This is a genomic window from Saccharopolyspora sp. MMCC62 (assembly GCF_057736575.1).
Genome location: NZ_JBYKCM010000002.1, coordinates 569,552 through 627,222 on the forward strand (window position 1 = coordinate 569,552; position 57,671 = coordinate 627,222).

Genomic DNA, 57,671 nt, shown 5'->3' on the forward strand with positions numbered 1-57,671 from the left:
GCGGACCTTGCCGTTGATCTGGATCGGGTACTCGGCGGTGTCCTCCACCAGGTACCGCTCGTCGGCCACCGGGAACGGACCGTGCGCCAGGCTCTCGCCGTGGCCCAGCCGCTGCCACAGCTCCTCCGCCAGGTGCGGCGTCAGCGGCGCGGCCATCAGCACCAGCGGCTCCACCACCGCGCGCGGCGTGCCCGCCGCACCCGAGTACGCCTTGGTGACCCGGTTGTTCAGCTCGATCAGCTTCGCCACCGCGGTGTTGAACCGCAGCGCGTCGAAGTCCTCCCGGACGCCCTCGATCGTCTTGTGCAGGGCGCGCAGCACCTCGTCGTCCGGCTGCTCCTCGGTGACGCGCAGCTCGCCGGTCGTCTCGTCCACGACGTTGCGCCACAACCGCTGCAGGAACCGGTGCGAGCCGACGACGTCCTTCGTCGCCCACGGCCGCGAGGTGTCCAGCGGGCCCATCGCCATCTCGTACAGCCGCAGCGTGTCGGCGCCGTAGGCGTCCGCCATCTCGTCCGGGGAGACGGAGTTCTTCAGGCTCTTGCCCATCTTCCCGTACTCGCGGCGCACCTCCTCGCCGTCGAAGAAGAACTTCCCGTCCCGCTCCTCGACCTGCTCGGCGGGCACGTACACGCCGCGCGCGTCGGTGTAGGCGAACGCCTGGATGTAGCCCTGGTTGTACAGCCGCCGGTACGGCTCCTCCGAGCTCACGAAGCCCAGGTCGAACAGCACCTTGTGCCAGAACCGGGAGTACAGCAGGTGCAGCACCGCGTGCTCCACGCCGCCGACGTACAGGTCCAGCCCGCCCGGGTCGGTCGCGCCGTGGCTCGCCGGGCGCGGACCCATCCAGTACCGCTCGTTGGCGGGGTCGACGAACTCGGAGTCGTTCACCGGGTCGACGTAGCGCAGCTGGTACCAGCAGGAACCGGCCCACTGCGGCATCACGTTGGTGTCGCGGCGGTACTGCTTGAGGCCGTCGCCCAGGTCCAGCTCCACCTCGGCCCACTCGGTGGCCTTCGCCAGCGGCGGCTCGGGGCTGCTGTCGGCGTCCTGCGGGTCGAAGGTGCGCGGCGAGTAGTCCGCGACCTCGGGCAGCACCACCGGCAGCGAGCTCTCCGGCACGCCCAGCGGCTCGCCGTCCTCGCCGTAGACGATGGGGAACGGCTCGCCCCAGTAGCGCTGCCGGGCGAACAGCCAGTCCCGCAGCTTGTACTGCACGGTGCCGGTGCCGTGGCCGCGCTCGGCCAGCCAGTCGACGACGGTGCGCTTGGCCTCGTCCAGGTCCAGCCCGTCCAGGTCCAGCCCGGCCGCCGGGTTCGCGGAGTTGATCCGCGGCCCGTCACCGGTGAACGCACCGTCGACGTGGTCCGCGGTGGGCTGCACGGTGCGCACCACCGGCAGCTCGAAGGCCTGCGCGAAGTCCCAGTCGCGGGTGTCCTCGCCGGGCACCGCCATGATCGCGCCGGTGCCGTAGCCCATCAGCACGTAGTCCGCGATGAACACCGGGATGCGGCTGCCGTTGACCGGGTTGGTGGCCCACGCCCCGGTGAACACGCCGGTCTTGTCCTTGTTCTCCTGGCGGTCCAGGTCGGACTTCGTCGACGCGGTGCGGCGGTAGTCGGCGACGGCCTGCGCCGGGGTGGGGGCACCGCCGGTCCAGCCGTCGCGGGTGCCCTCCGGCCACTCGGCGGCGGTGAGCTCGTCGACCAGCGGGTGTTCCGGGGCCAGCACCAGGTAGGTGACGCCGAACAGGGTGTCCGGGCGGGTGGTGAACACCTCGACGCGCTCGGCGGAGCCGTCCAGCGCGAAGGTGACGTTGGCACCCTGCGAGCGGCCGATCCAGTTCCGCTGCATGCTCTTGACCTTGTCCGGCCAGTCCAGCCGGTCCAGGTCGTCCACCAGCCGGTCGGCGTAGGCGGTGATCCGCATCATCCACTGCTTGAGGTTGCGGCGGAACACCGGGAAGTTGCCGCGCTCGGTCAGGCCGTCGGCCGTGACCTCCTCGTTCGCCACCACGGTGCCCAGGCCGGGCGCCCAGTTCACCGGCGCCTCGGACAGGTAGGCCAGCCGGTAGGAGTCGACCAGCTCGCGCCGCTCGGTGCGGTCCAGCTCGGCCCAGGGACGCCCGTCCGGGGTGCTGCGCACGCCGTCGGCGAACTCCTGCTCCAGCTCGGAGATCCGCCGCGCCCGGCCCTTGCCGCCGTCCGCGTCCGGGTCGTACCAGGCGTGGAACACCTGCAGGAAGATCCACTGGGTCCACTTGTAGAACTCGATGTCGGTGGTGGCGATGCGGCGGCGCTCGTCGTGGCCCAGGCCCAGCCGGCGGATCTGGCGAAGGTAGCGCTCGATGTTCTGCTCGGTCGTGGTGCGCGGGTGCGTGCCGGTCTGCACCGCGTACTGCTCGGCGGGCAGGCCGAACGAGTCGAAGCCCATCGTGTGGAGCACGTTGCGGCCCAGCATCCGGTGGAAGCGGGCGTAGACGTCGGTGCCGATGAAGCCCAGCGGGTGCCCGACGTGCAGCCCCGAACCGGAGGGGTACGGGAACATGTCCTGGATGAACAGCTTGTTCGCCGCGTCCAGTTCGGCACCGGTGCTCAGCGGCCCGGCCGGGTTCGGCGCGTGGAAGGTGCCGAGCTCCTCCCAGCGCTGCTGCCAGCGCTGCTCGACCTGCGCCGCCGTCTCCGCGGTGTAGCGGAACCGGGGCGTCTCCTCACCCCCGCCCGACGTGCTCGTCGGCTCGCTCGTCGCACCTGCTGCCTGGCCGCTCATCAACCGCGTTTCCTTCCCTGCTCACCGCGCGGATCGCACACCCCCAGTGTGCCGCCCGCCCTCGACCGCTTTTCCGCAGGCCCGCCCGGAAGGCGCGCGGCGGGTCGCCGGTGGCCGGAAGATCCGGGCAGCGCCGCCGATCGGAACCCCGGTCCGCCGTGTGATCCAGCGAACCCCACCGGGTAGCGCGCGGATGCCGGGACCGGGCCGGTCGTACCCTGTCCAGGTGATTGCTGTGCAGATGGTCTTGTGCGCGCTGCTCGTCGTACTCGGCGCCGCGCTGGTGTTCATCGGGTGGCGCGGACTGCGGAGCCAGCTGCCGCCGAACCGCTACGTGGGGGTCCGCACCCCGGCGACGCTGCGCAGCGAAGAGGCCTTCGAACTCGGCAACCGGGTCGCGGCGCCCGCGATGCTCGCCGGTGGCGCCGTGGCGGTCCTGGCCGGTGTGTCCGAGCCGCTGCTGAGCACGGTGACCAGCGCGGTCGTCGTCGCGGTGCTCGGCATCGCGGGCGCGTTCGCGCTGATGGTCGTCGGCGGCGTGCTGGGCAACCGCGCGGCCGAGGCGATCCCGGCCCCGGTGGCCGCGGGCTGCGGCGGTTGCCCCGGCGGCTGCTGCGGCTGACCCCGCCGACCTCGACGTTCGGAACGCCCGCGGAACTCGGTCCGCGGGCGTTCGTCGTGTCCAGGGCTAGTTGAGCTTCACGTCGCCGGGATGGGTGGCGAGGAAGGCGAGCGGGGTGCTCTGCCGGCGCAGCACCCGGCCCCACAGGTCCGCGCCCGGCGCCACGATCACGTCGTCGGGCAGCGCGGGCACCACGAGCCAGTCACCGCGCTCGATCTCCCCGGCGAGCTGCTTGGCGTCCCACCCGGCGTAGCCGGCGAAGAAGCGCAGTCCGCGGGCGCGCGGCACCAGGTCCTCCGGATCGCCGTCGAGGTCGACGAGCCCGACCGGCCCGCGCACCCCGACCATGCCGCTGATCCGCCCGACGTCCTCACCGGCGCGCAGCGCGGCGAGGCAGATCGCGGTGCGCTGCTCCACCGGACCGCCCACGTACAGCGAGGGCGGTTCGCTGGCGTGCGGCGCCCACTGCGGCAGCACGTCGCTGACCGCGACCTCGCTGGGCCGGTTGAGGATGACGCCGAGGGTGCCTTCGCTCCGGTGGTGGATGATGTAGACCACCGTCCGGCGGAAGTTCACGTCGAGCAGCTGCGGAGCAGCCACCAGCAGCGTCCCCGGCTCCACCTCCGCGTCTGATTCCACTCCCGCATGATCGCAGAGCGGAGCCCCTCGCGGCGTGACCGTGCCGCGAACGCGGCCGAAATCCGGCCGGTGGGACCGCCGGAGCACCCCTGCTCGTTGCGACTACCGAATCATCTCCGGCCAGTAATCTCGTCCGAGTATTAATAGAACGGTCTGACCAGGGGCGATGCGAACAATCCTCGCCGAATGTCGGGGCGACCGCGCTCGACGGCGGCCGCGGTGGGCGATCGGCGGAGTCGCGAACCCCACTCCGCGCCAACCTCCCGCGCGCACCGCCGCGCAGCCCGCGGATCAGGCCTCGCCGGAGACCTCGATGCCCTGTTCGGCGGCCCAGCGGTACAGCTCGGCGACGGCGTCCTCGTGCTCCATCGGGCCGCGGTCCAGCCGGGTGTCCTTCAGGTGCTTCCACGCCCGGCCCACCAGCGGGCCCGGCGGCAGCCCCAGCAGCCGCATGATCTCGTTGCCGTCCAGGTCCGGGCGCACCCGCGCCAGGTCCTCCTCGGCCGCGATCCGGTCGATCCGCTCCTCGAGGTCGTCGTAGGAGCGCTGCAGCGCGTTCGCCTTCCGCTTGTTCCGCGTCGTGCAGTCGGCCCGCACCAGCTTGTGCAGCCGGGACAGCAGCGGACCCGCGTCCGTCACGTACCGGCGCACCGCCGAATCGGTCCACTGCCCGTCGCCGTAGCCGTGGAAGCGCAGGTGCAGGTACACCAGCTCGCAGACCTGGCCGATGATCTCCTTCGAGTAGCGCAGCGCCCGCAGCCGCTTGCGCGCCATCTTGGCGCCGACCACCTCGTGGTGGTGGAAGCTGACCCCGCCGCCCGGCTCGAACCGCCGGGTGCCCGGCTTGCCGATGTCGTGCAGCAGCGCCGCCAGCCGCAGCACCAGGTCCGGCTCGCCGTCCGGGTCGGCCGCCCGCTCCAGGTCGATGGCCTGCTCCAGCACGACCAGCGAGTGCTCGTAGACGTCCTTGTGCTGGTGGTGCTCGTCGATCTCCAACCGCATCGCCGCGACCTCGGGCAGCACGTGCTCCGCCAGCCCGGTGTCCACCAGCAGCTCCACGCCCTTGCGCGGGAACCGGCCGCACAGCAGCTTCGACAGCTCGGCCTGGATCCGCTCCGGGGTGATGCGGGCCAGCTCGTCGGCCATTTCGCGCATCGCGGCCAGCACCCGCTCCGCCGGTTCGAAGCCGAGCTGGGCGGCGAACCGGGCGGCGCGCAGCATCCGCAGCGGGTCGTCGGCGAACGACTCCTGCGGGGTGGCGGGCGTGTCCAGCCTGCCGCGGGCCAGGTCGTCGATGCCGCCGTGCAGGTCCACGAACTCGCGGGCGCCGAGCTCGACGGCCATCGCGTTCACCGTGAAGTCGCGGCGCAGCAGGTCGCCCTCGATGGTGTCGCCGAACGCCACCTCCGGGTTGCGGGTGACGCGGTCGTAGCTGTCGGCGCGGAACGTGGTGATCTCCACCGTGGTGCCGCGCTTGTAGGCGCCGAGGGTGCCGAACTCGATGCCGGTGTCCCAGACGGTCTCCGCCCACCCGTCGAGCAGCTCGCGCACCTGCTCCGGGCGGGCCGCGGTGGTGAAGTCCAGGTCGGTGCCCAGCCTGCCCAGCAGGGCGTCCCGGACGCTGCCGCCCACGAGGTACAGCCGGTGGCCCGCGGCGGCGAACCGCTCGGCGAGCTCCGCGGCGACCGGGGCGACCTCGATCAGCTCCGCGACGGCGGTGCGCGGTGTCGTCGCGAGCGCGGCGCGCTGGGGCGTCCCGGCCGCGGTGCGCCGGGTCGCCTCGGGCGCGGTGCGCTGGGGCGTCTCGTCCGCTCCGCGCGGGGCCTCGCGCTCGCTGGCGCGCAGGTCGGTCTCGTCCGGGGCGTCACGCGTCGAAGGGGCCACGGGGAGAGGATATCGGCTGCTCAGCGAGCGATCTCCGGGGCCGCTTCGACCACCGGTGCGATCGCTGATCGCATTACCATCGGCCGCATGCCTCCGTCGCCCGGCCGCTCCGGCGGCGCACAGCCGGGGCGCCGGAACCGCCGCCGGCGCCGACGGCTGCGGACCGTGGACGAAACCTCCGCCGGAGGGCTGGTGGTCGCCGAGCCCGAACGGCTCGCTGCGATCATCGGGAGGGCCGACCGCAGGGGGCGACTGCTGTGGTCGTTGCCGAAGGGCCACATCGAGCCTGGTGAGACGCCGGAGCAGACCGCGGTGCGCGAGGTCGCGGAAGAGACGGGGATCATCGGACGGGTGACGGTGGCGATCGGCACGATCGACTACTGGTTCGTCGCCGGTGACCGGCGCGTGCACAAGACGGTGCACCACTTCCTGCTGGACGCGGTCGGCGGAGAACTTTCCGACGAGGACGTGGAGGTCACCGAGGTGGCTTGGGTGCCGCTAGGTGAACTGGACGAGGTGCTGGCCTACGCCGACGAACGGCGTCTGGTGCGGCACGCGCTCGCGCTGCTCGGCGATCCCCAGCCGGGCGCGGACGAGCAGGGGAGCACGACTCCCCGGAACACGGGAACGGAGCCGGGGTGAGGTGTCTGCTAGCCGCCGTGGTCGCGGTCCTGCTGATCAGCGGGATTCCGATCGTCGCGGCCCGCACGGCGAGCGCGCAGGGGTCCAACGCGGCCCAGCTCGAAGTGACCAAAGTCACTCCATCGGTGGTGTCGGGCACGACCGGTGAAGTGAGCATCAGCGGCCGGATCACCAACCGGTCCGGCAGCACGATCAACGGCATCGAGGCCCGCGTGCAGCGCGGCTACCCGACCCAGTCGGAGCCCGCCGTGCAGGACGCGCTGCGCGGCAACGCCGCCACGGTCAACGAGACCAGCTTCCGGCCGCTGATCGACACCCTCGCTCCGGGGCAGGAGGCCCCGTTCGAGCTGAAGGTGCCGCTCACCGGACCGGACTCGCTGCAGATCGCCGAATCCGGTTCGTTCCCGCTGCTGGTCAACGTGAACGGGCAGCCCGACGGCGGCGGTCGCGCGCGCATCGGCGAGTCGCGCTTCCTGCTGCCGGTACTCGCCCCGCCCGGCGCCCCGCCCGCGAAACCGGCGCAGCCGGCGCCGATCACGATGCTGCTGCCGATCGTCGACTACCCGCGGATGCGGCAGGAGGGCACACCGGACCAGCGCTCGGTGCTCGCCGACGACTCGCTCGCCGCCTCGCTCACCCCCGGCGGCAGGCTCTACGACCTGGTGCAGGGCGTGGTGGACGGCGCGGGCGCCGGATCGCCGCTGGGCAACGGGCTGTGCTTCGCCGTCGACCCCGATCTGCTGGCCACCGTGCAGGCCATGACCCGCGGCTACCAGGTGCGCAGCGCCGACGGCGGGACGCAGGAGGGGACCGGGGCGGCTTCGGCGCAGCTGTGGCTGAACAAGCTGCGCGAGGCGACCGCCGGGCGGTGCGTGCTGGCACTGCCCTACGCCGACTCCGACCTGCTCGCGCTGGAGCACGCCGGGCTGCCCGACCTGATCAAGGGATCGCTGGACGGCGCCGGCCTGGTGAAGCAGGTGCTGACCACCGAACCGCGGCGCAGCGTGCTGTGGCCCATCGAAGGCGCGGTGGACGAGCCGTTCACCCGCAGGCTCACCGACCTCGGCATCGACACGGTGCTGGTCGACCCGGCCTCGGTGTCCACCGGCTCGCCCGCCCCGTCCCGGCTGTTCGAGGACGGGCCGACGGCGATGCCGATCGACCCGCTGCTGTCCGAGGCGCTGGACCCGAACTTCGGCGGCCCGCGCGAGACGACGGCGATGTCGCCGGAGGGCGGCGGCACCGCCAGCGTGCAGAACGCGCTCGGCGCGCTCGCCTTCCGCGCCACCCTCGGCACCCAGGACGGCGCGACCTCGGTGCTGGCGCCGCCGCGGCGCTGGAACCTCAGCGGGGACGACGTGCGGTCGCTGCTCGACGGGTTGCGCGGACTCACCGAAGCCGGGTACGTGCGGCCCGCGGGCCTGCCCGAGCGCGACGGCGAGGCGGAGCAGAGCACCTCGGAGCTCCCGGTGTCGCAGCCGTCGTACCCGGCGGAGAACGCCGCCGAGGAGATCCCGCAGCCGGTGCTGGACCAGCTCGCCGAGCAGAACTACAAGGTCGGCGACCTCTACCGCTCCAGCGAGAAGGACCCGGCGACCGACCTGGACCGGGCGGCGCTCACCACGCCGCTGCGCAACGGGCTGCTGCGCGGCGCCTCCAGCGCCTGGCGCGACGACCCGGGCGCGGCCCGGCACTGGGTGCGGGTCGCCACCGACACCCTCGACGGGGTGCTCTCGCAGGTCCGGCTCGACGAGTTCGCCGGCAAGATCACGCTCACCGCGTCGAACGCGCCGATCCCGATGACCGTCACCAACGACTTGCCGGTGACCGTCTCGGTGCGGCTGCGCATCCCCGCGACGGCCGGGCTGGAGACCCGCGACCTCGGCGTCATCCGGGTGCCCGCGCAGGGGCGGCGGCACTTCCGGCTGGAGACCGAGGTGCACCGGGCGGGCCAGTTCACCGTCGACGTGGCGGTCACGACCGAGGCCGGGACGAAGCTGGGCACCGCGAAGCGCATCCAGCTGCAGTCCTACACCTACGACCCGTTCACCGTCGGGCTCACCGCGATCGCCAGCGCGCTGCTGGTGGTCCTGTCCGGGCGGCGCATCCTGCGCAGGTTGCGGGCGCGCCGGGCCCGGCTGGCCGCGGCCGCGGGAACCGCGGGTCCGGCGGAGCGCTCCGACGGCGGGTCCGCCCCCGGCGGGGGCGAGGCGTCCGCCGCCGAGTCCACCGCGGTCTCCGGCAGCACCACCGAAAGTGACCGCAGTCCGAGCTGACATCCTGGTCCGGCCACCCGCGGGAGTGACACCCCGCGAGCCGGCACAGGCGGTGAGTGAAGGGCACAGGCAGTGAACCGAGACAGCGACGCGGAAGCACGGCGGCACCCGGCGGGACCGGGCGGTCCCGGCGCGGGCGGGCCCACGCCTCCCGCCGACGATCGGACGCGGCAGATCCCGCGCGTCGAACCGGGTGGGCCGCCGGTCTCGCGGCAGCAGGTCGCGCAGCCGGTGCCCGCCGGGACCGGGCCGCACCGCGCCCCGCAGCCCGGCTGGCACGCCGCCGAGACGCAGCCCATCCCGGCGGTGCTGCCCGAGCCCGGCCTCGACCAGGCCGCCGAGCAGGCGGCGGAGCAGACCCGCGTGCTGCGCCCCACCGGCGGTGGCGGCGGGAAGTCGCTGCTGCGCGCCAGCGGTTCGATGGCGATCGCCACCCTCATCAGCAGGATCACCGGCTTCGGCTGGAAGATCCTGCTCGCGCTGATCATCGGCTTCGGTGTCGAGAACGACTCCTTCACCGTCGCGAACAACCTCCCGAACAGCGTGTTCGAGCTGCTGATCGGCGGGGTGCTGACCAGCGTCATCGTCCCCGTCCTGGTGCGCGCGCAGAAGTCGGACTCCGACGGCGGCGAGTCCTACATCCAGCGGTTGCTGACGTTGTCGGCGGTGATGCTGCTGGTCGGCACCGCGCTCGCCGTCGTCGCGGCGCCGGTGCTGGTGTGGCTGTACGTCCGGGACGGCGGCAACGCCAATCCCGAGCTGGCCACCGCGTTCGCCTACCTGCTGCTGCCGCAGATCCTCTTCTACGGGATCAGCGCGCTGATGAGCGCGATCCTGCAGGCCAAGCAGATCTTCAGCCCGCCGGCCTGGGCTCCCGTCGTCAACAACCTCGTGGTGATCGGCACGATCTGCGTCTACTACACGCTGCCCGGCGAGCTCACCATCAACCCGGTCCGGATGACGGACGCGCACCTGATGACGCTGGGCATCGGCGTGACCCTCGGCGTCGTCGCGCAGGCGTTCATCCAGGTACCGGCGCTGCGCCGCACCGGATTCCGGTTCCGCTGGCGGTGGGGCTGGGATCCGCGGCTCAACGAGTTCGGCGGCCTCGCGCTGTGGATGCTGGCCTACGTCGGCGTCAGCCAGATCGGCCTGATGGTGATGAGCGGCGTCGGCACCAGGGCCGTCGTGTGGTCGATGTACAACTACGTGTGGATGCTGCTGCAGCTCCCGTACGGCGTCATCGGGTTCTCCGTGATGACCGCGATCCTGCCGCGGATGAGCGGGGCCGCCGCCGACCACGACTACCCGAAGGTCGTCTCCGACCTGTCCCTGGGCAACCGGCTGTCCACGGTCACGCTGCTCCCGATCAGCGGGGTCATGAGCGCCATCGGGCTCCCGCTGGCGCTGGCGCTGTTCTCGGTCGGCAAGAGCAGCGGCGATGCCGGGCAGATCGGCATCGCGCTGGCCGTGTCCGCGTTCGGCGTGCTGCCCTACGCGATCACGATGATGCAGATGCGGGTGTTCTACGCGCTGAAGGACGCCCGGACGCCGACGCTGATCATGGTCGTGATGACCGTGGCCAAGGTCGGGCTGGCGCTGCTGTGCGGCCTGATCGAGGACCCCGAGATGGTCCTGTACGCCTTGGTGTTCATCAACTCGTTCAGCTTCGTGGTCGGCTGGGTGGTCGGCGAGGTCTGGTTGCGCCACCGGCTCGGGCGGCTCGAAGGTCGCGTCTTCCTGACCACGCTCGGCAAGACGCTGCTGGCTTCGGTCCTCGGCGGCCTCGCGACCTGGGGCGTCGTGCTCGGCGTGGACGCCCTGATCCCCGGCGAGGCCGGGTCGGGAACGGGCTGGCTGCAGCTGCTCGCGGGCACGATCGTCGGCTTCGCGATCACCTTCGGCCTGATGGCGCTGCTCCGGGTCCGGGAGCTGGAGCCCGCGATCGGCAAGCTCAACGCGATGCTGGGCCGCCGCTGAGCCCGGCGGCGCCGATCCCCGGGCGGTTCCGGACCTCGAACCGCCCGGTGGGGAGGCGGCCGCCGACCCGGCTCGACCGAGGCCGACCAGGGAGCACGCGGCCCTCGCACCGGCGGTGTTGCTCCGGGTGCGGGAACTGCGGCCTGCGATCGGGCGGCTCACCGCTCTGCTGCGTCGTCGTTGACATTGGCGTCACGTACCCTCGGAGCGGAAGTCTTCTCCCGTGGGGAGGGGGTGTTCAGTGCCCCCCGGCTGGAGCGGGAGGAGCGGGAGAGGGAAGGTGAGCAGCAAACCGACCAGGCAAGCGATGCCGGAACGTGACGCGGGCGATTCGACGGCGGACGACGCCGAACAGCTGACCCCCGGGGCGGTACTCGACCACGGCCGATACCGCCTGCTGGAGAAGGTCGGCGCGGATCCCCGGTGCGACGCGCAGCTGTGGCGGGCCAAGGACGGTGTGCTCGGACGCGACGTCGCGCTGACCATCCTGACCGGGGACCGCTCCCACTCGGACGCGGCGTCGAGCGCGCGGCGCACGCTGGAACGCGCGATGCACGCCAGCACCTTCAACCACGTCGGCGTCGCGCGGGTGCTCGACGTCGTCACGCCCGCACCGGGCGACCCGCAGGGGGTGCTCGGCGTCGTCATCGCCGAGTGGACCCACGGGACCGACCTGATCGAACTCGTCTCCGAGGGACCGCTGTCGCCGGGTACCGCGGCGCGGGTGCTGCAGCCGCTGGCCGCGGCGGTCGAGGCCGCCCACCACGCCGGGCTGGTGCTCGGCGCGGACCACCCGCAGCGGATCCGGGTGACGCCGGAGGGCGAAGTCCGGATGGCCTTCCCCGGACCGCTGTCCACCGCGAGCTCCAGCGACGACGTGCGCGGTCTCGGTGCCGTGCTGTACCTGCTGCTGACCGGGCGCTGGGCGCTGGACGCGGCTCCCGACGGGCTGCCGACCGCGCCGACCGGGCCGGACGGCACCATCGTCGCGCCGCGCACGCTGCGCCCCACCGTGCCGCTGGAGCTGTCCACGGTCGCGCTGCGCGCCCTCGGCAGCCCCGACACGCACGGCACCACCGGCGGCGTCCGCACCGGGGCCGCCGTGCTCCGGGTGCTCGAACAGCACGCCACCTTCGAGGAGGACAACTCCACCGCGGTCATGCAGTCCGCCCCGGCGGGCGGCGGCGCGCGGGAGAGCAACGAGGTCTGGAGCACCCAGGACCCCAAGCCGGACGAGGTGAAGCGCAAGAAGCTGGCGATCAGCGTCGGCGCGCTCGCCGTGGCCACCCTGCTCGTCGTCGGCTGGATCGTCGCGAACCTGATCGGCCTGGTCGCGGGCAACCAGGAGGCCGAAGGCCCGTCCGTGACCCTGGAGGACGGCAACCAGCAGCCCGCGCCCACGCCGGAGCAGTCCGTCCCGGTCAAGGTCACCGGCGGCTCCCCGTTCGTGGTGGAGCAGACGCCGGACAGCCCCGGCAAGCTCGGCAACCTGTACGACGGCGACCCGGCGACCTCCTGGGCCACCGACTCCTACAACGACCAGCTCGGCGGCGGGTTCAAGACGGGCACGGGCGCCGTGCTCACCTTCGCGTCGCCGACGACGCTGCGCGAAGTGGTCATCGACTCGCCCAGCGCGGGGACCGTGGTGGAGATCCGCGCGGCGGACGGCACCAGCCCCGACCTGAACTCCAGCAAGGTGATCGGCCAGCAGACGTTGTCCGCGGGGCAGACCACCATCCCGATCGAAGCGGCGCAGCCCACCCAGCACGTGATCGTGTGGCTGACCCAGCTCGCCCCGTCCGGGGGCAAGTTCCAGAGCCGGATCAACGAGATCACCCTCTCCGGCTCGGCCGCCTGACCTGGCGCGCTGCTCGGCCCGCGCGGGATCGCCACGATCCCGGTCCCGCGCGGGAGCGCACCGCCGCGGCGCGGTGCTCGTGGGCGGGATCACGATCAGTAGAGTGCTGAACCGTGTCTGCCCCCGAGAGAACGGACGCCGAGCTCCTCGCGGCGCACGTCAACGGCGATCGTGACGCGTTCGCCGCGCTCTTCCGCAAGCACCGGGACCGGTTGTGGGCGGTCGCGCTGCGGACGATGCGCGATCACGAGGAGGCCTCCGACGCGCTGCAGGACGCGATGATCTCCGCTTTCCGCAACGCCGGATCGTTCCGGGCCGAATCGCAGGTCACCACCTGGTTGCACCGGATCGTGGTGAACGCCTGCCTGGACCGCATCCGGCGCCGCCAAGCGAGACCGACGGTGCCGTTACCCGACACCGGACCGGCCGAGCCGGCCGTTCCGCGCGACGCGATCGAGGAGCAGGACACCCGGATGGCCGTGCAGGAAGCGCTGGCCGCCCTCCCGGAGGAGCAGCGCGCCCCGATCGTCCTCGTCGACGTCGAGGGCTACTCGGTGACCGACACGGCGGCCGCGCTCGGCATCGCCGAGGGCACCGTGAAGAGCCGCTGCGCCCGCGGGCGGGTGAAGCTGGCGAAACTTCTGGGGCACCTGCGGAACCCGAGTGCGGATGCGAACGTCCCAGATGACGCCAACGCCAAGCGTCGACGGGAGGGACGATGAGCGGCGAAGAACGGCGCCCCGACACGCCGCAAGGCCCGCCGTGGTCGCTGGATCTGGTGGCGGACCTGCACGCGGGTGCGCTGGATCCGGAGACGGCCGAGCAGCTGCTGCCGCGCCTCCGGGAAGATCCGGAGGCGAGCGCGCTGCTCGCCGCGCTGGACGCGACCGGCTCCGACCTCCGCGGTCTCGAAGACCTCAAGGAACCGGCGCCGGAGGTCCCGTCGCCCGCGATGCCCGCGGACGTCGCGGCCAGGCTCGAGGACGCGCTGCGCGCCGAACTCGACGCATGGCCGGCGGACACCGCACCGGCGCCCGAGGCAGCCGGGTTCGAGGCGTCCTGGTCCGGGAACGCCCGGCCCGAACCGGCCACGCCGGAACCGGCCCCCGTGCTCGACCTCGCGGCCGCCCGCGCCCGCAGGCGCAAGCGCGTCGGCTGGACGACGGGCCTGGTCACCGCCGCCGCGGCCGTCACCGGGATCGTCGTGCTGGGCACGTCCACCCTGGGCGGTGGCTCCCCGGACGGCGGCACCCCGCAGGCCGGTCGGCCGGAGGGCACGCCCGCCGCGGACGGCCCGCCACCGCTGGCGCTGCGCGGCGGCGACACGCTGCCCGCGAGCCAGCTCGGCCCCGCGCTCTCCTCCGAGCAGTACGGGGAGCTCACCGATCCGGCGCGCCTGCTCGGCTGCCTGCAGGCCAACGGCGTCACCAGCGGGAATCCGCTCGGCGCCCGGGACGTCACCATCGACGGCAAGCCGGCGCGGGCGCTGGTGCTGCCCGGCGGCGGCATCGGGAAGTTCCGCATCCTCATCGTCGGCCAGGAGTGCGGGCCGAACCAGGCCGCGACGATCTCGGACAGCACCCTCGGCGGACGCTGAGGAGTCGCGCTCGTCACGGCCGACGGCGCCGGGAACACAGGCGCTTAGGATCGCGTTGACCCGGATACGCTCGCGCGTCCTGCGCGGCGGGCGGCACGCGACAACGAAAGGGGCGCGGTGAGCGACGACGTCCGCAACCTCATCATCGTGGGCTCCGGCCCTGCGGGCTACACCGCCGCGGTGTACGCCGCGCGGGCCGAGCTGGAGCCACTGGTCTTCGAGGGCACGCAGTTCGGTGGCGCGCTGATGACGACCACCGAAGTGGAGAACTACCCGGGTTTCCGGGACGGCATCATGGGCCCCGAGCTCATGGAGCAGATGCGGGAGCAGGCGAAGCGGTTCGGAGGTGAGCTGCGCGCCGAGGACGTCGAGCACATCGACCTCGCAGGCGATGTGAAGAAGGTCACCGCCAACGGCGTCGAGTACCGCGCCAAGGCGATCGTCCTGGCGATGGGCGCCGCCGCCCGCTACCTGGGCATCCCCGGCGAGGAGAAGCTCCTCGGCCGCGGCGTGTCCTCCTGCGCCACCTGCGACGGCTTCTTCTTCCGCGAGCAGCACATCGCCGTGATCGGCGGCGGCGACTCGGCGATGGAGGAGGCCACGTTCCTCACCAAGTTCGCCGACTCGGTGACGATCATCCACCGCCGCGACGAGTTCCGCGCCTCCAAGATCATGCTGGAGCGGGCCAAGGCCAACGAGAAGATCCGCTGGCGCACGAACGCCGCGGTGACCGAGGTGCTGGGCGACAGCTCCGTCACCGGTCTGAAGCTGCTGGACACGAGCACCGGCGAGGAATCTCAGCTGGACGTGACCGGCATGTTCGTCGCCATCGGCCACGACCCGCGCAGCGAACTCGTGCGCGACCAGGTCGAGGTGGACGACGAGGGCTACGTCGCCGTGCAGCAGCCCACGACCCGCACCGGCATCCCCGGCGTGTTCGCCGCGGGCGACCTCGTCGACCACACCTACCGGCAGGCCATCACCGCCGCGGGCTCCGGCTGCTCGGCGGCGATGGACGCGGAGCGGTGGCTCGCCGAGAACGAGATGAGCGAGGCCGCGCACGTCGCGCCCGAGCACGAGGGCGGCGGCTACGCGCCGGCCGCCGAGACCGCGGCAGCGCGCTGAGCCAACGCGCCACCGACAGCTGATTTCCACCGAGGGAGATGAACATGGCCGGGAACAACACCGTGACCGTCGACGCCGACTCGTTCAAGACCGACGTGCTGGGCAGCGACCAGCCCGTTCTCGTCGACTTCTGGGCGACCTGGTGCGGCCCGTGCAAGATGGTCGCGCCCGTCCTGGAAGAGATCGCCGCCGAGAACCCGGGCATCACGGTCGCCAAGCTGGACATCGACAAGAACCCGTCGATCGCCCGCGACTACCAGGTGATGAGCGTGCCCACCCTGCTGCTGTTCTCGAAGGGTGAGCCGGTCAAGCAGATCGTCGGCGCCAAGCCGAAGGCCGCGCTGCTGTCCGACCTGGAGGACTACCTGTGACGCGTCGCTGACCCGTCGCACCGGCCGGAACCCCGCCCGCCCCGCCCTCGTGCGGAGGCGCGCGGGGTTTCGTCGTTCTCGCCGGTAGGCGCGAGGTCACGCCGTGCGCAGCGCGCTGCGAGCGGCCCGCAGCGCCGCTGCAATGCAGGCAAGGCACAATGAGCCGATGGGTTCGCATCCGAACCCTTCCACCCAAAAGTGGACATTCGGGGGAGTACGACCGTCCTACGCGCCGGGATCCGTCCGGCGCCTGAATCGAGCGAGGAGTGCATGCAGCTGCTCCACCGCGGTGACGTCGGTCCGGCCGTTGCCGAGATCAGGAACACCCTTGCTGCGCTGGGTCTCCTACCGGCCCCCCCAAACGGAACCGCTTCCGGTCCCGCGCACTTCGACGCAGCGGTGGAACACGCGGTGCGCCTCTTCCAGCAGCGACGCGGGCTGATCACCGACGGCGTCGTCGGCCCCGCCACGTACCGCGCGCTGATCGACGCGCGCTGGCGGCTCGGTGACCGCTCGCTGGCCTACCTGGTGTCCAAGCCGATCAGCGGCGACGACGTGTTCGCGCTGCAGGAGCGGCTGCTGGAACTCGGCTTCGACGCGGGCAGGCCCGACGGCATCTTCGGCTGGCAGACCGAGCACGCGCTGCGCAGCTTCCAGCGGGACTACGGGCTCAACGCCGACGGCATCTGCGGCCCGGGCACGCTGCGGGCGCTCAAGCAGCTCGCCCCCAAGGTCCGCGGTGGTCGTCCCGTCTACCTGCGGGAACAGGAGAAGGTGCGCCGCGCCGGTCCGCTGCTGCGCGGCAAGCGCATCGTGCTGGACCCCGGGCACGGCGGCACCGACCGCGGCGTCGCCGTCGGCGGCGTCAACGAGGCCGACATCGCCTGGGACCTGGCGCGCAGGCTCGAAGGCCGCATGGTCGCCACCGGCATGGAAGCGCTGATCACCCGCGGGCCGCACTCCTGCCCGCCGGAAGCGGACCGGGCGAGCTTCGCGAACGAGGCGGGCGCCGACCTGTTCCTGTCGCTGCACATGGACGCCAACCCGGCTCCGGCCGCCCAGGGCGTCGCCAGCTTCCACTTCGGCACCGGCAACGGCACCACGTCCACGGTGGGGGAGGCGCTGGCCGGGTTCCTGCAGCGCGAGATCGTGGCGCGCACCGGCATGCTCGACTGCCGCATCCACCCGAAGACGTGGGAAGTCCTGCGCCTCACCCGGATGCCCGCGGTGCGCACCGAGATCGGCTACCTGACCAACCCGGAGGACCGGCGGCGGCTGCTCGACCCCGCGTTCCGGGACATCATCGCCGAGGGCCTGCTGGTCGCGGTGAAGCGGCTCTACCTGCTCGGCAAGGACGACCAGCCGACGGGCACCTTCACCTTCGACGACCTGCTCCGGCACGAGCTCACCCGCGCCGAAGGCGCCTGAGCACCGTTCGCAGCGCGGAGCCGGTCGCGACACCGGGCTCGACGGCTCATCCGAGGGCCGGCTCCGCCGTTTTCACCGACACCGTGCTGAGCAGCCGTTCCAGGGCCGCTTCGACGTCTTCCTTCCAGGAGATCGCGGTGCGCAGCTCCAGCCGCAGCCGCGGCCACTTCGGGTGCTGGCGGACCGTCTTGAACCCGACCTGCTGCAGGAACCCCGCGGGGACCACGCAGCTGTCGGCCTCTTCGTGCAGGTCCCCGAACGCCTCGATCGCGCGGACGCCGCGCTTCGTCAGGTCCTTCGCCACGTTCTGCAGCAGCACCCGGCCCAGGCCGCCGTCCTCGAAGTCCGGCATCACCCGCAGCGAGGTGAGCAGCACCGCGTCCGCGCTGACCGGACCGGACGGGAACGCCGAGGCCCGCGGCACGGCGGCGGGCGGGGCGTACAGCGCGTAACCGGCGGGTACGTCGTCGACGTAGAGCACCCGACCGCAGGACCCCCAGTCCAGCAGCACGTTGGAGACCCAAGCCTCCTTCTCGAGACCGGTCTCGCCGAACTCCTCGGCCTGCTCCCGGATGTGCGGCGCGAGTTCCCAGAACACGCAGCGACGGCACTTCGGTGGCAAGTGGTCGAGGTTGTCCAGCGTGACGCCTACGACGCGTCGCGACACCCTGACCTCCCCTGCAATCCGCCAGAACCCACGCACGGCAGGTGGGGCTGCCGCAAGGATAAGCCGACGCCACCGACCGCCGGAAGCATCTCGTCCTTCCCAGCGTCCCCCGAAATGGTGAGATGGGTTACCGTCAAGCCGGTTTGTGCGAGGCGCCCGTTACACAAGCCACCGCCGGACGCGATAGCACAGATAGACTCGCGCGACCGTCACCTAGCGGTAACAGGAGACGATCACTACAGCGCACACCCGATCCACCGGAGCGCGGAATGTCCGATCACGGCAGCAACCCGACCGATCAGCAGCAGCCCGGCCCCCAGCAGGAGGCAGTGGTGCAGCAGGCAGGAGCGGCGCGCAACCTCGACGCGCACCGCGACCGCTACGCCCAGCGCACCGCAGGCATGACCGCATCGGAGATCCGGGCACTGTTCGCCGTGGCGAGCCGCCCCGAGGTCGTCTCGCTCGCCGGCGGGATGCCGAACCTCGCCGCCCTGCCGCTGGACTCGCTCGCCGCCGAGGTCTCCCGGCTCATCGCCGTCGACGGCCAAGCCGCGCTGCAGTACGGCTCCGCGCACGGCGTGCCGGAACTGCGCGAGCAGATCTGCGAGATCATGGCCGCCGAGGGGATCAGCGGTCACCCGGACGACGTGATGGTCACCGTCGGCTCCCAGATGGCCCTGGACATGGTGACCAGGCTGTTCTGCGACCCGGGCGACGTCGTCCTCGCCGAAGGACCGTCCTACGTCGGCGCGCTCGGCTCCTTCGCCGCCTACCAGGCCAAGGTCGTGCACGTGGCGATGGACGACGACGGCCTGCAGCCCGAGGCGCTGCGGCACGCGATCGCCGAGGTCACCGCGCGCGGGGAGCGCATCAAGTTCCTCTACACCATTCCGAACTTCCACAACCCCGGCGGCGTCACGCTCGCCGTGGAGCGCCGCGCCGAGATCCTCGAGATCTGCCGCCGGCACGACATCCTGGTGCTGGAGGACAACCCGTACGGCCTGCTCGGCTTCGAGGGGCAGATCTACCCGGCGCTGCGCAGCCTCGACCCGGACAACGTGGTCTACCTGGGCTCGTTCTCCAAGACCTTCGCCTCCGGGCTCCGCGTCGGCTGGGTGCTCGCCCCGCACGCGGTGCGGGAGAAGCTGGTCCTCGCCGCCGAGTCGGCGACGCTGTGCCCGCCCACGCTGAACCAGATGATCGTGTCCCGCTACCTCGCCACACACGACTGGAAGGGCCAGATCAAGACCTTCCGCGAGCAGTACCGGGAGCGCCGCGACGCGATGCTCGGCGCGCTCGAGCAGCACATGCCGGAAGGCTGCAGCTGGACCAAGCCGGACGGCGGGTTCTACGTGTGGCTCACCGCTCCGGAAGGCGTGGACACCAAGGCGATGCTGCCGCGCGCCGTGACGCAGCGGGTCGCCTACGCGTCCGGCACCGGCTTCTACGCGGACTCGCTGGGCTCCCGGCAGATGCGGCTGTCGTACTGCTACCCGACGCCGGAACGCATCCGGGAGGGCGTCCGCAGGCTCGCGAACACGCTGACCGACGAGATGGAGCTGGTGCGGACCTTCGGCAGCGTGCCGCAGCGCGCGGTGTCCGGGCCCGAAGCTCCCTCTCCCGACACGGCGTAACCTCGGTTCTGCCGCACGATTCGATCGGTCCACTGCGCACCTGGTGCGCAGTGGACTCTTACTTTCAGGGGAGTTCGACCAGTGTCCGATCGTTGGGTCGCCGTGCTGTCCGGTGGGTTGTCGCACGAGCGCGAGGTGTCGTTGCGCTCCGGGAGGCGGTTGTCCACCGCGCTGCGCTCCGTCGGAATGACCGTGGGGGAGTGGGACGCCGACTCCCGCCTCGTCGCGCGCGTCCAGGACGAACGGCCGGATGCCGTGGTCATCGCGCTGCACGGCGGCGAAGGGGAGAACGGCGCGGTGCAGTCCGTGCTGGACATGCTCGGCGTCCCGTACGTGGGCACGGATCCGCGCGCCTGCCGCCGCGCCTGGGACAAGCCGACCGCCAAGGCCGAACTGGCCCGCGCCGGCCTGAGCACGCCGGACTGGGTGGTGCTGCCGCACGCCACGTTCCGCGAGCTCGGCGCGCAGGCGGTGCTGGACGCGCTGGTAGCCAAGCTCGGCCTGCCGCTGATGCTGAAGCCGGACCAGGGCGGGTCAGCGCTCGGCGCCCGGGTCGTCCGGGACGCCTCGGAGCTGCCCTCGGCGATGGTGGGCGCGCTGGCCTACGGCGACACCGTGCTCGTCGAGCGGTTCGTGGAAGGCGTCGAGGTCGCGATCAGCGTCGTCGACACCGCGGACGGGCCGGAGGCGCTGCCCGCGGTGCGGATCGAGGCGGCCGACGGCGTGTACGACTACACCGCTCGCTACACCGCGGGGCTCACCAGCTACGAGGCTCCCGCCGACCTGGCACCGGACGTCGCCGTCCGCGCAGGCGAGCTGGCGGTCGCGGCGCACCGGCTGCTCGGGCTGCGCGACGTGTCCCGCACCGATGCGATCATCGACCAGGACGGGGTGCCGCACTTCCTCGAAGTGAACGTGTCCCCGGGCCTGACGGAGACCTCGCTGTTCCCGATGGCCGTGGAGGCCGCGGACCGATCGCTCGGCGAGGTGTTCGCCGGACTGGTGGAGAAGGCGATCGTGCGCGGGAACTGAGCGCATGTTTCACGTGAAACGGCGATCGGCTCTCGTCCGATGAGTTCGCGGGAGACCCGCCGTTGAAAGCAGGAGCCGCCGATGTTGCGACATCGGCGGCTCTTCTTCGTTCAGGTCCCGACCGCCGCGTCGGAGTGCGCGGAGTCGGAGTGATCGGCTGCGACCCCGAGCGATTCCGGGGCCCGCCGTGCCGGGGGATCGGGGTCAGCGGTGACCGTTCGGCGATACGGTCATATCGCCCAAAACGATGATCGTCACCGTGACGAAAGACCTCGGTGTCATCCCTCCCGGATTTCGCGGAGCTTGTCGGCCTCTCCCGGCAACAACAACTCGGCCAGCCGCTCCAAGTCGTCCACCGAACCGAACTCCACGACGATCCGGCCCTTCCGCTTGCCCAGATCGACCTTGACCTTGGTGTCGAAGCGATCGGACAGCTTCTCCGCCAACCCCTGCAAGCCGGGGGACTGCAACTGCTTCCGCGGCGCCGCCTTCTGCTTCGCCGGCCCCTCGCTCTTCTTGAGCGTCACCGCCTCTTCGGTCGCCCGCACGGACAACCCCTCGGCGATGATCCGCGACGCCAACTCCTCCTGGCCGCCCGCGTCGTCGAGAGCGAGCAACGCCCGCGCGTGCCCCGCCGAGAGCACCCCGGCAGCGACCCGGCGCTGCACCGGCATCGGCAGCCGGAGCAGGCGGATCGTGTTCGTGATGACCGGACGGCTGCGACCGATCCGCTCTGCCAGCTCGTCGTGCGTCACGTCGAACTCGTCCAGCAGCTGCTGGTACGCGGCCGCCTCTTCGAGCGGGTTCAGCTGCACCCGGTGGATGTTCTCCAGCAGGGCGTCCCGCAGCAGCGCGTCATCCGCCGTCTCGCGGACGATCGCGGGAATGACCTCCAGCCCGGCTCGCTGCGACGCGCGCCAGCGGCGCTCGCCCATGATGAGCTCGTACTGGCCGGACTCGATCTCCCGCACCACGATCGGCTGCATCAGGCCGAACTCGCGGATCGAGTGCTCCAGCTCGGACAGCGCCTCCTCGTCGAAGACCTGCCGCGGCTGCCGCGGGTTCGGCGTGATGGACGCGGTCACGACCTCCCGGTAGGTCGCACCCGCCACCGTTCCGCCGCCGGTTTCACGTGAAACCGGCTCCGGCGCGCTCGCGCCGTCCCCCGGGGCGGGGGAGGGGGGTGGGGTGAAGCCGGCGCCGCGCACGGAGACTCCGGTGGAGCCGCCGCCGCTCTCCGCGGGAGGACCGCTCGGGATCAGCGCCGCGAGGCCTCGCCCCAGACCACCCTTGCGTTCGGTCATGCCGTCTTCCTCTCCACACCCCGCTCGGCGATCTCCTTCGCCGCATCCAGGTAGCTCATCGAACCCCGCGAACCGGGATCGTAGTTCAGCACCGTCTTGCCGAACCCGGGCGCTTCGGAGATCTTCACGCTGCGCGGGATGACCGTCCGCAGCGTCAGCTCGCCGAAGTGGCTGCGCACCTCGTTCGTCACCTGGTCCGCCAGCTTGGTGCGGCCGTCGTACATCGTCAGCAGGATCGTCGACACCCACAGCGCCGGGTTCAGGTGCGCCTGCACCAGCTCGATGTTGCGCAGCAGCTGCCCGAGGCCCTCCAGCGCGTAGTACTCGCACTGGATCGGGATCAGCACCTCGTGCGCGGCCACCATCGCGTTCACCGTGAGCAGGCCGAGCGACGGCGGGCAATCGATGAAGACGTAGTCGGGGGCGATCTGCTCGATCGCCTCGGACTTCAGCGCCTCCTTGAGCCGCCCCTCGCGGGCGACCATCGACACCAGCTCGATCTCCGAACCGGCCAGGTCGAGCGTCGCCGGCACGCAGTACAGGTTCGGCGATTCGGTGCTCTGCGCCGCGGCGTCCGCGATGCTGATCTCGCCGAGCAGCACCTCGTACACCGAGGGGACACCGGACCGGTGGTCCACGCCGAGCGCGGTGCTGGCGTTCCCCTGCGGGTCGAGGTCGATCACGAGCACCTTCAGCCCCTGCACCGCCAGTCCGGCGGCGAGGTTCACCGTGCTCGTCGTCTTGCCGACGCCGCCCTTCTGGTTGGCGACGGTGAGGATGCGCCGCCGATCCGGGCGGGGGAGCTGCATCGTCTCGGGGTGCAGCACCCGGGTCGCGCGCTGAGCCTCTTCCATGATCGGAGTCCAGCCCACGCCGTCCGCCGGGAAGGCTTCACTCGCTTGCTGACCGCGTTCTTCCGCGCCAGAAGGAAAACGCATGGAACCCATCACGCGCCCCTTCGTTTCACGTGAAACACGATCCGCTCCGTTCGACTCCGTCACCGTCCACGATCCTTCCTCGCTCTACGGCCGCCGTCACGACGCCGACCGGGCGCTTTCTGGGATACCCGCTCCACGACGACGACCGTCGTCGGCACATCGAGCACGTTGTCGCCGCACGACAACACTTCACCGGGGCTGCCACCCGCCGCCCGGACGGCGTCCGCATCGCGTTCCAGCTCTTCCGCCGCGGTCGATCCCTTCAACGCGAGCATCCGCCCGCCGGGACGCAACAGGGGGAGGCACCAGGCCGAGAGCCGTTCCAGCGGCGCCACGGCGCGCGCGGTGACCACGTCCTGATCGGCGAGCCGATCACGTACCGGGCCTTCCTCGGCACGCCCACGCACCACCTCGACGGAGAGATCCAGTTCCTCGACGACTTCCCGCAGCCAGGCCACTCGTCGAGCCATCGGCTCCAGCAGAACCAGCTCGACATCGGGGCGAGCGATCGCCAGCGGAATGCCCGGCAGCCCCGCCCCTGAGCCTACGTCCACGACACGGCAATTCGGTGGCAGCAACTCCGCGAGTACCGCGGAGTTCAACAGATGGCGGTCCCAGATCCGGGGGAGTTCCCGCGGACCGATCAATCCTCGCCGCACGCCTTCCTCGGCGAGCATCGTCGCGAACCGCTCCGCTCCCGGAAGACGATCACCGAAGACCGCTTGCGCGGCCGCCGGAACCGGGATCGGATCACCTTCTGCTGCGGTCACAGTCTTCCACCCTGCTGTCGTTGTTTCACGTGAAACGGGGGCGCGTCCACCAAGTCGGTACGGAGTTGTTTCACGTGGAACGGGCTCGATGATCGGCGCGCTGGTTTCACGTGAAACGCGGACTCGGATCAGGCGGTCCGCGCGGCCCACATCATCATCTCAGCCCGAAGTCGGTCTTGCTCCCGCGCCTGGTTTCACGTGAAACACGACGGGTTCGCGACGCCTGGTGTCACGTGGAACATCCGCCGAACGCGAAGGCGCCCGGCCGGGAGATCCCGACCGGGCGCCTTGGTCCATCCCGCGCGTCGCGGGGGAGGGGAGGTCAGTTCGACTTGTAGACGACGACCTTGCGGCTCGGCTCTTCGCCTTCGCTCTCGCTGTGCACTCCGTCGACCGCCGCGACGGCGTCGTGGATGATCTTCCGCTCGAACGGGGTCATCGGACGGAGGCGGGTCTCCTCGCCGGAGGACAGCACCTCTTCCGCGGTCGTGCGACCGAGGTTGGTGAGCTCCTCGCGACGGCCCGCGCGCCAGCCGGCCACGTCCAGCATCAGCCGGCTGCGCACTCCGGTGTCCTGCTGCACGGCGAGCCGGGTCAGCTCTTGCAGCGCCTCCAGCACCTGACCGCGCGACCCGACCAGGTGCTCCAGGTCGCTACCGCCGTCGATGCTCACCACCGCACGACCGGCCTCCACGTCGAGGTCGATGTCCCCGTCGTAGTCCAGCAGGTCGAGCAGCCGCTCCAGGTAGTCACCGGCCACGTCGCCCTCCTGGACGAGCAGCGTCTCGGTATTGCTGCGCTCCTGGTCGGCGTTCGGCGTGGACTCCGCCGACTCCTCGACCTTGGTCGGCTCCTGCACGGTTTCAGACACTGGGCGTCTCCTCTCCAGGGGTACGCGACGTCGGTCAGCGGGACTCGTCCGGCCGACTGTCGCGGGAACGGTCTTCGAACACCCCGGGAGCATCACCGGGTTGGTCTGCGTCGGCGGCCGGGCGCGCGGGGGAGGGGGCCTCGGTCGCGTCCTGGGCCGCGGGCTCGTCCGCTTCCGCGGCGGCCGGTTTCGCCTCGAGCGCCGCGGTCTCGGCGGTCGGCGCGGTGACGGTGGCGCCGTCTACGACGGCCGGCGCGGCCGCCGCTTCCTCGCGGTCGATGCGGCTGTAGACGATCCGCTGCTGCCCCAGGGTCCAGAAGTTGTTGGCCAGCCAGTAGAGCAGGATCGCCAGCGGCAGGAACGGGCCGCCGATGATGGCGAACATCGGGAAGACCCAGAGCACCATCCGGTTCATGATCTCGGTCTGCGGGTTCGCCGCCGCCTCCGGCGTCTGGCGCTGCACCGAGTGCCGGGAGGTGAAGTGGGTGGCGATGGCCGCGGCGACCATCAGCGGCACCCCGACCAGGAGCATCGACAGGCGGTCCGTGCCGAAGCTCGCGAGCACGTCCGGAGCCTGGCTGATCGTGTTCGACAGCTTCGCGCCGAACAGGTCGGCGGAGACGAAGGAGGCGACGTCCTCGGGACCGAACACGAAGTTCGAAGGTGCCCCGGGGCGGAACCCGTTGAGCACGTGGAACAGGCCGAAGAAGACCGGCACCTGCACCAGCATCGGCAGGCAGCCGGAGATCGGGTTGAAGCCCTGCTCCTGCTGGAGCTTCTGCATCTCCTGCGCGAGCTGCTGCTTGTCGTGCCCGTGCTTCTCCTGGAGCGCGCGGACCTGCGGAGCGAACTCCTGCATCTTCTTCATCGAACGCACCTGGTGCACGAACGGCTTGAACAGCAGCGCGCGCAGGGTGAAGACGAGGAAGACCACGGACAGCGCCCAGGCGTACCCGCTTGCCGGGTCCAGCACGAAGCCGAAGACCTCGTGCCAGAACCAGAGGATCGCCGAGACCGGGTAGTTGATGAAGTCGAGCACTAGTCCTCCGCGGGGGGTCGGGGCGCTGCGCCCGGCTCGGCCACCGTCCCGCCGGAGCGGTCCCGCCGGGGTGGGACGTAGTCGAAGCCGCCAGGGTGCCAGGGGCCGCAGCGCAACAACCGCCGCACGGTGAGCCAGCTGCCGTAGAACGCTCCGTGCACCGTCAGCGCCTCGACCGCGTAAGCGCTGCAGCTCGGGTAGAACCGGCAAGTCGGGGGCAGCAGTGGCGAAATGATCTTCCGGTAGACGTGCACCGGGCCGAGCAGCAGCCATGCGGCCGGGCTCGGACGAACCCGCTCACCGCTGTCCAGCGTGTCCGACATCCGGGACCTCCAGCGCCATCTACGGACCGCCGCGCGCCACGCGCAGCTTGCGCAGCGCCGCGTCGAGGTCCGACCCGAGATCACTGCTCGATGCGGTCGCGGCCGGGGGGAGTGCGCGCACCACCACCAGTGTGCCAGCGGGCAGCACGGCGAGGCGGTCCCGCATCAGGTGCCGGAGCCGCCTGGTCACGCGGTGCCGCAGCACCGCGTTGCCCACGGCCTTGCTCACGACAAAACCCACGCGGGCCGGTTCCCCGATGTCCCGAGTGGGTTCGATGTCCGAGTCCGACCGCGGTCCCTGGTTCGGTTCGGCGCGCCCCGCGAGCTCGTCGGCCGCAGGGTGCGCCGCCGTGGTCCCGTCGTGCCGGTCCACGCCTGCGCGGTTCACCTGGTGGACGTGCTCAGGAGCGGCGCCGCGGACCTCGGTCCGGGGCGCCGCGTTCGGCACCAGCAGGTGCACCACCAATCGGGCGCGCCCCGCACGGCGGCCACGACGGACCGCCAGGCGAAAGTCCTGGCTGGAGGTCAGCCGGGCGGCCGCGGGCAGCACGAACCGATGATCAGGCGGTCAGCGAGGCACGGCCCCTGCGGCGACGCGCGGACACGATGGCGCGACCGGCGCGGGTGCGCATGCGCAGCCGGAACCCGTGCTTGCGGGCACGGCGACGGTTGTTCGGTTGGAAGGTGCGCTTGCCCTTGCTCACGGTGGATCTCCCGTTACTTCAGGCCCGTTGGAACAGGCACGTGCTCGGCCCGATGGCTCGGTCAAGATGTCCCCGCCCGCCGTAGCGGCCATCGTGTCGAGCTCACCCCCCGGTGGTACGAGGGGAGTCTGCACGCGGCGGCACCGGCGGCGCCTCGCGCGCTGCGCCGGGACTTCAGCCGAAATCCAAGCGCGGCGACATTCCCGCTCGTGCGGCGGGGGACTGCACGAGGCTACGCCACCTGCCCGGATGCTCGGTCACCGGGGGTCTCAGCAGCGCCGGTGCGGTCCCGGACGGCTGGGACCACCCGCCTTGTGAGGCGATCTCGACCTTGTTAGGTTGTCCCTTCTGCGATGCGCGCCCGGCGGCGTGGGAGCCGTCCGCACTGCGCATCGATGCGGCGCGCAAGGGCACCACCAGGATCGCAGGTACCGGCGGGGACCCAGGGGGGACGTCCGAGGTTCGCTGCCGTACCTTCATGCACAGCTGTGGATAACTCTGTGGACACCTTGTCCGGGCGTGCGCGGAGCGAGTTCATCACCCCGCGCCGGCGACGCCGCACTTGCCGAGGTGTGGGAGTCAACGGTGCGGGTCACGTGCCGGTGAGGGGAGCGCAGGGGTGACCGACCACCAAACCGAGCTTGGTCGGGTCTGGGACGAAGTGGTGCTGGAGTTGTCCTCGGGCACGCTGTCGCCGCAACAACGCGCGTGGATGCGCGTGACCCGCCCGATCGGCCTGCTGGATGGTACGGCACTGCTGGCCGCCCCCAGTGATTTCGCGAAGGAAGCGATCGAGCGCGCCCTGCGCGATCCGATCACCGACGCGCTGTCCCGCCGGCTGGGCCGCGAGGTGTCGCTCGCCGTCAAGGTGGACACCGCGGTGCCCGCGCCGACCCGCCCGATCGCCGCTCCCGAGGCCCGCCCGGAGCCACCGGCCCGCACGGGCGAACCCGCGGAGCAGCCCACGACGTTCGGCATCGCCTACGACTCCTCCCCGTACATCGCGACCGGACCGTCGAACTACTCGGCGCAGCCGCGGCGGCCGGAGGCGTTCGGCAACGGCGCGCACGGCGGTTCGATCAGCGGCTCGCTGCCGAACGAGCAGGTCGGCGCGCAGTACTCCCACCAGACCTCGTACCCGCCGGAAGTGCCGTACTCCCTGGACGCCCGGGGCGCTCCGGAGGCCGCGTACGCGCCGGAACCGCAGTACGGCTCCGAGCAGCAGTACGCCGACTACCAGCCGGAACCGGAACGCGCCCCGGAGCAGAAGTGGCCGTCGGCGCCGGAATCCCCCGCCGACCAGGACCACGAGGCCGACGTCGAGGACGAGTCCGCCGACCAGGAGGACACGACTCCGACCGAGGCGAACGTGTGGCCGACCTTCGGCCGCGGCCAGCACACCGAGCAGCACCAGCAGGGCCAGCCGTTCACCGCACCGAAGAACGGCCCGCCGACCTCGCAGACCAGGTTGAACGCGAAGTACACCTTCGACACCTTCGTGATCGGCGCGTCCAACCGGTTCGCGCACGCGGCCGCGGTGGCGGCGGCGGAGGCACCGGCGCGCGCGTACAACCCGCTGTTCATCTGGGGCGAGTCCGGGCTCGGCAAGACGCACCTGCTGCACGCGGTGGGGCACTACACGCAGCGGCTGTTCCCGGGGATGCGGGTGCGCTACGTGTCCACCGAGGAGTTCACGAACGACTTCATCAACTCGCTGCGCGACGACCGGCAGGTGGCGTTCCAGCGCCGCTACCGCGACGTGGACGTGCTGCTGGTCGATGACATCCAGTTCTTGGAGGGCAAGGAAGGCACCCAGGAGGAGTTCTTCCACACCTTCAACACGCTGCACAATTCGAACAAGCAGATCGTGGTGTCCTCGGACCGCCCGCCGAAGGGGCTGCGCACGCTGGAGGACCGGCTGCGCACTCGATTCGAGTGGGGCCTGATCACCGACATCCAGCCTCCCGAGCTGGAGACGCGGATCGCGATCCTCCGGAAGAAGGCGGCGCAGGACCGGATGGCGGCCCCCGCCGAGGTGCTGGAGTTCATCGCCGCCCGCATCGAGCGGAACATCCGGGAGCTCGAAGGCGCGCTGATCCGGGTGACGGCGTTCGCCTCGTTGAACCGGCAGCCGGTGGACGTGCAGCTGGCGGAGATCGTGCTGCGCGACCTGATCCCCGATTCGGCGACGCCCGAGATCACGGCGCCGACCATCATGGGCGTCACCGCCGAGTACTTCGCGGTGACGATCGACGACCTGTGCGGGCCGGGGAAGACGAAGGCGCTCGCGCAGGCGCGGCAGATCGCGATGTACCTGTGCCGGGAGCTCACCGATTCCTCGCTGCCGAAGATCGGGCAGAGCTTCGGCGGCCGGGACCACACGACGGTCATGCACGCGGACAAGAAGATCCGCAAGGAGATGGCCGAGCGGCGCCGGGTGTACGACCAGGTGCAGGAACTGACGTCCCGGATCAAGCAGCAGTCTCGCGGCTGAGGTCGCCCCTTCCGACATTCACGCAGGTCAGGCTGCTCGCTGATCGACTTGGTCCTGCTGCGTCCTGCTGCTGAGGCGTACGTTTCAGTCGTATTAGCGAGTGGCCGGTAGTCGCTGCGGTGCGGGCGGTTCGTCGGCGCTACCGACATCGGCGGGCCGGCGACCCCTCGGCTGGGGACGGCGCGGACGGGGAGTGGACGATCCGCGGCGCCCGTGGCCGGTAGCGAGCGAAGCCGCCCGGAGGGCGACCGGGCGGCGCCGCGCTCGATCCGCTCGCACCGCGTCTCCGGCCGTTCCGGACGCCCGGCCCACCTGGCGGCGGCCGGACCCGGCCTCCCGGCCGAACGCGCGGAACCTTTCTGTTCCACCCCGGGGGCCCGACCCGGCTACCGCGCCAGAAAGATCCCGCGAGATCTCCGCGGGCCGACCCACCGGGCGCCGGCGCGACCGCTGCTCCGGCCCGCGGGGGCCGCGCTCGATCACCGCTCGCCGGGCCCTCCGCGCCGGATCCTCCCCACCGGGCTCTCCGCCTCGGACCTGCGCGCCGGACTTTCCGCGCCGAAGCCGACCGCCCGATCCCGCTGCGGCCACTGCCGGCCGCCACCAGTGGCCGCACCATCACCGGTCCGCCGCGTCGCGGTTCGCGGCACCGCGGCGGACCGCACCGCGCTGCCGCGGTCCGCGGCCGGGACCACCGCACCTCCCCGGTCGGCGGCCACCGCGAGCCGCTCGCCGAACCTTTCTGCCGCACCGGTCGGCTCCCGGCACCCGCCGCTCGCAGAAAAATCCGCACCCGGATCCGGTCGCGACGCGCCTCGGGAGCGTGCCGGCGGCCGTGCACAGCCTGTGGAGAACTCGAATTCCGCTCGCTCTGCGCACAACCGGTCGCCCACCGCACGGATTTCGCCGCTCCGACGCCCCTGCGAGCTCCGCGTCGGCCACCGGAGCGCCTCGAACCGGTGGATCGGGCTGTGGATCGCGCGGACTTTTCTGCACAGGGGCAGTGGCCTTGCCCTCACCCCCCGGCAAAAAACCCGCCACGAGGCCGACCTGTCCACAGCTTCGCCATCCCCAGGCCTGAGCTGGAGTTTTCCCCAATCCGTGCACAGCCTGTGCACAACCATCGCCGACCTGCCCACAGGCCATACCCCGGTTGGACACAGGAAACCCACAGATCTGCCCACACCCCGATCGGTGGAGGCCCGAAAAGGGAGCCCTCATCCGCAGGGGCTGGGTACAACTGGGGGTTCAGCTGTGGATGGCGGTGTGGACAACATGGCCTCGATGTGGACAACTTCGGGTCGGTCAGAAGTTGTCCACGACTCGTTCAGCCCATCCACCGGTTACCCCCAGTCCCCATCCACAGCTGTCCAGGTGTCGTGAACAGCCAAAACGGGGGTTATCCCCACAACCCACAACCCTTACTACTACTGCTCTCTTTCTTTTCTTTTGAATGAAGAAAAAAAGAAGAGAGAGGGGCGGTGGACAAGTGGACAACCGCGGCGAGGTGGCCCGGAACGAACGCTTCGAGAGCCAGGACCCGGATGCGGCGATCGCGACGAACGCTCTACGGTGGAACTCCCCGCGACGGCCGATCCGGAGCCGCGTGCTCGTGGCCTCTCGTGGGACGGGTTCCGATGCGCCCCGCGCCAGGTGCCGCCCTCCGGTCGCGCACCCCGGGCGACGCAACGGGACACCGACCTCGACAGCCCCGCACCGACAGCACTCCCGGAACCGGCCGCCCCCACGGCGCCGGCAGCGTTCTCCCCGGCACCCGGCTTCGGCCGAAACCGAAAGGACATCGATGAAGATCCGCGTGGAACGTGACGGTCTTGCCGACGCCGTCGCCTGGGTCGCGCGCAGCCTGCCGTCGCGGCCGCCGGTTCCGGTGCTGGGCGGGGTGCTGCTGGACGCGAGCTCCGGCGAAGCGCTGACCATCTCCGGTTTCGACTACGAGGTCTCCGCCCAGGTCACCACCGAGGCCTCCATCGACTCCACCGGCAAGACCCTGGTCTCCGGGCGGTTGCTGGCCGACATCACCAAGTCGCTGCCGAACCGGCCCGTCGAGATCACCGTGGACGGCTCGCGGGTGACGATCACCTGCGGCAGCTCGCGGTTCAGCCTGCCGACCATGCCGGTCGAGGACTACCCCGAGCTCCCGGCGATGCCGGAGCGCGCGGGTGCCGTCCCCGGCGACCTGTTCTCGGCCGCCGTCGCCCAGGTCGCGGTCGCCGCCGGCCGGGACGACACGCTGCCGATGCTCACCGGCGTCCGCATGGAGATCAACGCGGACCGGCTGACGATGGTCGCCACCGACCGGTTCCGGCTCGCGATGCGCGAGTTCACCTGGGAGCCGGACGAGTCGATCGCCGACACCGCGATCCTCGTCCCGGCCAAGACGCTCGCCGAGTCCGCGAAGACCCTCGGCGGCTCCGGCGCCAAGGTGGAGATCTCGCTGGCGTCCGGCGACGGCCTGCTCGGCCTGTCCGGTTCGACCCGGCGGAACACCACCCGGCTGCTGGACGCGGAGTTCCCGAAGTACCGCCAGCTGCTGCCGTCCGAGACCGCGGCCACCGCGATCATCGACGTGGCCCCGCTGGTCGAGGCGATCAAGCGCGTGTCGCTGGTCGCCGAGCGCGGCACCCAGGTGCGGCTGGAGTTCTCCGACTCCGGCCTGCGGCTCACCGCCGGTGGCGATGACGAGGGCAGCGCCGAAGAGGAGCTCCCCGTCGAGCTCGACGGCGAGGGCCTGACCATCGCCTTCAACCCGACGTACCTGCTCGACGGCCTGGGCGCGCTCAAGACCGACCGCGCCCAGATGCTGTTCACCACATCCAACCGCCCCGCGCTGCTGAAGCCGGTCGGGGAGGATGGTGAGGTGGTCGAGGGCTACCTCTACCTGCTGATGCCGGTGCGCTTGCCGGGCTGAGGTGGTCCCGGTGCCCGCCGCGATCCGCCCGGGCGCCGATCACGTGCGGCACCGGGCCGCGTCCGAACGGCCGGCCCGGGCAACAACCAGTCTCGAAGGGGAAGATCCGGTGCAACTGGGACTTGTGGGTCTCGGCCGAATGGGTTTCAACATGCGCGAGCGGCTGCGGGCCGCCGGGCACGAGGTCATCGGCTACGACCGGAACCAAGAGGTCAGCGACGTCGCCTCGATCGCCGACCTGGCGGGCGGGCTGACCGGCCCGCGGATCGTGTGGATCATGGTCCCGCACGGCGAGCCCACCAAGCAGACCATCGAGGCGCTCGCCGAGGTGCTCTCCGCGGGTGACCTGGTCATCGAAGGCGGGAACTCCAAGTTCACCGAGGACCAGGCGAACGCGGCGCTGCTCGCCGAGCACGGCGTGAAGTACGTCGACGTCGGCGTGTCCGGCGGCGTGTGGGGCGCGACCAACGGCTACGGGCTGATGGCGGGCGGCGACACCGCCGACATCGAGCGCGCCATGCCGATCTTCGACGCGCTGCGGCCGGAGGGCCCCCGCGAGGAGGGCTTCGCGCACGCCGGGCCGGTCGGTGCCGGGCACTACGCGAAGATGGTGCACAACGGCATCGAGTACGGCCTGATGCAGGCCTACGCCGAGGGCTTCGAGCTGCTCGCCGCCTCCGACGTGGTGACCGACGTGCCCGCGACGATCAAGGCCTGGAGCCGGGGAACCGTGGTCCGGTCCTGGCTGCTGGACCTGCTGGTGCGCGCGATGGACGACGACCCGGAGCTGCAGAAGCTGCGCGGTTACGTCTCCGACTCCGGCGAGGGCCGCTGGACGGTGGAGGAGTCGGTGCGCCACGCGGTGCCGACCCCGGTGATGACCGCCGCGCTCTACGCCCGGTTCGCCTCCCGCCAGGACGACTCGCCCGCGATGAAGGCCGTGGCCGCGCTGCGCAACCAGTTCGGCGGGCACGCGGTGGAGACCAACGAGGGCTGATCCGGGTCGCCGTGTCGACAAGGTGACATGTCGGTGAGGTGACTCCGCGCGGGTCACCTCACCGCGCGCCCGGTCGTGCGGGTGCCGTCCGCGCGACCAGATCCCGTGGAGCGCTGTGTACGTCCGACATCTGCAAGTGACCGACTTCCGCTCGTGGCCGCAGGCCGACCTGGCCTTCGAGCCGGGGGCGAGCGTGCTGGTCGGGTCCAACGGCCAGGGCAAGACGAACCTGGTCGAGGCGCTGGGCTACGTCGCCACGCTCGGGTCGCACCGGGTGTCCGGCGATGCGCCGCTGGTGCGCTACGGCGCGCAGCGCGCGTTCGTGCGCGCTGCGGTCGTCAACGGCGGCCGGGAGCTGCTGGTCGACCTGGAGATCACGCCGGGCAAGGCGAACCGGGCGCGGATCAACCGCGGCGCCCCGGGCAAACCGCGCGACGTGCTGGGCATCCTGCGCACCGTGCTGTTCGCGCCGGAGGACCTGGCGGTGGTGCGCGGGGACCCGGGGGAGCGGCGCCGGTTCCTGGACGAACTGCTGGTGTCGCGGTCGCCGCGGTACGCGGGAGTGCGCTCGGACTACGAGCGGGTGCTGCGGCAGCGCAGCGCGCTGCTGAAGTCGGCCGGCGCGGCGCGCCGGGGTGGTCCGGCGCCGGACCTGCGGACCCTGGAGGTCTGGGACGGGCACCTCGCGGCGCACGGCGCCGAGTTGCTGGCGGCCCGGCTGGACCTGGTGGCGGACCTAGCCCCGCACGTGACCAGCTCTTATGCCAGCGTGGCGGAGACCGGGACGGACAGCGCGCCGTCCGGGCGGGTCGCGGACGTGCGCTACCGCAGCAGCCTCGGCGACTCGCTGCCCGCCGGGTACGGGGTGCCGCAGGGTGAGCGCGCCGACCGGGCCGAGCTGGAGTCCGCGCTGCTCGCGGAGCTGGAACGGGTGCGGCCGCAGGAACTGGAGCGCGGGGTGTCGCTGGTCGGGCCGCACCGCGACGACCTGGAGCTGGTGCTCGGCGAGCTGCCCGCGAAGGGCTATGCGAGCCACGGAGAATCGTGGTCGTTCGTGCTGGCGTTGCGGCTGGCTTCGTACCACCTGCTCACCGAGGATGGCGCCGAGCCGGTGCTGATCCTGGACGACGTGTTCGCGGAGCTGGACCGGCGGCGCCGTTCGCGGCTGGCCGAACTGGTCGGCGGTGCCGAGCAGGTGCTGGTCACCGCGGCGGTGGGGGAGGACGTGCCCGAGGAGTTGAAGGGCACCCGCTTCGACGTCCGCGACGGGGAGGTGCGCCGTGTCGAGTGAGCTCCCGGTCGCCTCCGGTGCGCGCGGCACACGCAGGGTGAACGTCATCCCCCGGAGTTACCCACAACTGGGGATAAGGCTGTGGATGGTGTGGATAACTCGATGACATCGGGCGAGCGCGCGGAGCGAGCGGACACCGCCGCGACCGGTTCGGCGGACCTTCCCGCGACCGGTTCGGACGGCGCTGAGCTGCACGGATCGGATCTGGCGCGGGCCGCGCTGCAGGCGGCGAAGGAGAAGTCGAAGGCGCAGCGCCGCACCCGGCGCAGCGTGCTCGGCTCGGGTGGTTCCCGGCGGCGGCGCCGCTGGTCGGGGCCGGGTGCGGACGAACGCGACCCGCAGCCGCTGGGCAGGCTGGCCTCCCGGCTGGCCACCGAGCACGGCTGGAACGACCGGCTCTCCGGCGGCCAGGTGTTCGCGCGGTGGAACGGCCTGGTCGGCGGGGACATCGCGGAGCACACGAAGCCGGTCGCGCTCTCCGACGGGGAGCTGACGGTGCAGGCCGAGTCGACGGCGTGGGCCACCCAGCTGCGCCTGCTGCAACGGCAGATCCTGCAGCGCATCGCCGACGGGGTCGGCAAGGGCGTGGTCCGCAAGATCAAGGTGCAGGGGCCTGCGGCGCCGAGCTGGCGGCACGGACCCCGGCACGTACCGGGCCGCGGGCCGCGGGACACCTACGGCTGAGCCGAGGCTCGACGAGCCCGCGCAGGAGCCGCGCGGACGCGCTCGCGGGTCTCGGATGGTGTCCCGATCCGAGTTCTCGGCTCTGTGAGGAATTCAGGGGTGTCCTTGCCGCACTCCTGTCGGGGACACCCAGTAGAATCGTCGGGGTGGGTGCGGCGTCCTGCGCCGCCGGACGCCCGGTCCGCACGTCCGCACCGCGCTCCGACCGCCGGTCGCGGCCGTTCCCAGGACCGGACGACGAGCCGCGCCCGCCGTGGTCGGCGCCCGTGCGCGGGCGCCGCAGGCGGTCGCCGACGCGGCCGGGCCACCCAGACACATTGCCGGTTCGAGGAGACACCGAGGCCCGTGGCATCGAAGAAGAACGAATACAGCGCGTCGTCCATCACCGTGCTTGAGGGCTTGGAAGCCGTCCGCAAGCGTCCCGGCATGTACATCGGTTCCACCGGTGAGCGCGGCCTGCACCACCTCGTGTGGGAGGTGGTGGACAACTCCGTCGACGAGGCGATGGCCGGTTACGCGACGACCGTCGAGGTGACCCTGCTGGCCGACGGCGGGGTCCGCGTCACCGACGACGGCCGCGGCATCCCGGTGGACATGCACCCCGTGGAGAAGAAGCCGACCTTGGAGGTCGTGCTCACCGTGCTGCACGCGGGCGGCAAGTTCGGCGGCGACTCCTACGCCGTCTCCGGTGGTCTGCACGGCGTCGGCGTGTCGGTGGTGAACGCCCTCTCGTCCGCGCTGGAAGCGGAGATCTACCGCGACGGCAGCGTGTGGCGCCAGCGGTACGAGGACTCCAAGCCGGTCAGCGACGTGAAGAAGGGCGAGGGCACCAAGCGCACCGGTACCTCGATCACCTTCTGGGCGGACCCGAACATCTTCGAGACCACCCGCTACAACGCGGAGACGGTGTCCCGGCGCCTGCAGGAGATGGCGTTCCTGAACAAGGGGCTGACCATCGTGCTGCGCGACGAGCGCATCGCCGACGAGGACGAGTCCGGCGAGGACGCGGGCGGCCAGGTGGCGCGCGCGAAGGAGCGGACCTTCCACTACCCGGGCGGGCTCGAGGACTTCGTCAAGCACATCAACGCGACGAAGGAGCCGATCCACAAGAAGGCCGTCGCCTTCAGCGCCTCCGGCACCGGCGTCGAGGTCGAGGTCGCGATGCAGTGGAACTCCGGCTACAACCAGTCGGTCTACACCTTCGCGAACACGATCAACACGCACGAGGGCGGTACCCACGAGGAGGGCTTCCGCTCGGCGCTGACCCGCGTGGTCAACGCCTACGCGAAGGAGAAGAAGCTCCTCAAGGAGAAGGACGGCAGCCTCACCGGCGACGACGTCCGCGAAGGCCTCGCCGCGATCGTGTCGGTGAAGGTCCGGGAGCCGCAGTTCGAGGGCCAGACGAAGACGAAGCTGGGCAACACCGAGGTCAAGTCGTTCGTGCAGACGGCGTCCTTCGAGTGGCTCAACGACTGGTTCGAGCGCAACCCCGCCGACGCCAAGACGATCATCAACAAGGCGGTCGGCTCGGCGCAGGCGCGGATGGCGGCCCGGCGGGCGAAGGAGCTGGTCCGGCGCAAGAGCGCGATGGACATCGGCGGCCTGCCCGGCAAGTTGAAGGACTGCCAGTCCAACCAGCCCGACGAGTGCGAGCTCTACATCGTGGAGGGCGACTCCGCGGGCGGTTCGGCGAAGGACGGCCGGGAGTCGCGCTTCCAGGCTATCCTGCCGATCCGAGGCAAGATCATCAACGTGGAGAAGGCGCGGATCGACAAGGTCCTCAAGAACAACGAGGTCCAGTCGATCATCACCGCGCTGGGCACCGGCATCCACGACGAGTTCGACCTGTCGAAGCTGCGGTACCACAAGATCGTGCTGATGGCCGACGCCGACGTCGACGGCCAGCACATCCGGACCCTGCTGCTCACCCTGCTGTTCCGGTTCATGCGCCCGCTGATCGAGAACGGGCACGTCTACCTGGCCCGCCCGCCGCTCTACAAGATCAAGTGGCCGCGCTCGGAGCCGGAGTTCGCCTACTCCGACCGCGAGCGCGACGGCCTGCTGGAGGCGGGTGCGGCGGCCGGCCGCAAGCTGCCGAAGGACGACGGCATCCAGCGCTACAAGGGTCTCGGCGAGATGAACCCGCAGGAGCTGTGGGAGACCACCATGGACCCGGACACCCGGCTGCTCATGCAGGTCTCGCTGGACGACGCCGCGACCGCCGACGAGCTGTTCAGCGTGCTCATGGGCGAGGACGTCGAAGCGCGCCGCTCGTTCATCGTGCGCAACGCCAAGGACGTCGGCTTCCTCGACGTCTGATCCCGGACCCGCCAGCACGGACGGGGACCGACCGCCGTCGCCGGGCCGACCCGCCCGGCACGCCGCGACCCGGGCGAGCTCCGCGGAGGCTCGCCCGCGTCGCGCCGGCGCAGGAACCCGCCCCACCCGCCTGAAAGGAACCTCCACTCGTGACGGAAATCCTGCCGCCGGAACACGGCCGCGTAGAACCGGTCGACATCCAGCAGGAGATGCAGAACTCCTACATCAACTACGCGATGAGCGTCATCGTCGCGCGCGCCCTGCCGGACGTGCGGGACGGCCTCAAGCCGGTGCACCGCCGCGTGCTGTACGCGATGTACGACTCCGGGTTCCGCCCGGACCGGGGCTACGTGAAGTGCTCCCGCGTCGTCGGCGAGGTGATGGGCAACTACCACCCGCACGGCGACTCGGCGATCTACGACACCCTGGTGCGGCTGGCGCAGCCGTGGGCGATGCGGCACCCGCTGATCGACGGGCAGGGCAACTTCGGTTCGCCGGGCAACGACCCGGCGGCCGCCATGCGGTACACCGAGTCGCGGTTGAAGCCGTTGGCGATGCACATGCTCGCCGACATCGAAGAGGACACCGTCGACTTCTCCGACAACTACGACGGTCGGACCCAGGAGCCGGACGTCCTCCCGGCCCGCATCCCGAACCTGCTGGTCAACGGCGGTAGCGGCATCGCGGTCGGGATGGCGACGAACATCCCGCCGCACAACCTGCGGGAAGTCGCCGACGGCGTGGTCTACCTGCTGGAGAACCCCGAGGTCGACGACGAGACGCTCCTCGAAGAGCTGATCAAGCGGATCAAGGGGCCGGACTTCCCGACCAGGGCGCTGATCCTCGGCACCAACGCCATCGCGGACGCGTACCGCACCGGCCGCGGCTCCATCAAGATGCGTTCCGTCGTCTCCGTCGAGGAGGACGCGAAGGGCCGCACCTCGCTGGTCGTCACTGAGCTGCCCTACCAGGTCAACCCGGACAACTTGATCGAGAACATCGCGGCCATGCACCGCGACGGCAAGCTCACCGGCATCTCGGACATCGCCGACGAGTCCAACAGCCGCCGCGGCATGCGCATCGTCGTCACCTTGAAGCGGGACGCGATCCCGAAGGTGGTGCTGAACAACCTCTACAAGCACACCCAGCTGCAGACCACGTTCGGCGTGAACATGCTGGCGCTGGTCGAGGGCGTGCCGCGCACGCTGCGCCTCGACCAGGTGATCCGGTACTACGTCACGCACCAGATCGAGGTCATCGTCCGGCGCACCCGCTTCCGGTTGCGCAAGGCCGAGGAGCGCGCCCACGTGCTGCGCGGCCTGGTCAAGGCGCTGGACGCGCTGGACGCGGTGATCGCGCTGATCCGCCGGTCGCCGACCGTGGACGAGGCGCGAACCGGGCTGATCGGGCTGCTCGACGTCGACGAGGTGCAGGCCGACGCGATCCTGGAGATGCAGCTGCGGCGGCTCGCCGCGCTGGAGCGCCAGAAGATCACCGATCGGCTCGCCGAGCTGGAGCTGGAGATCGAGGACTACAAGGACATCCTCGAGAAGCCGGAGCGCCAGCGGCAGATCATCCGCGACGAGCTCATGGAGATCGTCGAGAAGTACGGCGAGGACCGCCGCACCAAGATCGTGCCCTACGAGGGCGAGGTCTCGATGGAGGACCTCATCGCCGACGAGGACGTCGTCGTCACGATCACCCGCACCGGCTACGCGAAGCGGACCCGCACCGACCTGTACCGCGCGCAGAAGCGCGGCGGCAAGGGCGTGCAGGGCGCGCAGCTCAAGCAGGACGACATCGTCTCGCACTTCTTCGTCTGCTCCACGCACGACTGGATGCTGTTCTTCACGAACAAGGGCCGGGTGTACCGGGCGAAGGCCTACGAGCTGCCCGAGGCGAACCGCACCGCCCGCGGCCAGCACGTGGCGAACCTGCTCGCCTTCCAGCCGGACGAGCACATCGCCCAGGTCATGCAGATCAAGGACTACACCGCCGCCCCGTACCTGGTGCTGGCCACCAAGGCGGGCCTGGTGAAGAAGTCGCGGCTCACCGACTTCGACTCGAACCGTTCGGGTGGACTCATCGGGGTGAACCTGAAGGACGAGGACGAGCTGGTCGGCGCGGTGCTGTGCTCCGAGGAGGACGACCTGCTGCTGGTCTCCGCCGAAGGCCAGTCGATCCGGTTCCACGCCACCGACGAGGCGCTGCGCCCCATGGGACGCGCCACCTCAGGCGTGCTCGGCATGCGGTTCAACGCCGGCGACGAACTGCTCGCGATGGGCGTCGTCCGGGCCGGCCGGTTCGTCCTGGTCGCCACCGACGGCGGTTACGCCAAGCGGACGGAGATCGACGACTACCCGGTCCAGGGCCGCGGCGGCAAGGGTGTGCTCACCGTTCAGTACGACCGCAAACGTGGGAGGCTTGTCGGGGCGCTCATCGTCGACCTGGACGATGAGCTCTACGCGATCACTTCCACCGGCGGCGTCATTCGGACCACCGCCAAGGAGGTGCGCAAGGCAGGCAGGCAGACGAAGGGGGTGCGTCTGATGAACCTGGGCGACGGGACTTCGGTGGTGGCCATCGCGCGCAGCGCCGACGAGGCCGCCGATCCGGACGCCGCCGGGCCTGAGCCGACGAAGTAGCGACCGCCGATGACGATCATGAAGGATCTCTCGTGACATCTTCCGAGAAGCCGGAGCGTCCGGACGGGCACCCGGGTGACCAGGATGCCGAACCGACCAACGGCCAGAACTCCCAGCACACCTCGGTGATGACCGGGCAGACCGCTGCGGCCGAGGGCGACGGCGACACGTCGACCGCGGCCGACGGCAACGGCGAGGCGAGCTCGACGCCGAACGGTTCGGAGACCTTCGAAGGCACCGAGACGCCGCCGCCGTGGCAGCGCAGCGGGGCCGGGGCCGACAGCTCCGACGAATCCCAGTCCGGGCTCGACACCGCGCAGACCCAGGGCATCCCGAAGCCGGGGTACGACCAGGAGACCGTGCGGACCGAGATCCCGAAGCAGGGCGCTGACGGGCGCACCGCGGTGAACTTCGGCGCGGCCGCACGGCCGGGCGCGCAGTCCACCAGCGCCCGCAGGCCCAGCCGGGGACCGCGACGGGCGAGCCTCCAGGTCAAGCGGCTCGACCCGTGGTCGGTGCTGAAGCTGGCGCTGGTGCTCAGCGTCGCGATGTTCTTCGTCTGGATGATCGCGGTCGCCGTGCTCTACGGGGTGCTCGACGGCATGGGGGTGTGGGACTCGCTGAACGGCACGTTCACCGAGCTCACCTCGCCGGAGGACGCCGCCAGCGAAGAACTGATCAGCGCGGGCCGCGTGTTCGGCGTCGCCTCCATCATCGGGGCGATCAACATCGTGCTGTTCACGGCGCTGGCGACGGTGAGCGCGTTCATCTACAACGTGGCCGCCGACTTCGCCGGGGGCGTGGAAGTCACGCTGTCCGAGCGGGAGTGACCGGACCGGGGTGGCGGCCGGAACCGGTCGCCACCCCGCCGGGACCCCCCTGCGTGGACTCGCTCCGCGGTCGTGTAATCTTCGAGTCACACCAAGGGCCTATAGCTCAGGCGGTTAGAGCGCTTCGCTGATAACGAAGAGGTCGAAGGTTCAAGTCCTTCTAGGCCCACCCTTCCTGTTCAAGGATGTTCTCCCGATGCCCGCGGTTCTGCGGGTGCCCCGTTCTAGGAGGCGACCGGAAATGAAGAAGCTTCTCGCACTCGCCGTCGTTGCCGGTGCCGTTCTGTTCGTCGTCCGCCGCAACCGCGCAGCCAAGGCCGAGGCCGACCTCTGGCGCGAGGCCACCGCTGGCGAGGTGTGAGCCGAACTCCGGCCCATCCGGTCGTCGCCCGGGAGCTCGCGCCGAACCTCCGCTGAGCGGACATCGGACCGGGAGCACCGGGCACCGGCGGCCAGGCGCTGAGGCGCCGAACGGGGACGTAGCTCAATTGGCAGAGCACCGCCTTTGCAAGGCGGGGGTTAGGGGTTCGATTCCCCTCGTCTCCACCCCGCAAGACCAGGTCGATGGACCTGGTCTTTTTTCATGCCCGGATCGGGTTTCGGTGCATCCGCCCCGAACGCGATCGAACGGCGCGTTCCGATGCCGTGCTCCTTTTCGTTGAGCGGAAGCCCTCGTGCTGCAGGGCGCGCCCGGGAGTGCACCATGCAGCGATCAACCCAAGGAAGATCAATTCGAGGGGGTGGCGGCGCATGACCACCGCGACCGATGCAGGCTCCGCCGCGCACGCCGGCTGGGTCGTGCCGCTGTGCTGGTGCGCGGTGCTGCTGGACGGGTTCGACCTGGTCGTCCTGGGCAGCGTGCTGCCGGTGCTGCTGGACCAGCACGTGTGGGGCCTGACCCCGACGACGGCCTCGCTGGCCTCCACGCTGGGGCTGCTCGGCATGGCGATCGGGGCGCTCGCCATCGGCACCCTCACCGACGTCGTCGGCAGGCGGGCGGCGCTGATCTTCTCGGTGATCAGCTTCTCGCTGTTCACCACGGTGTGCGCCGTGGCGCCCTCGGTGCTGGTGTTCTCGCTGCTGCGCTTCCTGGCGGGCTTGGGGCTCGGCGGTTGCGTGCCGATCGCCATCGCGCTGGTCACCGAGTACTCCAAGCCCGGGCGCAACGGCGGCGCCACCACCACCGTCATGACCGGTTACCACGCCGGCGCCATCCTCACCGCGGTGCTGGGCATCCTGGTGCTGCCCACCCTGGGCTGGCCGTGGATGTTCCTGCTCGGCGGGGGACCGGCGCTGGTCCTGGTGCCGCTGATGATCCGCTACCTGCCGGAGTCCCGGCAGTTCGAGGCGGTGGACGCCGAGAACGCGGGCCTCCGCGGCGGGCTGAGCGCGGTGCGCGGGCTGTTCCGCGACGGGTTCGCGCGCCCCACCCTCGCGTTCTGGGTGACGTCGTTCATGGGCCTGATGCTGGTGTACGGCCTCAACACCTGGCTGCCCGAGATCATGCGGGTCGCCGGGTACCCGCTCGGCGCCGCGCTGGGGCTGCTGCTGACGCTGAACCTGGGAGCGGTCCTCGGGCTGGTCGTCGCGGGCGTCGTCGCCGACCGCAGGCGCATCGGGCCGGTGACGATCGGCTGGTTCGCCGCGGCGGCGCTGTTCCTGTCGGTGCTGAGCATCCGGCTGCCCGAGGTCGGCGTGTACGCGGCGGTGTTCGTGGCCGGCTGCTTCGTGTTCAGCGCGCAGGTGCTCGTCTACGCCTACGTGGGCCGGTTGTACCCGGCGGCGAACCGCGCCACGGGGCTCGGCTGGTCGGCCGGGGTCGGGCGGCTCGGCGCGATCTGCGGGCCGCTGCTCGGCGGCGCGCTGCTCACCGCGGGGGTCGCCTACCCGTGGGGCTTCTACGCGTTCGCCGCCGTGGGCGTGCTCGGTGCCATCGGGATCGCGCTGGTCGGGGGGACCGACACCGAGCGGTCCGCCTGACGGGACGCGGTGGCGCCGCTCCCGCGCGGCGCCACCGGTGCCGGTTCAGCCCTGTTCGGCGGCCTGCTTGATGCCGTCGACGGTCTGGCGCAGCGCGTCCTTCAGCTGCTCGGTGCGGTTCGCGACGAACTGGGCACCGCCGTCCTCCTGCTGGGAGAGGAACTCCTGGATCGGCCCGGGCAGCACCTGCATCACGTACCGCTGGGTGAGCCGGGAACCCGAGCCCTCCGGCTCGACCTCGAAGGACCACACGGAGTTGTCCGGCCGCTCGGAACCGGGCAGCACGCCGAACGCGAAGCGGCGGCCGGGCTCGGCGGCGAGCACCTCGCACTCGCTGGACCAGGTGCGTTCGCCGTTGTCGTTGTCCCCGCGGAACCGGGAACCGACCGCGCCGGGGGTGCCGGACAGCCATTCGCCGCCGGCGCTCTCCGGACTCCACTCGCCGTACCGGGTGATATCGCTGATCAGCGGGTAGATCTGCTCCGGCGCGGCGGCGACGGAGGTCGAGTGGTGCAGGTCCACCTGGGGGGTGTCGTCATGAGTCACTAGATCAACAGTACGCCGCACGGGCGGGGTGCGGAGACGCGAACGCGGCGGCACCCCGGAGGGCACCGCCGCGTCGGCACGTGCTCAGCGATCCGAGTCGGGACGCGCCTCGGGGAACCCGTCCTCGTGGGTCGGGAAGTCCTCGGCCTCGGCGATCGGCAGCTCCTCCGGGCGGCGCGACAACGCCACCACGGCCACCCCGCCGACCGCGGCCAGCACCAGCAGCACCCACGGCCACTTGCGGCGCGACTTCGGCGCCGGGTCGATGCGGGCCGCGAGCTCCTTGCGCGCCTGCTCGGCGTTCTTCGCGAGCTCCTTGCGGGCTTGCTCGGCGTTCTTCGTCAGCCGCTTGCGGGACTTCGCGGTCTTCTTGTCCCAGTCCTTGCGGGTCTTCTCCCACTGCTTGCGGGCCTTGCGGCCGCGCTCGGCGAGGTCATCGCGGGAGAGCCCGGTGGCCTTCTGGGCGAGCAGTTCGGGCAGGTGCTCCGGAGCCAGACCGCGTTCGGTCAGCTCCTGCTCCGCGCGGGCGATCGCCTGCTTGGTCGCGGCGCGACCGTACTTGGTCGCTCGGATGGCACTCTCGCGCGCGGTGCGCACCCCCGTGCCGACCGCCCTGCCCACGTTCTCTCCAGTTCGGGCCATCGCCTCCACCTCGTCCATCGTGTGCCTCCTTGGCCGGCGTTCACCGGTCGTCCTGCCGTGCCGAACCGTATCCGGCACGCGACGATCACCACCAATACTGCACCCAGGCACGTGGTTCCCGCTTTCCGATGGCAGGATGGGCGTGTGGCTGAAGACAACGGATCGCTCGTCGGGAAGACCGTGACCGCGACCCTGCACACCTCGCAGGGCGACATCCGGATCAACCTCTTCCCGAACCAGGCGCCGAAAACGGTGGGCAACTTCGTGGGGCTCGCCGAAGGGACCAAGGAGTACACGAGCCCGAACGCCCGCGGAGAGCGTTCCGGCCCGTTCTACGACGGCGTGATCTTCCACCGGGTCATCGACGGCTTCATGATCCAGACCGGGGACCCGACCGGCACCGGCCGTGGCGGCCCCGGGTACGAGTTCGTCGACGAGTTCCACCCGGAGCTGCAGTTCGACAAGCCGTACGTGCTGGGCATGGCGAACCCGGGCCGGCCGAACATGAACGGTTCGCAGTTCTTCATCACGGTCGCGCGCACGCCGCACCTCAACTACAAGCACACCATCTTCGGCGAGGTCGCCGACCAGGAGTCCCGCGAGGTCGTGGACGCCATCGCGCACACCGCGACCGGCGCGCAGGACCGCCCGCTGACCGACATCGTCATCGAGAAGGTCTCCGTAGAGCTCGGCGAGTGACATGAGCGTTCCACCCGGTCAGCCGGCCGGTCCGGAGGAAGCGGCGCCCCTGCCCGGGTGCGTCCGCCATCCGGACCGGCCGACCGGGCTGCGCTGCGCGCGCTGCGAGCGCCCGGCCTGCCCGGACTGCCTCCGCGAGGCCTCCGTCGGCTACCACTGCGTGGACTGCCTGGCGCAGAGCTCGCGCGGTGGGCGGGAAGCGGTGACCGTCGCGGGCGCGCGGATCGGCGCGAAGCCGGTCGTGGTGCCGCTCCTCATCGTGCTGAACGTGCTGGCGTTCGCCGCCACGGCGTTCCAGGCGGGCAGCGTCCAGGGCAACGCGGCATCCGACCTCTTCTACCAGTTCTCGCTGTGGCCGGTGGGCGTGGCGGGCGGGCAGTGGATCCGCCTGCTGAGCTCCGGCTTCCTGCACATCGGTCTGATCCACCTGCTGATGAACATGGTGGCGCTGTGGATCATCGGGCGGGACCTGGAGCAGGTGCTGGGGCGGTTGCGCTTCACCGCCGTCTACTTCCTGTCACTGCTCGGCGGCAGCGCACTGGTGTTCCTGCTCGGCGCGGTCGACCAGCCGGTCGCCGGTGCGTCCGGCGCGGTCTACGGGCTGATGGGCGGGATCGCCGTCGCGGCGCTGCGGCTGAAGGTGAGCCTGCGGCCGGTGCTCATCGTGATCGTGCTGAACATCGTGCTGAGCGTCTCCATCCCGGGCATCTCGCTGCTCGGGCACCTCGGCGGGCTGGCGCTGGGCGCGGCCGCGACCGCGGCGCTGGTGTACGCGCCGCGGGACCGCCGGGTGCCGGTGCAGGCCGCGGCGCTCGGCGGGTTGCTGCTGGTGCTGCTCGTGGCGGTGGTGACGCGAGACCTGTCGCTCGGGCCGATCCACTGCATCGCGGACCGCTGCTTCCAGGGCTGAGCGTCAGCCGCGCAGCTCGTCCAAGACGTCGGCCACGTCCCGCGGGTCCTCGCCGAGGTCCAGCTTCCCGAGGACGATCAGCTCACCCGAGTCGGTGTCCAGCTCCAGCGTCGAGGTGCTCAGGCCGAAGCGCTGCCGCGACCGCACCTCGACCCGCACCTGCGGCCACGGGTGGTGCCTGGTGCCGGTGAAGCCGCGCAGCGCGATCCCGGACGGATCGGCGCGCAGCCGAGGGCGCAGCAGGCTGCCGCAGCCCGCGGCGACGACCAGCACCACCACGAGCAGCCCGACGAACAGGCGGTCGGACGACGTCTCGGACAGCCACCACCAGACGGCGCTGCACGCCGCCAACGCCCACCCGCAGGTGACCAGGCCCAGGGGAGCGGACCACTCGCGCACGGTGTTCACCTCCACCTCCGCAGTGTCCCGCACCTGGGCCGAACCGAGTTATCCACAGGAGTTGTCCACACTGGGGATGAGTTACACGCGTGTGGTTCGACTACCCGGCCGCCCGTGCGCGTGAACCGCACCGCCCCGGACGGGGGAGCGCCTCAGCGCCACCGCATCGTCATCAGCAGGCCGACGATGATGAACGCGAACCCGACCGCGAAGTTCCACGGCCCCAGCTCGGTCATGAACGGGATCTGCTCGCCCGCCAGGTAGTTCACCACCAGCCACAGCAGGCCGATCAGCATCACGCCGAGCATCACGACCACGTAGATCGGGTGCGACGGGCCGACCGATTTCGCCTTCACCGGCGTGCGGCGGTCCACCGGGGTGGCAGCGGAGTCCTTCTTGCGGACCTTTGACTTCGGCATGATGTCCTCGCCAGGTGGTGCGGGCCGCAGCCCTGCTCGCGTCGGTGCACGCGCCGGGACCGGCCGACGGCCGCCGCTCTACCGGTTCGCCGCGCCGGGACGGCCCGGGTCGACGTATCGGAGCGGGTCTGGCCACAACAGCGGAACCGATCACGACGCGTCTCGTTGTCCACTCACACGTTAACGTAATCGCGCGCCTGACCGAACACCCCTGCGCGGTGCGGAGCGGGTCGTGATGAGAGGGATACCGTTGGAAACGTCTGAGGTGGTGACCGCTCCACCCCCGGATTTCCGAGGTGAGCGGCTGCGCGGCGGCCTCCGCATCGCCGGCGAGGTGTTGATCACCCTCGGGCTGGTGGTCCTGCTGTTCGTGTTCTACGCGGTGTACGTCACCGATTGGACCAGCGCCCGCAGCCAGGCCGCGGCGAGCGACCGGCTGCGCGCCCAGTGGGAGCAGCCCGCGCCGCCCACCGCCGGGCCCACCGCGGAGGGGGAGGGGTTCGCCGAGCTCTACATCCCCGCGCTCGGTCCCGACTTCCGCTACACCGTGCTGGAGGGCACCGACTCGGCCACCCTCGCCGCCGGACCCGGCCACTACGCCGGCACCGCGCTGCCCGGTGAGCAGGGCAACCTCGCCATCGCCGGGCACCGCATCGGCAAGGGCGCCCCGTTCGGCGACCTCGACCGGCTGACCGCCTGCGATGCGCTCGTCGTGGAGACCGCGAGCGACTGGTACGTGTACCGGGTGCTGCCGATGCGCGACCAGGTGTCGGGCTGGAACCCGGCCGCCGACCCGCGCTGCGCGGGCGTCGCGCCGATCGGCGGGCCGTACCAGGGCCTGGTCGGGCAGGAGATCGTGCGCCCCGAGCAGGGCGAAGTGATCTACCCGGTGCCGTGGCGGCAGCGGGACGAGGTCCCGCCCGAGCAGCGGACCCGGCTGATCACGCTCACCACCTGCCACCCGCGGTGGTCCGCGCAGCAGCGGCTGATCGTGCACGGCGTGCTGGTCAAGCAGTACCCGAAGGACCCGGTGCACCGGGACCTGCGGCCCGCGGAGCTCGAGGAGTCCTGATGTACCACTGGATCTGGCGGCACCTGCCGGGACCGCTGCCGGTGAAGATCGTCGAAGCGGTGGTCATCGTGCTGATGGTGGTCGCGCTGCTGCTGTTCGTGGTGTTCCCGTGGCTGGAGCCGCTGCTGCCGTTCAACGACGTCACCACGGTCTGAGGCTCGCCGGTACGCTGGCGGGGTGCGCGTACTCGTCGTCGACAACTACGACAGCTTCGTCTACAACCTCGTGCAGTACCTCGCCCAGCTCGGCGCGGACTGCGTGGTGCGGCGCAACGACGCCGTCACCGACGAGGACGTGGCCTGGTCCGACGGCGTCCTGCTGAGCCCCGGGCCGGGGACGCCGGACCGGGCGGGCCGGTCGATGGAGCTCGTCCGGACCTGCGCCCGCGACCGGCGCCCGCTGTTCGGGGTGTGCCTCGGGCACCAGGCCATCGGTGCGGTCTGGGGCGGTGTCGTGGAGCGGGCTCCCGAGCTGCTGCACGGCAAGACCTCGCTGATCGAGCACTCCGGCGCCGGCGTGTTCGCCGGGCTGCCGCAGCCGTTCGTCGCGACCCGCTACCACTCGCTGATCGTGCGGGCGGTGAGCGTGCCGGACGACTTCGAGGTCACCGCGCGCACCGCCGACGGCATCGTGATGGGCATGCGGCACCGCGAGCTGCCGGTCGAGGGCGTGCAGTTCCACCCCGAGTCCGTGCTCACCGACGGCGGGCACCGGATGCTGGCGAACTGGATGACCGCCGCAGGCCACCCGCCGCAGGCGGAACTGGTGGACGAGCTGGAGCGCGGGATGCGCTCGCTGGCCGCCGCCGCGCAGCGTTCTTGATCGTTCCGAGTCCGCTGACCTGCACGGACTCCCGTTCCACGTGAAACCGCCCGGAACACGACGGTGCCCGGAGGCCGCGGTCCCGCGCGATGCGCGCGAACCGGGCTTCCGGGCACCGGTGTTCAGCCCCGCGGCCCCCTTCAACCGAAGCCGGGGAAGAACCCGTCCGAGGTCGGGGGATTGCTCGTGCTCGGGTTGGCGGAGTACTTGCCGATCTGCAAGGTCACCGTCTGGTTCTTGCCGATCTTCTGCCCGGTTCCGGGCGAGCTGCCGATGACCTCGTCGTCCTTGCTCAGGTCGTCGGTCTCGACCTCTTCCTCCTTGATGCTGCCGTTCCAGCCCATCGACCTGAGGGCCTGCTCGGCCTCGTCCTTGGACTTGCCGGTCAGCGGCGGCATCGTCAGCTGGGCGCCGTTGGACACGACCAGCGTGATCTCGGAGCCCTTCTTGACGCTGGTCCCCGGCGACGGGTTCTGGTCGATCACCGTGCCCGCGTCCTGGTCGGAGTCCCGCTCCTGGCGCTGCACGTTGAAGCCCGCCGGTTCCAGGGTGGCCTTCGCCTGCTCGTAGGAGAGGGTGCGCACGTCCGGGACCTGCGTCTTCGCCACCTCCTTGCCGACGGTCACGTTGATCGTGGTGCCGCGGGCGACGGAGCCGTCCTTGCTCTCCCAGTCGACGATCTTGCCGACCAGGTTGGAGTCCTCGACCTCGACCTCGTCGTCGTCCAAGCCCAGGACCAGGCCCTGGTCGCGTAGCAGGGTGGAGGCCTCGCTCTTCTCCTTGCCGTACAGGTCGGGGACGCTGACGATCGCGGGTCCGCCGCCCTCGCACAGCTGGAGCCGCTGCTCCTTCTTCACCACCTGGGTGCCCGCGGCCGGGGTCACCTTGACCACGGTGCCGATCTGCTCGGCGGTGGACTCGCACTTCTGCGGGCTGACGTCGAACAGCCAGTTGCTCGCGTTGAGCTGCGAGCGGGCCGCGCTCATCGTCATGCCCTCGAGCGGCGGGACGGCCGCCTTCTCCGGTTCGTCGGGCTGCGTGAAGAAGGTCGTCGCCAGCCACGCGACCAGGATGAACACCCCGACGCAGGCGAGCGTGACCAGCGCGATCAGCCAGTTCCGGCGGCGCTTGCCGTCGTCGTAGTCGGCGGCGGCCACCGTCGCCGTGGAGCCGGTGTGGCGCTCCGCGGAGCGGTGCCTGCCCGGGCTGAACACCTCGGTCGCCGCGGGCGGCGCCATCATCGAGGTGCGGTCCTCCTCCGACATGATCATCGGAGCCTTGGGCCGCTGGCCGGACAGCACCCGCACCAGGTCGGCGCGCATCTCGGCCGCCGACTGGTACCGGTTCGCCGGGTTCTTGCTGAGCGCCTTGAGCACCACGGCGTCCAGCGATGCGGGCACCGTCGAGTTCACGTCGGACGGCTTGCGCGGGTCCTCCCGCACGTGCTGGTAGGCCACCGCGACCGGCGAGTCACCGGTGAACGGCGGCTCCGAGGTCAGCAGCTCGAACAGCACGCAGCCCGCCGCGTACACGTCGGACCGGGCGTCGACGGACTCGCCGCGCGCCTGCTCCGGCGACAGGTACTGGGCGGTGCCGATCACCGCGGCGGTCTGGGTGACCGCGGCCTGGCCGTCGGCGAGCGCCCGGGCGATGCCGAAGTCCATCACCTTCACCGCGCCGGAGCGGGTGATCATGATGTTGGCCGGCTTCACGTCGCGGTGCACGATCCCGTGCCGGTGGCTGAAGTCCAGCGCCGCCGAGGCGTCCGCCATGACCTCCATCGCGCGGCGCGGCGGCAGCGGACCCTCGGACTTGACGATGTCGCGCAGCGTCCGGCCGTCCACGTACTCCATGACGATGTACGGGAGCTGGTCCTCTTCGGTGTCCGTCTCACCGGTGTCGTAGACGGCGACGATCGCCGGGTGGTTCAACGCGGCGGCGTTCTGCGCCTCGCGGCGGAACCGGAGTTGGAACGTGGGGTCGCGGGCCAGGTCGGCACGCAGTACCTTGACCGCCACGTCCCGCCCCAGCCGGATGTCCCGGCCGCGGTGGACCTCCGACATACCGCCGTAACCGAGCGTGTCCCCGATTTCGTAGCGGTTGTTGAGAAGTCGCGGTGAGCTCATCGATGCGTCGTCCCGATCTTTGTCAATGATCGTCCCATCATGCCGACCCGCTGCGCACTGCCGATCGCCGCCATCCGGTGGCGATGATCCGCGCGGTGTGTCCCCGACTTCGGTGTGCCGGAACCGTCGAACTCGGACCCGACCGCCGCGGCACGCGTCTCGGCACCGATCCAGTCGCTGCCGGGACCGACCCGGCAGTGCTGGGACCGACGCCGTTCCGACGGCCGGAACGCGGCGCCGTGGTGGCGCGCGCGGTCCGGACCGATTTTCCGTAGCGCAGTCTGTCGGATCTGGTCCGAAGAATCTAGAAGCGTCCGCTTCCCGGCGCACCGCTGCGGGTCCACGCGAGTGACCCCCATAGTCGCAGAGCCGCCTGCGGCGGATTCCGGTACTCCCATCGGAGCACCCGGCCGTCGGTGGTCGTCCCGCGCGCGCAGCCGCGGCGCACCGGCGACCAGCAGCGCCGCGCCCATCGGACCTGCGGACGCGGGCAGCAGCATCCAGAGGAGGAAGCCGAACAGCACCAGCAGCACCAGACCGGCCAGCGCCAGCACGATCCACAGCCCGGTGCGGGCCTGCGTGACCGGGGTCTGCGGGTACGGCGCGACGGCCGGGATGCCGGAGGTCGGCGGCCCGGACTGCTGCGGCAGCTGCGGCGCGGCGGGCATCCGCCCCTGCGGCGGGATGGTGCCCGGAGGGTACGTGCCGCCGCCCATCGGTGGCTGCTGCGGCGACGGCGGCCCGACGTGCAGCGGGGGCACGCCGCCCGCGGGTGCCCCCACATTCCTCGGTGCCTGCTGATGGACGACCATCGCGGCAGGTGTCGGCAGCGGTAATCCGGCGCGGACCGCGGCGACCGCCTTGGCGAACTCCCCGCCTGCGCCGTAGCGCCTGCGCGGGTCCTTCACCAGCGTCGCCTCGATCAACGCGCGAGCTCCCGGCGGCACGTCCGGCGGAAGCGGCGGGGCCACTTCACGGATGTGCATCATCGCGACGGTAACCGCGTTGTCGGACAGGAACGGGCGGTGCCCCTTGAGACATTCGTAACCCACCACGGCCAGCGAGTACACGTCGCTGGACGGGCTCGCTTCGCTGCCCAGCGCCTGTTCGGGCGCGATGTAGTGCGCGGTGCCCATCACCATCCCGGAACGGGTCACCGGAGCCGCGTCGGCGGCCTTGGCGATGCCGAAGTCGGTGAGCTTCACCGTCCCGGTCGGGGTGATCAGGATGTTGCCGGGCTTGACGTCGCGGTGCACCAGTCCGCGTTCGTGCGCGGCCTGCAGCGCGTTGCCCGCCTGCTCCAGCATGTCCAGGGTGCGCTCGACGGCGATCCGGCCCTCCCGGGCCAGCACGGCGGCCAGCGGCTCGCCCTCGACCAGTTCCATCACCAGGTAGGCGGTGTCCTCCGGCCCGTCCGGGATGGCGGCGGTCTCGCCGTAGTCGTGCACGGCGGCGATGCCGGGGTGGTTCAGCGAGGCGGTGGTGCGGGCTTCCGTGCGGAAGCGGTGCAGGAACTCCGCGTCCCCGCACAGCTCCGGCTTGAGCACCTTCACCGCGACGGTCCGGTCCAGCCGGACGTCGACGGCTTCCCACACCTCGCCCATTCCGCCCACGGCGATCCGCCGACCCAGCCGGTACCGGTCGGCGAGCAACTGGCCGGAGGTCAGCACCGGATCAGCCACCTCCCTGGAGGCCCGCCCGGATCACCTCGCGGCCGATGGGGGCCGCGAGCGAGCCACCGGTGGCCTCCGCGCCCTCGTCGCCGCCGTTCTCGACGATGACCGCCACCGCGATCTTCGGGTCTTCGGCCGGGGCGAACGCGACGTACCAGCCGTGCGGCTTGTCGGCGGCGTCGCCGTGCTGCGCGGTACCGGTCTTGGAGGCGATGTCGATCCCGGAGATCTTGCCGGAGCCCTTGGTGTACTGCTCCGACTTGAGCATCATCTCGCGGATCTGGTCGGCCACCGTGGAGCTGACGGCCTGGCTCATCTGCTCCGGCTTGAGCTCGTCGATGACCTCCATGTCGGGGGCCCGGGTGCTCTTGACCAGCTGCGGCTTCATCAGCTTGCCGTCGTTGGCGATGGCCGCGGCCATCATCGCGTTCTGCATCGGGGTGACGCGGACGTCGCGCTGGCCGATGCCGCTCTGGTACAGCGAGGCGTCGTCCGACATCGGCCCGAGGTCCGACTTGGCGACGGTCATCGGGATCTGCAGGTCGCTGCTGAAGCCGAACTTGGCCGCGGTCTCGCGCAGCTTGTCGGCGCCGACCTTGCCGGCGATCTCCGCGAACGCGGTGTTGCAGGAGTGCGCCAGCGCCTCGGTCAGGGTGTTGCCCTTGCAGGTGTTGCCGCCGTAGTTCGGCAGCTGGGTGCTGGTGTTCGGCAGCGTGATCGAGGCCGCGTCGGTGACGGTCGAGTTCGGCTGGTACCCGTCGTCCAGGGCGGCCGCGGTGGTGATCAGCTTGAACGTCGAACCGGGCGGGTAGATCTCGGAGACGGAGCGGTTGCTCATCGGCGAACCGTCCGCGTTCTCCATCGCCTGCCAGTGCTCGGCGGCCACGTTGTTGTCGTGCGAGGCCAGCGGGTTCGGGTCGTACGACGGCGAGTTGACCATGCTGAGGATCTCGCCGGTCTTCGGGTTCAGCGCGACCACCGAACCCTGGAAGCCCTTGCTGGTCAGCTCGTCGTAGGCGACCTTCTGCATCGCCGGGTTGATGGTCAGCTCCACGTCGCCGCCTGCGGGCGCCCGACCGGTGATCATGTCGGAGAGCCGGTTGAACGCGAGGCTGTCGTCGGAACCGTTGAGGATGGAGTCCATCGCCCGTTCGATCCCGTTCGCGCCGTAGGTCGGCGAGTCGAAGCCGGTGACGGGCGCGTACAGCGGCCCGTTCGGATAGGTGCGCTGGAACTTCAGCTCGTCCCCGGTCTCCACCGAGTTCGCGAGCGACTGCCCGCCCGCGATGATCTGGCCGCGCTGCTTGGCGTACTCGGCCCGCTGGGTGCGGCCGTTGCCCGGCCCGTGGCGCAGGTCGTCGGCCTCGATGACCTGCACGTAGGTCACGTTGGCCATCAGCAGCAGCACCATGGCCATCATGGCCAGGGCGACTCGGCGTAGCGGCTTGTTCATCGGGGACGTTCCACCAATTCGGTGTGGGCTTCGGCGATGGGTGCCTGCTGCGGCTTCGGCTTCGCCGGGGCCTGCGGCCTGCGGGCCGCATCCGAGATGCGCAGCAGCATCGCGATCAGGATGTAGTTCGCCAGCAGGGACGAGCCGCCGTACGCGAGGAACGGCGCGGTCAGGCCGGTCAGCGGGATCAGCCCCGTCACACCGCCCGCCACCACGAACAGCTGCAGCGCGACGGTGAACGAGAGGCCCCCGCCGAACAGCTTGCCGAACGAGTCCCGCACCGCGAGCGCGCTGCGCAGGCCGCGCATCATCAGCAGCAGGTACATCAGGAAGATCGCGATCAGGCCGATCAGCCCGAGCTCTTCACCCATCGACGTGATGATGAAGTCGCTGTTGGAGAACGGCACCGTCTCCGGGCTGCCGCTGCCCAGGCCGGTTCCGCCGATGCCACCGCTGCCCATGCCGTACAGCGCCTGCTTGAGCTGGTAGCCGTCCTCGTGGTGCAGCGGGTCCAGCCACACGTTCACCCGGGACTGCACGCGGGTCACCGTCTGCCAGGCGAGGACCGCGCCGACGGCGAACAGCGAGAGCCCCAGCACGACCCAGATGGCGCGCTCGGTGGCGATGTAGAGCATCACCAGCACGATGCCGAAGAACAACAGCGACGTGCCCAGGTCCTTCTCCAGCACGCCGATGCCGATCGCGGCGACCCAGGCCACCAGCATCGGCATCAGGTCCCGCGGCCGCGGCAGTTCCACGTTGAGGAACTTGCGTCCCGCGGTGGTGAACAGCTCGCGCTTGGACACCAGGAAGGACGCGAAGAAGATCATCAGGAGGATCTTGGCGAACTCGCTGGGCTGGACCTGCCCCAGCGGCCCGAACTTGATCCACAGCTTCGCGCCGTTCACCTCGGAGATCGCGCTCGGCAGCAGACCCGGCAGGGCCAGCAGCACCAGCCCGACGAAACCGCAGGTGAAGCTGTACTTCGCCAGCACGCGGTGGTCCTTGATGAAGGCCAGCACCAGCGCGAACAGGACGAGGCTCAGCGTCAGCCACGCGATCTGCCGCACCGCGTACTCGGTCTCCTTGGCGATGTCGATCCGGTGGATCATCACCAGCCCGAGGCCGTTGAGCAGCGCGACCAGCGGCAGCATCAGCGGGTCCGCGTACGGCGCCCACTTGCGGACCGCGACGTGCGCGCCGCCGAACAGCGCGAGGTACGCGGCGCCGTAGATGAACAGCTGCCGCGTGATCGTGTTCTCCTGGCTGATCTCGACCAGCATCAGCGCGAAGGTGACGATCACCGCGGAGCACACCAGCAGGAACAGTTCGGTGCCTCGCCGGGTGTCGCCCGACGAGGCCGTGTTCGAACCGGAGGTGCTGTCAGCGGACGTGCCCGGCTGGGACATCAGCTCACCGTCCGACAGGTGACCCCGGGAGTCTGCTCGGCCGACGCCAGCGGCGTGTCGGTCGGCGACGGGGGAGCACCCGGCGCGGGCGGTTCACCCGGCTCCGAGGTCTGGCCGGGAGGCACGGGCGCTTCCGGCGGCGTGGAGGGCGTGTGCACCGGGGGAGTGGGGTCCGGCTCCTCGCACTGCGGCAGCAGCGCGGTCATCCGCAGCCGCCGCATCGCGTCGCGCGCGGAGTCGAGGCCGTCCACGTCGGTGATGCCACTGCGCACGTCGCTCCGCCGGGCTTCCTGCAGATCGTTGATGCCGATCGGCTGGCAGTCCGGAGCGGAGCCCTCGGGGCAGGAGTCCTCGACCTGCCAGCGCAGCGATACGCCGAGCACGCTGCCCTGGAGGCCTTGGAAGATCACCACGTCGTCGGCGTCGTTGACACCGATGTAGTACTGCTGGAGCAGCCACCAGCGGCCGACCAGGCCGGCTCCTACGAGGACGACGATCGCGGCGGCGACGACGAGAAGTGCACGCAGCCAGCCTCGCCGGTGCGTGCCCTGGTCAGGAGGGGGGGCTGTGTCGTACCGCTGCGGCTGTGGCTTCGGCATGGTGGCCGCGCTGGCGCGGGCCGCCGAAGAGTCCGGCTGCGGATCCTCCTCTCCGTTTCCCGCGGCGCCACCGACGATCGGGGCGTCCTCGCCGAATTCGACGTCCACCACGTCCGCGATGATCACGGTGACGTTGTCGGGGCCACCGCCGCGCAACGCCATCTCGATCATGCGGTCGGCGCAGGCCTGCGGATCGGGGATCCGCAGCGCGTCGGCCATCGTCTCCTCGCTGACCGGACCGGTGAGGCCGTCGGAGCAGAGCAGGTAGCGGTCGCCCGCCCGGGCTTCGCGCACGGCGAGGCTGGGCTCGACCTCGTGGCCGGTCAACGCCTTCAGCAGCAACGAGCGCTGCGGATGGTTGGCGGCCTCCTCCTCGGTGATCCGACCCTCGTCGATCAGCGACTGGACGAAGGTGTCGTCGTGGGTTATCTGGGATAGCTCGCCGTCGCGCACCATGTAGGCGCGGGAGTCGCCGATGTGCACCAGCCCCAGCTTGCTTCCCGCGAATAGCACCGCGGTCAGCGTGGTCCCCATGCCGTCTAGGTCGGGGTCCTGGGCTACGAGCTCGGAGATCGCACCGTTCCCGGACAGCACTGCTTGCCGCAGGTGTCCGAGCAGGTCGTCACCGGGTTCGTCGTCGTCGAGCGGCGCTAGGGCCGCGATGACGACCTTGCTGGCGACCTCACCGGCGGCATGGCCTCCCATGCCGTCCGCGAGGGCGAGAAGTCGTGGGCCGGCGTAGACCGAGTCCTGGTTGTTCGAGCGCACCAGGCCGCGGTCGCTGCGGGCAGCGTAGTGAAGGACGAGGGTCATGAGCGCAGCTCGATCACCGTCTTGCCGATTTTGATCGGAACGCCGAGCGGGACCTTCGTGGCTCCCGTGACCTTCGCCCGATCGAGGTATGTGCCGTTAGTGGAGCCTAGATCCTCCACGTACCAGTCGGTGCCGCGGAGCGACAACCGTGCGTGCCGGGTCGACGCGAAGTCGTCGTCCAGCACCAACGTGGAGTCGTCGGCCCGGCCGATCATGATCGGCCGACCTTCGAGCGAGATGCGGGTCCCCGCGAGCGGACCGTGCGTCACGACCATCTGCCGTGGCGCCTTGCTCTTGCCGCGGGCCTGCTTGCTCGACGTCTTACCCGCCCCCGGCATCGACACCCGCATGCCGGAGGCGGAGTACAGATCGGAGCGAACCACGCGAAGCGCGGCCAGCACGAACAACCAGAGCAGGGCTAGGAACCCTGCTCTGGTCAGCTGAATCACCAGCTCTGGCACTTGTTGTGAACGCTCCTACTCCGTCTTGTGAGCCGGGACCGACGGGTCAGCCCTGGCTGCGGAACACCAACGAGGAGTGACCGACGCGGATCACGTCCCCGTCCGCCAGCTGCCAAGTCTGCACCGGGGTGCCGTTGACCGTGGTGCCGTTGGTCGAACCGAGATCCGCCAGCATCGCGGACATGCCGTCCCAGGTGATCTCGATGTGCTTGCGGGACACACCCGTGTCAGGGAGCCGGAACTGGCCTTCCTGACCGCGACCGATCACGTTCGAGCCGTGCTGCAGCGTGTACGAGCGGTTGGAACCGTCGTCGAGCTGCAGCATCGCCGTCTGCTGGCGCGCCTCCGGGTAGCCACCCGGAGCGCTCGGCGGGTAGGCCCCACCGGGCTGTCCGTAGCCCTGGTCGAAACCCGGCTGCGGCGGCTGAGCATAGCCCTGGTCGAAACCGGGCTGTTGCTGACCGTAGCCCTGGCCCTGGTCGTACCCCGGCTGCTGTCCGTAACCGGGGTCGTAGCCCTGCGGCTGGCCGTAGCCCTGGTCGTACCCGGGCTGCTGCGGGAAGCCGCCCGGGGTGCTCGGCGGGTAGCCGCCACCCGGCTGCGGGGGCTGGCCGTACCCGGGCTGCGGCTGGCCGTAACCCTGGTCGTACCCGGGCTGCTGCCCGTAACCCTGGTCGTAGCCGGGCTGCTGCCCGTAACCCGGCTGCTGTCCGTAGCCCTGGTCGTAGCCCGGCTGCGGCGGCTGCTGGCCGTAGCCAGGCTGCTGCTGCTGGCCGTAGCCCTGGTCGTAACCGGGCTGCTGGCCGTAGCCGTAGTTGGGGTCCTGCCCGTACTGACCTTGGCCGTAGCCCTGGTCGTAGCCGTACTGCCCCTGCTGCTGGCCGTACGGATCTCCCTGGGGGTAGTGGCCGGGTGGCTGGCTCATGGGTCGGTCTCCTGCGGTACGAGGGTGTGCCGTCCGCCGATTGATGTCGGGGTCGACTGAC

General features: G+C 71.0%; 49 protein-coding genes, 2 tRNA genes and 1 pseudogene (2 of these 52 running past the window's edge). 29 read left to right on the forward strand and 23 right to left on the reverse strand.

What is annotated here, in order from left to right:
* A protein-coding gene (gene leuS, locus AC29IT_RS06835) for a leucine--tRNA ligase (RefSeq protein ID WP_488218173.1) crosses the window boundary here: on the reverse strand, positions 1 to 2,769 show its 5' portion. 147 nt of this gene lie to the left of the window's left edge; 2,769 of the gene's 2,916 nt are visible here — the first part of the coding sequence; the start codon lies at positions 2,767 to 2,769; its stop codon lies off the left edge, out of view.
* A gap of 226 nt (positions 2,770 to 2,995) precedes the next feature.
* Between leuS and AC29IT_RS06840 the strand changes: the two genes are divergently transcribed.
* Positions 2,996 to 3,391 (forward strand): SdpI family protein, encoded by a 396-nt coding sequence (locus AC29IT_RS06840; protein WP_358435229.1) that lies wholly within the window; start codon positions 2,996 to 2,998, stop codon positions 3,389 to 3,391.
* 66 nt (positions 3,392 to 3,457) lie between these two features.
* Here AC29IT_RS06840 and AC29IT_RS06845 read toward each other — a convergent pair whose 3' ends face one another.
* Both AC29IT_RS06845 and AC29IT_RS06850 read right to left on the reverse strand, forming a co-directional pair.
* The gene (locus AC29IT_RS06845; RefSeq protein WP_488218174.1) at positions 3,458 to 4,030 is read right to left on the reverse strand and encodes a YqgE/AlgH family protein; all 573 of its coding nucleotides are present in this window, start codon (positions 4,028 to 4,030) and stop codon (positions 3,458 to 3,460) included.
* Between the two features lie 291 nt (positions 4,031 to 4,321).
* Positions 4,322 to 5,914, reverse strand: coding sequence for a CCA tRNA nucleotidyltransferase (locus AC29IT_RS06850; RefSeq protein WP_488218175.1), 1,593 nt, complete (start codon positions 5,912 to 5,914; stop codon positions 4,322 to 4,324).
* Between the two features lie 87 nt (positions 5,915 to 6,001).
* On the opposite strand from AC29IT_RS06850, the gene AC29IT_RS06855 reads away from it, so the two are divergent.
* The 9 genes from AC29IT_RS06855 to AC29IT_RS06895 all read left to right on the forward strand — a co-directional run bounded on the left by AC29IT_RS06855 (position 6,002) and on the right by AC29IT_RS06895 (position 17,191).
* Positions 6,002 to 6,556 carry an NUDIX hydrolase gene (locus AC29IT_RS06855; RefSeq protein ID WP_358435238.1) on the forward strand — a complete coding sequence of 185 codons (555 nt, stop codon included), beginning with the start codon at positions 6,002 to 6,004 and terminating at the stop codon, positions 6,554 to 6,556.
* A complete protein-coding gene (locus tag AC29IT_RS06860) occupies positions 6,553 to 8,832 on the forward strand; it encodes a DUF6049 family protein (RefSeq protein WP_488218176.1) in 2,280 nt (759 codons plus the stop codon). Before AC29IT_RS06855 ends, AC29IT_RS06860 begins: the two co-directional genes overlap by 4 nt.
* A 72-nt stretch (positions 8,833 to 8,904) precedes the next feature.
* A complete protein-coding gene (gene murJ, locus AC29IT_RS06865) occupies positions 8,905 to 10,812 on the forward strand; it encodes a murein biosynthesis integral membrane protein MurJ (protein WP_488218177.1) in 1,908 nt (635 codons plus the stop codon).
* Between the two features lie 280 nt (positions 10,813 to 11,092).
* Positions 11,093 to 12,670, forward strand: coding sequence for a protein kinase family protein (locus tag AC29IT_RS06870; RefSeq protein WP_358435247.1), 1,578 nt, complete (start codon positions 11,093 to 11,095; stop codon positions 12,668 to 12,670).
* 113 nt (positions 12,671 to 12,783) lie between these two features.
* Positions 12,784 to 13,392, forward strand: coding sequence for an RNA polymerase sigma factor SigM (sigM, locus tag AC29IT_RS06875; protein ID WP_358435250.1), 609 nt, complete (start codon positions 12,784 to 12,786; stop codon positions 13,390 to 13,392).
* Complete coding sequence (locus AC29IT_RS06880; protein ID WP_488218178.1) at positions 13,389 to 14,267, forward strand: hypothetical protein; 879 nt, start codon at positions 13,389 to 13,391, stop codon at positions 14,265 to 14,267. Before sigM ends, AC29IT_RS06880 begins: the two co-directional genes overlap by 4 nt.
* 117 nt (positions 14,268 to 14,384) lie before the next feature.
* The gene (gene trxB / locus AC29IT_RS06885) at positions 14,385 to 15,392 is read left to right on the forward strand and encodes a thioredoxin-disulfide reductase (RefSeq protein ID WP_488218179.1); all 1,008 of its coding nucleotides are present in this window, start codon (positions 14,385 to 14,387) and stop codon (positions 15,390 to 15,392) included.
* Positions 15,393 to 15,436: 44 nt separating this feature from the next.
* A complete protein-coding gene (gene trxA, locus AC29IT_RS06890; RefSeq protein ID WP_358435257.1) occupies positions 15,437 to 15,763 on the forward strand; it encodes a thioredoxin in 327 nt (108 codons plus the stop codon).
* Between the two features lie 270 nt (positions 15,764 to 16,033).
* Entirely contained in the window at positions 16,034 to 17,191 is a 1,158-nt protein-coding gene (locus AC29IT_RS06895) for an N-acetylmuramoyl-L-alanine amidase (protein ID WP_358435260.1), read from the forward strand.
* 46 nt (positions 17,192 to 17,237) lie between these two features.
* Here AC29IT_RS06895 and AC29IT_RS06900 read toward each other — a convergent pair whose 3' ends face one another.
* Positions 17,238 to 17,858 carry a GNAT family N-acetyltransferase gene (locus AC29IT_RS06900; RefSeq protein ID WP_358435263.1) on the reverse strand — a complete coding sequence of 207 codons (621 nt, stop codon included), beginning with the start codon at positions 17,856 to 17,858 and terminating at the stop codon, positions 17,238 to 17,240.
* A 269-nt stretch (positions 17,859 to 18,127) separates the two neighbouring features.
* Here AC29IT_RS06900 and AC29IT_RS06905 point away from each other — a divergent pair, with 269 nt between their 5' ends.
* Both AC29IT_RS06905 and AC29IT_RS06910 read left to right on the forward strand, forming a co-directional pair.
* On the forward strand, positions 18,128 to 19,492 hold the full coding sequence (locus tag AC29IT_RS06905) for an aminotransferase-like domain-containing protein (protein WP_488218180.1): 1,365 nt from the start codon (positions 18,128 to 18,130) through the stop codon (positions 19,490 to 19,492).
* Between the two features lie 81 nt (positions 19,493 to 19,573).
* Entirely contained in the window at positions 19,574 to 20,524 is a 951-nt protein-coding gene (locus AC29IT_RS06910; protein ID WP_488218181.1) for a D-alanine--D-alanine ligase family protein, read from the forward strand.
* 278 nt (positions 20,525 to 20,802) lie between these two features.
* Here AC29IT_RS06910 and AC29IT_RS06915 read toward each other — a convergent pair whose 3' ends face one another.
* The 8 genes from AC29IT_RS06915 to rpmH all read right to left on the reverse strand — a co-directional run bounded on the left by AC29IT_RS06915 (position 20,803) and on the right by rpmH (position 26,473).
* Positions 20,803 to 21,828 (reverse strand): ParB/RepB/Spo0J family partition protein, encoded by a 1,026-nt coding sequence (locus tag AC29IT_RS06915; RefSeq protein WP_358435271.1) that lies wholly within the window; start codon positions 21,826 to 21,828, stop codon positions 20,803 to 20,805.
* Entirely contained in the window at positions 21,825 to 22,682 is an 858-nt protein-coding gene (locus AC29IT_RS06920; RefSeq protein ID WP_358435274.1) for a ParA family protein, read from the reverse strand. The genes AC29IT_RS06915 and AC29IT_RS06920 overlap by 4 nt, the downstream gene beginning before the upstream one ends.
* Before the next feature lie 143 nt (positions 22,683 to 22,825).
* Positions 22,826 to 23,536, reverse strand: a complete 711-nt coding sequence (gene rsmG, locus AC29IT_RS06925) for a 16S rRNA (guanine(527)-N(7))-methyltransferase RsmG (RefSeq protein WP_488218182.1) — start codon at positions 23,534 to 23,536, stop codon at positions 22,826 to 22,828.
* 322 nt (positions 23,537 to 23,858) lie between these two features.
* Positions 23,859 to 24,407 (reverse strand): Jag family protein, encoded by a 549-nt coding sequence (locus AC29IT_RS06930; RefSeq protein WP_358435279.1) that lies wholly within the window; start codon positions 24,405 to 24,407, stop codon positions 23,859 to 23,861.
* A gap of 34 nt (positions 24,408 to 24,441) precedes the next feature.
* On the reverse strand, positions 24,442 to 25,446 hold the full coding sequence (gene yidC / locus AC29IT_RS06935) for a membrane protein insertase YidC (RefSeq protein ID WP_488218183.1): 1,005 nt from the start codon (positions 25,444 to 25,446) through the stop codon (positions 24,442 to 24,444).
* Positions 25,446 to 25,769, reverse strand: coding sequence for a membrane protein insertion efficiency factor YidD (gene yidD / locus AC29IT_RS06940; RefSeq protein ID WP_358435285.1), 324 nt, complete (start codon positions 25,767 to 25,769; stop codon positions 25,446 to 25,448). Before yidD ends, yidC begins: the two co-directional genes overlap by 1 nt.
* A gap of 19 nt (positions 25,770 to 25,788) precedes the next feature.
* Positions 25,789 to 26,319, reverse strand: a complete 531-nt coding sequence (gene rnpA / locus AC29IT_RS06945; RefSeq protein ID WP_488218184.1) for a ribonuclease P protein component — start codon at positions 26,317 to 26,319, stop codon at positions 25,789 to 25,791.
* Between the two features lie 10 nt (positions 26,320 to 26,329).
* The gene (gene rpmH / locus AC29IT_RS06950) at positions 26,330 to 26,473 is read right to left on the reverse strand and encodes a 50S ribosomal protein L34 (RefSeq protein ID WP_224957024.1); all 144 of its coding nucleotides are present in this window, start codon (positions 26,471 to 26,473) and stop codon (positions 26,330 to 26,332) included.
* A gap of 619 nt (positions 26,474 to 27,092) precedes the next feature.
* Here rpmH and dnaA point away from each other — a divergent pair.
* From dnaA to AC29IT_RS07010, 12 genes and pseudogenes are all read left to right on the forward strand, one after another.
* On the forward strand, positions 27,093 to 28,967 hold the full coding sequence (gene dnaA, locus AC29IT_RS06955; protein ID WP_488218185.1) for a chromosomal replication initiator protein DnaA: 1,875 nt from the start codon (positions 27,093 to 27,095) through the stop codon (positions 28,965 to 28,967).
* A gap of 1,804 nt (positions 28,968 to 30,771) precedes the next feature.
* Positions 30,772 to 31,896 carry a DNA polymerase III subunit beta gene (gene dnaN / locus AC29IT_RS06960; protein ID WP_358435295.1) on the forward strand — a complete coding sequence of 375 codons (1,125 nt, stop codon included), beginning with the start codon at positions 30,772 to 30,774 and terminating at the stop codon, positions 31,894 to 31,896.
* Positions 31,897 to 31,939: 43 nt separating this feature from the next.
* Entirely contained in the window at positions 31,940 to 32,893 is a 954-nt protein-coding gene (gnd, locus tag AC29IT_RS06965) for a phosphogluconate dehydrogenase (NAD(+)-dependent, decarboxylating) (protein WP_224957034.1), read from the forward strand.
* A 115-nt stretch (positions 32,894 to 33,008) separates the two neighbouring features.
* Positions 33,009 to 34,184 carry a DNA replication/repair protein RecF gene (gene recF, locus AC29IT_RS06970; RefSeq protein WP_358435298.1) on the forward strand — a complete coding sequence of 392 codons (1,176 nt, stop codon included), beginning with the start codon at positions 33,009 to 33,011 and terminating at the stop codon, positions 34,182 to 34,184.
* Positions 34,185 to 34,286: 102 nt separating this feature from the next.
* Complete coding sequence (locus tag AC29IT_RS06975) at positions 34,287 to 34,868, forward strand: DciA family protein (protein WP_488218186.1); 582 nt, start codon at positions 34,287 to 34,289, stop codon at positions 34,866 to 34,868.
* Positions 34,869 to 35,213: 345 nt separating this feature from the next.
* Complete coding sequence (gene gyrB, locus AC29IT_RS06980; RefSeq protein WP_358435302.1) at positions 35,214 to 37,187, forward strand: DNA topoisomerase (ATP-hydrolyzing) subunit B; 1,974 nt, start codon at positions 35,214 to 35,216, stop codon at positions 37,185 to 37,187.
* Between the two features lie 149 nt (positions 37,188 to 37,336).
* Positions 37,337 to 39,832 (forward strand): DNA gyrase subunit A, encoded by a 2,496-nt coding sequence (gene gyrA, locus AC29IT_RS06985; RefSeq protein ID WP_358435305.1) that lies wholly within the window; start codon positions 37,337 to 37,339, stop codon positions 39,830 to 39,832.
* 32 nt (positions 39,833 to 39,864) lie between these two features.
* Positions 39,865 to 40,662, forward strand: a complete 798-nt coding sequence (locus tag AC29IT_RS06990; protein WP_488218187.1) for a DUF3566 domain-containing protein — start codon at positions 39,865 to 39,867, stop codon at positions 40,660 to 40,662.
* Positions 40,663 to 40,757: 95 nt separating this feature from the next.
* Positions 40,758 to 40,831 (forward strand) — tRNA-Ile (locus AC29IT_RS06995).
* Between the two features lie 72 nt (positions 40,832 to 40,903).
* Positions 40,904 to 41,011 (forward strand): annotated as a pseudogene (locus AC29IT_RS07000) (DLW-39 family protein); the annotation flags it as partial.
* Positions 41,012 to 41,135: 124 nt separating this feature from the next.
* Positions 41,136 to 41,208: transfer RNA gene (locus tag AC29IT_RS07005), tRNA-Ala, on the forward strand.
* Positions 41,209 to 41,412: 204 nt separating this feature from the next.
* Positions 41,413 to 42,642: an MFS transporter gene (locus tag AC29IT_RS07010; RefSeq protein ID WP_488218188.1), complete on the forward strand. Its 1,230-nt coding sequence runs from the start codon at positions 41,413 to 41,415 to the stop codon at positions 42,640 to 42,642.
* Between the two features lie 45 nt (positions 42,643 to 42,687).
* Here the strand turns inward: AC29IT_RS07010 and AC29IT_RS07015 are convergent, their stop codons facing one another.
* Positions 42,688 to 43,188 carry an SRPBCC family protein gene (locus AC29IT_RS07015; RefSeq protein WP_488218189.1) on the reverse strand — a complete coding sequence of 167 codons (501 nt, stop codon included), beginning with the start codon at positions 43,186 to 43,188 and terminating at the stop codon, positions 42,688 to 42,690.
* A gap of 84 nt (positions 43,189 to 43,272) precedes the next feature.
* Positions 43,273 to 43,830 carry a hypothetical protein gene (locus AC29IT_RS07020; protein WP_488218190.1) on the reverse strand — a complete coding sequence of 186 codons (558 nt, stop codon included), beginning with the start codon at positions 43,828 to 43,830 and terminating at the stop codon, positions 43,273 to 43,275.
* A gap of 144 nt (positions 43,831 to 43,974) precedes the next feature.
* Between AC29IT_RS07020 and AC29IT_RS07025 the strand changes: the two genes are divergently transcribed.
* A complete protein-coding gene (locus tag AC29IT_RS07025) occupies positions 43,975 to 44,529 on the forward strand; it encodes a peptidylprolyl isomerase (protein WP_224958834.1) in 555 nt (184 codons plus the stop codon).
* Position 44,530: 1 nt separating this feature from the next.
* Positions 44,531 to 45,439, forward strand: a complete 909-nt coding sequence (locus AC29IT_RS07030) for a rhomboid family intramembrane serine protease (RefSeq protein ID WP_488218191.1) — start codon at positions 44,531 to 44,533, stop codon at positions 45,437 to 45,439.
* Between the two features lie 3 nt (positions 45,440 to 45,442).
* On the opposite strand, the gene AC29IT_RS07035 is transcribed toward AC29IT_RS07030, so the two are convergent.
* Positions 45,443 to 45,853 carry a PH domain-containing protein gene (locus tag AC29IT_RS07035; protein WP_488218192.1) on the reverse strand — a complete coding sequence of 137 codons (411 nt, stop codon included), beginning with the start codon at positions 45,851 to 45,853 and terminating at the stop codon, positions 45,443 to 45,445.
* Positions 45,854 to 45,990: 137 nt separating this feature from the next.
* Positions 45,991 to 46,257: a cell division protein CrgA gene (gene crgA / locus AC29IT_RS07040; RefSeq protein ID WP_224958829.1), complete on the reverse strand. Its 267-nt coding sequence runs from the start codon at positions 46,255 to 46,257 to the stop codon at positions 45,991 to 45,993.
* 268 nt (positions 46,258 to 46,525) lie between these two features.
* Between crgA and AC29IT_RS07045 the strand changes: the two genes are divergently transcribed.
* Genes AC29IT_RS07045 through AC29IT_RS07055 form a run of 3 tightly spaced genes read left to right on the forward strand, consistent with a single transcriptional unit; the run spans position 46,526 to position 48,151 of the window.
* Entirely contained in the window at positions 46,526 to 47,329 is an 804-nt protein-coding gene (locus AC29IT_RS07045) for a class E sortase (protein WP_488218193.1), read from the forward strand.
* On the forward strand, positions 47,329 to 47,484 hold the full coding sequence (locus AC29IT_RS07050) for a hypothetical protein (RefSeq protein ID WP_488218194.1): 156 nt from the start codon (positions 47,329 to 47,331) through the stop codon (positions 47,482 to 47,484). The genes AC29IT_RS07045 and AC29IT_RS07050 overlap by 1 nt, the downstream gene beginning before the upstream one ends.
* 22 nt (positions 47,485 to 47,506) lie before the next feature.
* Positions 47,507 to 48,151, forward strand: a complete 645-nt coding sequence (locus tag AC29IT_RS07055; RefSeq protein WP_358435350.1) for an aminodeoxychorismate/anthranilate synthase component II — start codon at positions 47,507 to 47,509, stop codon at positions 48,149 to 48,151.
* A gap of 140 nt (positions 48,152 to 48,291) precedes the next feature.
* Here AC29IT_RS07055 and pknB read toward each other — a convergent pair whose 3' ends face one another.
* The 7 genes in view from pknB to AC29IT_RS07090 are tightly spaced (at most 46 nt apart) and all read right to left on the reverse strand, a layout consistent with a single transcriptional unit that may run on beyond the window.
* Complete coding sequence (gene pknB / locus AC29IT_RS07060) at positions 48,292 to 50,277, reverse strand: Stk1 family PASTA domain-containing Ser/Thr kinase (protein WP_358435353.1); 1,986 nt, start codon at positions 50,275 to 50,277, stop codon at positions 48,292 to 48,294.
* Complete coding sequence (locus tag AC29IT_RS07065) at positions 50,274 to 51,947, reverse strand: serine/threonine-protein kinase (protein ID WP_488218258.1); 1,674 nt, start codon at positions 51,945 to 51,947, stop codon at positions 50,274 to 50,276. The genes pknB and AC29IT_RS07065 overlap by 4 nt, the downstream gene beginning before the upstream one ends.
* A gap of 4 nt (positions 51,948 to 51,951) precedes the next feature.
* The gene (locus AC29IT_RS07070) at positions 51,952 to 53,403 is read right to left on the reverse strand and encodes a peptidoglycan D,D-transpeptidase FtsI family protein (RefSeq protein WP_358435355.1); all 1,452 of its coding nucleotides are present in this window, start codon (positions 53,401 to 53,403) and stop codon (positions 51,952 to 51,954) included.
* The gene (locus AC29IT_RS07075; protein ID WP_358435358.1) at positions 53,400 to 54,812 is read right to left on the reverse strand and encodes an FtsW/RodA/SpoVE family cell cycle protein; all 1,413 of its coding nucleotides are present in this window, start codon (positions 54,810 to 54,812) and stop codon (positions 53,400 to 53,402) included. Before AC29IT_RS07075 ends, AC29IT_RS07070 begins: the two co-directional genes overlap by 4 nt.
* Positions 54,812 to 56,224 (reverse strand): PP2C family protein-serine/threonine phosphatase, encoded by a 1,413-nt coding sequence (locus AC29IT_RS07080; RefSeq protein WP_488218195.1) that lies wholly within the window; start codon positions 56,222 to 56,224, stop codon positions 54,812 to 54,814. Before AC29IT_RS07080 ends, AC29IT_RS07075 begins: the two co-directional genes overlap by 1 nt.
* The gene (locus AC29IT_RS07085; protein WP_184483956.1) at positions 56,221 to 56,685 is read right to left on the reverse strand and encodes an FHA domain-containing protein FhaB/FipA; all 465 of its coding nucleotides are present in this window, start codon (positions 56,683 to 56,685) and stop codon (positions 56,221 to 56,223) included. The genes AC29IT_RS07080 and AC29IT_RS07085 overlap by 4 nt, the downstream gene beginning before the upstream one ends.
* 46 nt (positions 56,686 to 56,731) lie before the next feature.
* Positions 56,732 to 57,671: the 3' portion of an FHA domain-containing protein gene (locus tag AC29IT_RS07090; RefSeq protein ID WP_358435365.1), read on the reverse strand. 356 nt of this gene lie beyond the right edge of the window; only the last 940 of its 1,296 coding nucleotides appear in the window; its start codon lies off the right edge, out of view; the stop codon is at positions 56,732 to 56,734.

What these genes read in the sequence shown, in the direction of transcription:
- AC29IT_RS07080 (WP_488218195.1), bottom strand. Translation starts at nt 56,224, where the DNA reads ATGACCCTCGTCCTTCACTACGCTGCCCGCAGCGACCGCGGCCTGGTG.
- AC29IT_RS07050 (WP_488218194.1), top strand. Translation starts at nt 47,329, where the DNA reads ATGTACCACTGGATCTGGCGGCACCTGCCGGGACCGCTGCCGGTGAAG.
- AC29IT_RS07030 (WP_488218191.1), top strand. Translation starts at nt 44,531, where the DNA reads ATGAGCGTTCCACCCGGTCAGCCGGCCGGTCCGGAGGAAGCGGCGCCC.
- AC29IT_RS07010 (WP_488218188.1), top strand. Translation starts at nt 41,413, where the DNA reads ATGACCACCGCGACCGATGCAGGCTCCGCCGCGCACGCCGGCTGGGTC.
- AC29IT_RS06975 (WP_488218186.1), top strand. Translation starts at nt 34,287, where the DNA reads ATGACATCGGGCGAGCGCGCGGAGCGAGCGGACACCGCCGCGACCGGT.
- pknB (WP_358435353.1), bottom strand. Translation starts at nt 50,277, where the DNA reads ATGAGCTCACCGCGACTTCTCAACAACCGCTACGAAATCGGGGACACG.
- AC29IT_RS06880 (WP_488218178.1), top strand. Translation starts at nt 13,389, where the DNA reads ATGAGCGGCGAAGAACGGCGCCCCGACACGCCGCAAGGCCCGCCGTGG.
- AC29IT_RS07020 (WP_488218190.1), bottom strand. Translation starts at nt 43,830, where the DNA reads ATGGCCCGAACTGGAGAGAACGTGGGCAGGGCGGTCGGCACGGGGGTG.
- yidD (WP_358435285.1), bottom strand. Translation starts at nt 25,769, where the DNA reads ATGTCGGACACGCTGGACAGCGGTGAGCGGGTTCGTCCGAGCCCGGCC.
- AC29IT_RS06915 (WP_358435271.1), bottom strand. Translation starts at nt 21,828, where the DNA reads ATGACCGAACGCAAGGGTGGTCTGGGGCGAGGCCTCGCGGCGCTGATC.
- AC29IT_RS06855 (WP_358435238.1), top strand. Translation starts at nt 6,002, where the DNA reads ATGCCTCCGTCGCCCGGCCGCTCCGGCGGCGCACAGCCGGGGCGCCGG.
- AC29IT_RS07075 (WP_358435358.1), bottom strand. Translation starts at nt 54,812, where the DNA reads ATGTCCCAGCCGGGCACGTCCGCTGACAGCACCTCCGGTTCGAACACG.
- AC29IT_RS07070 (WP_358435355.1), bottom strand. Translation starts at nt 53,403, where the DNA reads ATGAACAAGCCGCTACGCCGAGTCGCCCTGGCCATGATGGCCATGGTG.
- dnaN (WP_358435295.1), top strand. Translation starts at nt 30,772, where the DNA reads ATGAAGATCCGCGTGGAACGTGACGGTCTTGCCGACGCCGTCGCCTGG.
- AC29IT_RS06920 (WP_358435274.1), bottom strand. Translation starts at nt 22,682, where the DNA reads ATGGAAGAGGCTCAGCGCGCGACCCGGGTGCTGCACCCCGAGACGATG.
- crgA (WP_224958829.1), bottom strand. Translation starts at nt 46,257, where the DNA reads ATGCCGAAGTCAAAGGTCCGCAAGAAGGACTCCGCTGCCACCCCGGTG.
- trxA (WP_358435257.1), top strand. Translation starts at nt 15,437, where the DNA reads ATGGCCGGGAACAACACCGTGACCGTCGACGCCGACTCGTTCAAGACC.
- AC29IT_RS06895 (WP_358435260.1), top strand. Translation starts at nt 16,034, where the DNA reads ATGCAGCTGCTCCACCGCGGTGACGTCGGTCCGGCCGTTGCCGAGATC.
- AC29IT_RS06905 (WP_488218180.1), top strand. Translation starts at nt 18,128, where the DNA reads ATGTCCGATCACGGCAGCAACCCGACCGATCAGCAGCAGCCCGGCCCC.